This is a genomic window from Apibacter muscae, from assembly GCF_007845595.1.
In the GTDB taxonomy this organism is placed as follows: Bacteria; Bacteroidota; Bacteroidia; order Flavobacteriales; family Weeksellaceae; genus Apibacter; species Apibacter muscae.
Genome location: NZ_SELI01000021.1, coordinates 1 through 55,331, shown reverse-complemented (window position 1 = coordinate 55,331; position 55,331 = coordinate 1). Strand labels below are relative to the sequence as shown.

General features: G+C 29.1%; 72 protein-coding genes and 2 tRNA genes (1 of these 74 running past the window's edge). 20 read left to right on the top strand and 54 right to left on the bottom strand.

Translation table 11 applies throughout. The annotated features are described in order from the left end of the window. The 3 genes from ETU10_RS08675 to ETU10_RS08665 form a co-directional block, all read left to right on the top strand. Positions 1 to 956 carry the 3' portion of an LOG family protein gene (locus ETU10_RS08675; RefSeq protein ID WP_146311527.1) on the top strand. Its footprint begins 193 nt before the window's first position, so only the last 956 of its 1,149 coding nucleotides appear in the window; its start codon lies off the left edge, out of view; the stop codon is at positions 954 to 956. 49 nt (positions 957 to 1,005) lie between these two features. Then, positions 1,006 to 1,078: transfer RNA gene (locus tag ETU10_RS08670), tRNA-Met, on the top strand. 53 nt (positions 1,079 to 1,131) lie between these two features. Then, positions 1,132 to 2,379, top strand: a complete 1,248-nt coding sequence (locus ETU10_RS08665; RefSeq protein ID WP_146311525.1) for a tyrosine-type recombinase/integrase — start codon at positions 1,132 to 1,134, stop codon at positions 2,377 to 2,379. 8 nt (positions 2,380 to 2,387) lie between these two features. On the opposite strand, the gene ETU10_RS08660 is transcribed toward ETU10_RS08665, so the two are convergent. Further along, positions 2,388 to 2,594: a hypothetical protein gene (locus tag ETU10_RS08660; RefSeq protein ID WP_146311523.1), complete on the bottom strand. Its 207-nt coding sequence runs from the start codon at positions 2,592 to 2,594 to the stop codon at positions 2,388 to 2,390. A gap of 279 nt (positions 2,595 to 2,873) precedes the next feature. On the opposite strand from ETU10_RS08660, the gene ETU10_RS08655 reads away from it, so the two are divergent. Both ETU10_RS08655 and ETU10_RS08650 read left to right on the top strand, forming a co-directional pair. Beyond that, positions 2,874 to 3,326, top strand: coding sequence for a LexA family protein (locus ETU10_RS08655; RefSeq protein WP_146311522.1), 453 nt, complete (start codon positions 2,874 to 2,876; stop codon positions 3,324 to 3,326). Positions 3,327 to 3,330: 4 nt separating this feature from the next. After that, a complete protein-coding gene (locus ETU10_RS08650; RefSeq protein ID WP_146311520.1) occupies positions 3,331 to 4,602 on the top strand; it encodes a Y-family DNA polymerase in 1,272 nt (423 codons plus the stop codon). A gap of 34 nt (positions 4,603 to 4,636) precedes the next feature. Here ETU10_RS08650 and ETU10_RS08645 read toward each other — a convergent pair whose 3' ends face one another. The 17 genes from ETU10_RS08645 to ETU10_RS08565 all read right to left on the bottom strand — a co-directional run bounded on the left by ETU10_RS08645 (position 4,637) and on the right by ETU10_RS08565 (position 16,267). Then, positions 4,637 to 5,116, bottom strand: a complete 480-nt coding sequence (locus tag ETU10_RS08645; RefSeq protein ID WP_146311518.1) for a thermonuclease family protein — start codon at positions 5,114 to 5,116, stop codon at positions 4,637 to 4,639. Between the two features lie 76 nt (positions 5,117 to 5,192). After that, complete coding sequence (locus ETU10_RS08640; RefSeq protein WP_146311516.1) at positions 5,193 to 5,717, bottom strand: hypothetical protein; 525 nt, start codon at positions 5,715 to 5,717, stop codon at positions 5,193 to 5,195. Beyond that, a complete protein-coding gene (locus ETU10_RS08635) occupies positions 5,714 to 5,950 on the bottom strand; it encodes a hypothetical protein (protein ID WP_146311514.1) in 237 nt (78 codons plus the stop codon). Before ETU10_RS08635 ends, ETU10_RS08640 begins: the two co-directional genes overlap by 4 nt. Positions 5,951 to 5,956: 6 nt before the next feature. After that, positions 5,957 to 6,370 (bottom strand): M15 family metallopeptidase, encoded by a 414-nt coding sequence (locus ETU10_RS08630; protein ID WP_146311512.1) that lies wholly within the window; start codon positions 6,368 to 6,370, stop codon positions 5,957 to 5,959. Position 6,371: 1 nt separating this feature from the next. Beyond that, positions 6,372 to 6,854: a hypothetical protein gene (locus tag ETU10_RS08625; RefSeq protein WP_146311510.1), complete on the bottom strand. Its 483-nt coding sequence runs from the start codon at positions 6,852 to 6,854 to the stop codon at positions 6,372 to 6,374. Between the two features lie 4 nt (positions 6,855 to 6,858). Continuing rightward, positions 6,859 to 8,103 (bottom strand): hypothetical protein, encoded by a 1,245-nt coding sequence (locus ETU10_RS08620; RefSeq protein ID WP_146311508.1) that lies wholly within the window; start codon positions 8,101 to 8,103, stop codon positions 6,859 to 6,861. Beyond that, positions 8,097 to 8,669 carry a DUF6712 family protein gene (locus tag ETU10_RS08615; RefSeq protein ID WP_146311506.1) on the bottom strand — a complete coding sequence of 191 codons (573 nt, stop codon included), beginning with the start codon at positions 8,667 to 8,669 and terminating at the stop codon, positions 8,097 to 8,099. The genes ETU10_RS08620 and ETU10_RS08615 overlap by 7 nt, the downstream gene beginning before the upstream one ends. After that, positions 8,662 to 9,798, bottom strand: coding sequence for a hypothetical protein (locus ETU10_RS08610; RefSeq protein ID WP_146311504.1), 1,137 nt, complete (start codon positions 9,796 to 9,798; stop codon positions 8,662 to 8,664). Before ETU10_RS08610 ends, ETU10_RS08615 begins: the two co-directional genes overlap by 8 nt. A 3-nt stretch (positions 9,799 to 9,801) precedes the next feature. Next, positions 9,802 to 10,401, bottom strand: coding sequence for a hypothetical protein (locus ETU10_RS08605; protein ID WP_146311502.1), 600 nt, complete (start codon positions 10,399 to 10,401; stop codon positions 9,802 to 9,804). Beyond that, positions 10,401 to 10,985, bottom strand: coding sequence for a hypothetical protein (locus tag ETU10_RS08600; RefSeq protein WP_146311500.1), 585 nt, complete (start codon positions 10,983 to 10,985; stop codon positions 10,401 to 10,403). Before ETU10_RS08600 ends, ETU10_RS08605 begins: the two co-directional genes overlap by 1 nt. A 31-nt stretch (positions 10,986 to 11,016) precedes the next feature. Continuing rightward, complete coding sequence (locus ETU10_RS08595) at positions 11,017 to 12,111, bottom strand: hypothetical protein (protein WP_146311498.1); 1,095 nt, start codon at positions 12,109 to 12,111, stop codon at positions 11,017 to 11,019. A 6-nt stretch (positions 12,112 to 12,117) separates the two neighbouring features. Further along, a complete protein-coding gene (locus ETU10_RS08590) occupies positions 12,118 to 13,173 on the bottom strand; it encodes an ATP-dependent Clp protease proteolytic subunit (protein WP_146311496.1) in 1,056 nt (351 codons plus the stop codon). Between the two features lie 160 nt (positions 13,174 to 13,333). Beyond that, positions 13,334 to 13,759 carry a hypothetical protein gene (locus tag ETU10_RS08585; protein WP_146311494.1) on the bottom strand — a complete coding sequence of 142 codons (426 nt, stop codon included), beginning with the start codon at positions 13,757 to 13,759 and terminating at the stop codon, positions 13,334 to 13,336. Continuing rightward, positions 13,756 to 14,400, bottom strand: coding sequence for a hypothetical protein (locus tag ETU10_RS08580; RefSeq protein WP_146311492.1), 645 nt, complete (start codon positions 14,398 to 14,400; stop codon positions 13,756 to 13,758). The genes ETU10_RS08585 and ETU10_RS08580 overlap by 4 nt, the downstream gene beginning before the upstream one ends. A gap of 159 nt (positions 14,401 to 14,559) precedes the next feature. Continuing rightward, entirely contained in the window at positions 14,560 to 15,630 is a 1,071-nt protein-coding gene (locus tag ETU10_RS08575; protein ID WP_146293025.1) for a type I restriction endonuclease, read from the bottom strand. A gap of 60 nt (positions 15,631 to 15,690) precedes the next feature. Then, positions 15,691 to 15,981 (bottom strand): helix-turn-helix domain-containing protein, encoded by a 291-nt coding sequence (locus ETU10_RS08570; protein WP_146293023.1) that lies wholly within the window; start codon positions 15,979 to 15,981, stop codon positions 15,691 to 15,693. Positions 15,982 to 16,003: 22 nt separating this feature from the next. Then, entirely contained in the window at positions 16,004 to 16,267 is a 264-nt protein-coding gene (locus tag ETU10_RS08565; protein ID WP_146262427.1) for a hypothetical protein, read from the bottom strand. A gap of 106 nt (positions 16,268 to 16,373) precedes the next feature. Between ETU10_RS08565 and ETU10_RS08560 the strand changes: the two genes are divergently transcribed. From ETU10_RS08560 to ETU10_RS11325, 3 genes are read left to right on the top strand one after another with little or no spacing between them, the layout of a single operon-like run. Further along, on the top strand, positions 16,374 to 16,685 hold the full coding sequence (locus ETU10_RS08560; protein ID WP_146293021.1) for an SH3 beta-barrel fold-containing protein: 312 nt from the start codon (positions 16,374 to 16,376) through the stop codon (positions 16,683 to 16,685). Between the two features lie 18 nt (positions 16,686 to 16,703). Then, entirely contained in the window at positions 16,704 to 16,907 is a 204-nt protein-coding gene (locus ETU10_RS08555) for a hypothetical protein (RefSeq protein WP_146311490.1), read from the top strand. A 23-nt stretch (positions 16,908 to 16,930) separates the two neighbouring features. Continuing rightward, positions 16,931 to 17,698: an antA/AntB antirepressor family protein gene (locus ETU10_RS11325; RefSeq protein WP_246118454.1), complete on the top strand. Its 768-nt coding sequence runs from the start codon at positions 16,931 to 16,933 to the stop codon at positions 17,696 to 17,698. A gap of 339 nt (positions 17,699 to 18,037) precedes the next feature. Here the strand turns inward: ETU10_RS11325 and ETU10_RS08545 are convergent, their stop codons facing one another. The 15 genes from ETU10_RS08545 to ETU10_RS08475 all read right to left on the bottom strand — a co-directional run bounded on the left by ETU10_RS08545 (position 18,038) and on the right by ETU10_RS08475 (position 32,282). Continuing rightward, the gene (locus ETU10_RS08545) at positions 18,038 to 18,643 is read right to left on the bottom strand and encodes a hypothetical protein (RefSeq protein ID WP_146311488.1); all 606 of its coding nucleotides are present in this window, start codon (positions 18,641 to 18,643) and stop codon (positions 18,038 to 18,040) included. Positions 18,644 to 18,673: 30 nt separating this feature from the next. Then, positions 18,674 to 19,759: a hypothetical protein gene (locus ETU10_RS08540; RefSeq protein WP_146311486.1), complete on the bottom strand. Its 1,086-nt coding sequence runs from the start codon at positions 19,757 to 19,759 to the stop codon at positions 18,674 to 18,676. 12 nt (positions 19,760 to 19,771) lie between these two features. Beyond that, positions 19,772 to 20,020 carry a hypothetical protein gene (locus tag ETU10_RS08535; protein ID WP_146293013.1) on the bottom strand — a complete coding sequence of 83 codons (249 nt, stop codon included), beginning with the start codon at positions 20,018 to 20,020 and terminating at the stop codon, positions 19,772 to 19,774. Between the two features lie 126 nt (positions 20,021 to 20,146). Then, a complete protein-coding gene (locus tag ETU10_RS08530) occupies positions 20,147 to 20,371 on the bottom strand; it encodes a hypothetical protein (protein ID WP_146311484.1) in 225 nt (74 codons plus the stop codon). Continuing rightward, positions 20,359 to 20,658, bottom strand: a complete 300-nt coding sequence (locus tag ETU10_RS08525; protein ID WP_146311482.1) for a hypothetical protein — start codon at positions 20,656 to 20,658, stop codon at positions 20,359 to 20,361. Before ETU10_RS08525 ends, ETU10_RS08530 begins: the two co-directional genes overlap by 13 nt. Then, complete coding sequence (locus ETU10_RS08520; RefSeq protein WP_146311480.1) at positions 20,642 to 24,529, bottom strand: phage tail tape measure protein; 3,888 nt, start codon at positions 24,527 to 24,529, stop codon at positions 20,642 to 20,644. The genes ETU10_RS08525 and ETU10_RS08520 overlap by 17 nt, the downstream gene beginning before the upstream one ends. Before the next feature lie 14 nt (positions 24,530 to 24,543). After that, on the bottom strand, positions 24,544 to 27,375 hold the full coding sequence (locus tag ETU10_RS08515) for a hypothetical protein (protein WP_146311478.1): 2,832 nt from the start codon (positions 27,373 to 27,375) through the stop codon (positions 24,544 to 24,546). A gap of 1 nt (position 27,376) precedes the next feature. Then, the gene (locus ETU10_RS08510) at positions 27,377 to 28,315 is read right to left on the bottom strand and encodes a hypothetical protein (RefSeq protein ID WP_146311476.1); all 939 of its coding nucleotides are present in this window, start codon (positions 28,313 to 28,315) and stop codon (positions 27,377 to 27,379) included. Then, positions 28,305 to 28,760 (bottom strand): hypothetical protein, encoded by a 456-nt coding sequence (locus tag ETU10_RS08505; protein ID WP_146311474.1) that lies wholly within the window; start codon positions 28,758 to 28,760, stop codon positions 28,305 to 28,307. The genes ETU10_RS08510 and ETU10_RS08505 overlap by 11 nt, the downstream gene beginning before the upstream one ends. Continuing rightward, positions 28,753 to 29,259 carry a hypothetical protein gene (locus ETU10_RS08500; RefSeq protein ID WP_146311472.1) on the bottom strand — a complete coding sequence of 169 codons (507 nt, stop codon included), beginning with the start codon at positions 29,257 to 29,259 and terminating at the stop codon, positions 28,753 to 28,755. Before ETU10_RS08500 ends, ETU10_RS08505 begins: the two co-directional genes overlap by 8 nt. Continuing rightward, a complete protein-coding gene (locus ETU10_RS08495) occupies positions 29,256 to 29,828 on the bottom strand; it encodes a hypothetical protein (RefSeq protein ID WP_146311470.1) in 573 nt (190 codons plus the stop codon). Before ETU10_RS08495 ends, ETU10_RS08500 begins: the two co-directional genes overlap by 4 nt. Then, positions 29,825 to 31,276 carry a phage terminase large subunit gene (locus ETU10_RS08490; RefSeq protein WP_146311468.1) on the bottom strand — a complete coding sequence of 484 codons (1,452 nt, stop codon included), beginning with the start codon at positions 31,274 to 31,276 and terminating at the stop codon, positions 29,825 to 29,827. Before ETU10_RS08490 ends, ETU10_RS08495 begins: the two co-directional genes overlap by 4 nt. Further along, positions 31,260 to 31,823 carry a terminase small subunit gene (locus tag ETU10_RS08485; protein WP_146311466.1) on the bottom strand — a complete coding sequence of 188 codons (564 nt, stop codon included), beginning with the start codon at positions 31,821 to 31,823 and terminating at the stop codon, positions 31,260 to 31,262. Before ETU10_RS08485 ends, ETU10_RS08490 begins: the two co-directional genes overlap by 17 nt. Before the next feature lie 8 nt (positions 31,824 to 31,831). Then, positions 31,832 to 32,083 carry a hypothetical protein gene (locus ETU10_RS08480; protein WP_146311464.1) on the bottom strand — a complete coding sequence of 84 codons (252 nt, stop codon included), beginning with the start codon at positions 32,081 to 32,083 and terminating at the stop codon, positions 31,832 to 31,834. Between the two features lies 1 nt (position 32,084). Beyond that, positions 32,085 to 32,282 (bottom strand): hypothetical protein, encoded by a 198-nt coding sequence (locus ETU10_RS08475; RefSeq protein WP_146311462.1) that lies wholly within the window; start codon positions 32,280 to 32,282, stop codon positions 32,085 to 32,087. Positions 32,283 to 32,597: 315 nt separating this feature from the next. On the opposite strand from ETU10_RS08475, the gene ETU10_RS08470 reads away from it, so the two are divergent. After that, entirely contained in the window at positions 32,598 to 33,257 is a 660-nt protein-coding gene (locus tag ETU10_RS08470) for a hypothetical protein (protein ID WP_146311460.1), read from the top strand. A gap of 108 nt (positions 33,258 to 33,365) precedes the next feature. Here ETU10_RS08470 and ETU10_RS08465 read toward each other — a convergent pair whose 3' ends face one another. Genes ETU10_RS08465 through ETU10_RS08375 form a run of 20 tightly spaced genes read right to left on the bottom strand, consistent with a single transcriptional unit; the run spans position 33,366 to position 43,884 of the window. Further along, on the bottom strand, positions 33,366 to 33,731 hold the full coding sequence (locus tag ETU10_RS08465; protein WP_146311458.1) for a VRR-NUC domain-containing protein: 366 nt from the start codon (positions 33,729 to 33,731) through the stop codon (positions 33,366 to 33,368). An 11-nt stretch (positions 33,732 to 33,742) separates the two neighbouring features. Next, positions 33,743 to 34,159 (bottom strand): hypothetical protein, encoded by a 417-nt coding sequence (locus ETU10_RS08460; RefSeq protein ID WP_146311456.1) that lies wholly within the window; start codon positions 34,157 to 34,159, stop codon positions 33,743 to 33,745. 14 nt (positions 34,160 to 34,173) lie between these two features. After that, positions 34,174 to 34,659, bottom strand: a complete 486-nt coding sequence (locus ETU10_RS08455) for a hypothetical protein (protein ID WP_146311454.1) — start codon at positions 34,657 to 34,659, stop codon at positions 34,174 to 34,176. After that, complete coding sequence (locus ETU10_RS08450; protein WP_146311452.1) at positions 34,656 to 35,198, bottom strand: hypothetical protein; 543 nt, start codon at positions 35,196 to 35,198, stop codon at positions 34,656 to 34,658. Before ETU10_RS08450 ends, ETU10_RS08455 begins: the two co-directional genes overlap by 4 nt. After that, the gene (locus ETU10_RS08445; RefSeq protein WP_146311450.1) at positions 35,195 to 35,437 is read right to left on the bottom strand and encodes a hypothetical protein; all 243 of its coding nucleotides are present in this window, start codon (positions 35,435 to 35,437) and stop codon (positions 35,195 to 35,197) included. Before ETU10_RS08445 ends, ETU10_RS08450 begins: the two co-directional genes overlap by 4 nt. Position 35,438: 1 nt before the next feature. Continuing rightward, entirely contained in the window at positions 35,439 to 35,597 is a 159-nt protein-coding gene (locus ETU10_RS11180) for a hypothetical protein (protein WP_185145086.1), read from the bottom strand. After that, positions 35,548 to 36,549 carry a DNA (cytosine-5-)-methyltransferase gene (gene dcm / locus ETU10_RS11435; RefSeq protein WP_394344705.1) on the bottom strand — a complete coding sequence of 334 codons (1,002 nt, stop codon included), beginning with the start codon at positions 36,547 to 36,549 and terminating at the stop codon, positions 35,548 to 35,550. The genes ETU10_RS11180 and dcm overlap by 50 nt, the downstream gene beginning before the upstream one ends. Positions 36,550 to 36,602: 53 nt before the next feature. Next, complete coding sequence (locus ETU10_RS08435; RefSeq protein ID WP_146311445.1) at positions 36,603 to 36,785, bottom strand: hypothetical protein; 183 nt, start codon at positions 36,783 to 36,785, stop codon at positions 36,603 to 36,605. Between the two features lie 2 nt (positions 36,786 to 36,787). Further along, on the bottom strand, positions 36,788 to 38,179 hold the full coding sequence (locus tag ETU10_RS08430) for a replicative DNA helicase (protein ID WP_146311443.1): 1,392 nt from the start codon (positions 38,177 to 38,179) through the stop codon (positions 36,788 to 36,790). Further along, a complete protein-coding gene (locus ETU10_RS08425; RefSeq protein WP_146292514.1) occupies positions 38,148 to 38,897 on the bottom strand; it encodes a hypothetical protein in 750 nt (249 codons plus the stop codon). Before ETU10_RS08425 ends, ETU10_RS08430 begins: the two co-directional genes overlap by 32 nt. Continuing rightward, the gene (locus ETU10_RS08420) at positions 38,894 to 39,091 is read right to left on the bottom strand and encodes a hypothetical protein (protein WP_146311441.1); all 198 of its coding nucleotides are present in this window, start codon (positions 39,089 to 39,091) and stop codon (positions 38,894 to 38,896) included. Before ETU10_RS08420 ends, ETU10_RS08425 begins: the two co-directional genes overlap by 4 nt. 9 nt (positions 39,092 to 39,100) lie before the next feature. Further along, the gene (locus ETU10_RS08415; protein WP_146311439.1) at positions 39,101 to 39,457 is read right to left on the bottom strand and encodes a DUF3127 domain-containing protein; all 357 of its coding nucleotides are present in this window, start codon (positions 39,455 to 39,457) and stop codon (positions 39,101 to 39,103) included. A 7-nt stretch (positions 39,458 to 39,464) separates the two neighbouring features. Next, a complete protein-coding gene (locus ETU10_RS08410) occupies positions 39,465 to 39,902 on the bottom strand; it encodes a hypothetical protein (RefSeq protein ID WP_146292521.1) in 438 nt (145 codons plus the stop codon). Continuing rightward, positions 39,899 to 40,909 (bottom strand): PD-(D/E)XK nuclease-like domain-containing protein, encoded by a 1,011-nt coding sequence (locus ETU10_RS08405; protein WP_146311436.1) that lies wholly within the window; start codon positions 40,907 to 40,909, stop codon positions 39,899 to 39,901. The genes ETU10_RS08410 and ETU10_RS08405 overlap by 4 nt, the downstream gene beginning before the upstream one ends. A 2-nt stretch (positions 40,910 to 40,911) precedes the next feature. Further along, positions 40,912 to 41,505 carry an ERF family protein gene (locus ETU10_RS08400; protein ID WP_146311434.1) on the bottom strand — a complete coding sequence of 198 codons (594 nt, stop codon included), beginning with the start codon at positions 41,503 to 41,505 and terminating at the stop codon, positions 40,912 to 40,914. A 19-nt stretch (positions 41,506 to 41,524) separates the two neighbouring features. Then, positions 41,525 to 42,607: a hypothetical protein gene (locus ETU10_RS08395; protein ID WP_146311432.1), complete on the bottom strand. Its 1,083-nt coding sequence runs from the start codon at positions 42,605 to 42,607 to the stop codon at positions 41,525 to 41,527. 17 nt (positions 42,608 to 42,624) lie between these two features. After that, positions 42,625 to 43,023 carry a hypothetical protein gene (locus ETU10_RS08390; protein ID WP_146311430.1) on the bottom strand — a complete coding sequence of 133 codons (399 nt, stop codon included), beginning with the start codon at positions 43,021 to 43,023 and terminating at the stop codon, positions 42,625 to 42,627. A 9-nt stretch (positions 43,024 to 43,032) separates the two neighbouring features. Continuing rightward, entirely contained in the window at positions 43,033 to 43,389 is a 357-nt protein-coding gene (locus tag ETU10_RS08385; protein WP_146311428.1) for a hypothetical protein, read from the bottom strand. Positions 43,390 to 43,445: 56 nt separating this feature from the next. Further along, complete coding sequence (locus tag ETU10_RS08380) at positions 43,446 to 43,649, bottom strand: hypothetical protein (protein ID WP_146311425.1); 204 nt, start codon at positions 43,647 to 43,649, stop codon at positions 43,446 to 43,448. A gap of 10 nt (positions 43,650 to 43,659) precedes the next feature. Then, positions 43,660 to 43,884: a hypothetical protein gene (locus ETU10_RS08375; RefSeq protein WP_146261017.1), complete on the bottom strand. Its 225-nt coding sequence runs from the start codon at positions 43,882 to 43,884 to the stop codon at positions 43,660 to 43,662. A 111-nt stretch (positions 43,885 to 43,995) separates the two neighbouring features. Here ETU10_RS08375 and ETU10_RS08370 point away from each other — a divergent pair, with 111 nt between their 5' ends. The 10 genes from ETU10_RS08370 to ETU10_RS08325 all read left to right on the top strand — a co-directional run bounded on the left by ETU10_RS08370 (position 43,996) and on the right by ETU10_RS08325 (position 52,811). Continuing rightward, positions 43,996 to 44,691, top strand: coding sequence for a S24 family peptidase (locus ETU10_RS08370; protein WP_146311423.1), 696 nt, complete (start codon positions 43,996 to 43,998; stop codon positions 44,689 to 44,691). 10 nt (positions 44,692 to 44,701) lie between these two features. Next, positions 44,702 to 44,905: a hypothetical protein gene (locus tag ETU10_RS08365; RefSeq protein ID WP_146261019.1), complete on the top strand. Its 204-nt coding sequence runs from the start codon at positions 44,702 to 44,704 to the stop codon at positions 44,903 to 44,905. Beyond that, positions 44,902 to 45,171, top strand: a complete 270-nt coding sequence (locus ETU10_RS08360) for a hypothetical protein (RefSeq protein ID WP_146311421.1) — start codon at positions 44,902 to 44,904, stop codon at positions 45,169 to 45,171. The genes ETU10_RS08365 and ETU10_RS08360 overlap by 4 nt, the downstream gene beginning before the upstream one ends. Positions 45,172 to 45,175: 4 nt before the next feature. Then, complete coding sequence (locus ETU10_RS08355) at positions 45,176 to 45,457, top strand: hypothetical protein (protein ID WP_146311414.1); 282 nt, start codon at positions 45,176 to 45,178, stop codon at positions 45,455 to 45,457. Between the two features lie 63 nt (positions 45,458 to 45,520). Further along, positions 45,521 to 45,586: transfer RNA gene (locus tag ETU10_RS08350), tRNA-OTHER, on the top strand. Positions 45,587 to 45,757: 171 nt separating this feature from the next. Continuing rightward, complete coding sequence (locus ETU10_RS08345; protein ID WP_146311412.1) at positions 45,758 to 46,972, top strand: site-specific integrase; 1,215 nt, start codon at positions 45,758 to 45,760, stop codon at positions 46,970 to 46,972. A 48-nt stretch (positions 46,973 to 47,020) separates the two neighbouring features. Further along, positions 47,021 to 49,453: a DEAD/DEAH box helicase family protein gene (locus ETU10_RS08340; RefSeq protein ID WP_146311410.1), complete on the top strand. Its 2,433-nt coding sequence runs from the start codon at positions 47,021 to 47,023 to the stop codon at positions 49,451 to 49,453. Between the two features lie 541 nt (positions 49,454 to 49,994). Beyond that, the gene (locus tag ETU10_RS08335; protein ID WP_146311408.1) at positions 49,995 to 51,053 is read left to right on the top strand and encodes a LysM peptidoglycan-binding domain-containing protein; all 1,059 of its coding nucleotides are present in this window, start codon (positions 49,995 to 49,997) and stop codon (positions 51,051 to 51,053) included. Positions 51,054 to 51,064: 11 nt separating this feature from the next. Further along, entirely contained in the window at positions 51,065 to 51,502 is a 438-nt protein-coding gene (locus tag ETU10_RS08330) for a hypothetical protein (RefSeq protein WP_146311406.1), read from the top strand. 37 nt (positions 51,503 to 51,539) lie between these two features. Further along, positions 51,540 to 52,811: a PAAR-like protein gene (locus ETU10_RS08325; RefSeq protein ID WP_146311404.1), complete on the top strand. Its 1,272-nt coding sequence runs from the start codon at positions 51,540 to 51,542 to the stop codon at positions 52,809 to 52,811. 310 nt (positions 52,812 to 53,121) lie between these two features. Here ETU10_RS08325 and ETU10_RS08320 read toward each other — a convergent pair whose 3' ends face one another. Continuing rightward, positions 53,122 to 54,000, bottom strand: a complete 879-nt coding sequence (locus ETU10_RS08320) for a HaeIII family restriction endonuclease (protein WP_146311402.1) — start codon at positions 53,998 to 54,000, stop codon at positions 53,122 to 53,124. Positions 54,001 to 54,018: 18 nt separating this feature from the next. Between ETU10_RS08320 and ETU10_RS08315 the strand changes: the two genes are divergently transcribed. Further along, positions 54,019 to 55,011, top strand: coding sequence for a DNA cytosine methyltransferase (locus ETU10_RS08315; RefSeq protein ID WP_146311400.1), 993 nt, complete (start codon positions 54,019 to 54,021; stop codon positions 55,009 to 55,011). The last annotated feature ends 320 nt before the right edge of the window (positions 55,012 to 55,331 follow it).

Genomic DNA, 55,331 nt, shown 5'->3' with positions numbered 1-55,331 from the left:
ATCTTTTTCAACAAGGTGTTTTTGTATATCCCAAATTTAAAAAACTGCCTTACCAACCCATCCGAAAAGAATTGTACAACTGGCGAGAATTAATGGAAATTGAAAAAACCAAAGCGCCTAAAACCAAGGACGAAGTTATCTACCAACATTTTAACCAAACAAGGTTTAATCCACCTATGGATGAAGCTCTTACCCAAAGATTGCATGATTATAGTATAGATAGCTGTTTAAGGGAATTACTAAAATTTAATGATGAGGGAATGACAGAGAAGAAAGCCGTGGGCTTTATGGGAGGGCATAGTGCTTTACGTACTTCTGAATCGTATATAAAAACAGCTACAGCCGCTTATTTAATAGCCCAAGAAGGATATTATGTTGTTACAGGGGGAGGCCCTGGAATTATGGAAGCAGCCAATTTTGGGGCATATATGTCTACATACCCACAGGAAGATTTTATTAATGCATTGGCTTTTTTACAGGAGACAGGGACGAATCATAAACATCCGGAATATTTATTAGAAAATTACCTACAGCAGGCTCTTAAAGTACTTCAAAAATATCCCAACGGCAATGATAACTTAGCCATTCCCACTTGGTTTTACGGTCATGAGCCTAGTAATATTTTTGCCAGCCATATTGCCAAGTATTTTTCCAATAGTTTAAGAGAAGATATTTTACTATCTGTTTGTCTCTATGGAGTGGTCTATTCCCCAGGGAGTGCAGGAACCACTCAAGAAATTTTTCAAGAAGCGACACAAAACCACTATGGAACCTATGGGTATTATAGTCCCATGATTTTCTTTAGTAAAAAAAGATATGCAGAAGATACAGCCCTTTACTCTACCTTGCATCAGCTGGCTAAAGGTATGAGGTATAAAGACTTACTTTTTCTTACGGATGAACCGGAAGAGGTGGTACAATTAATAAAAAACCATCCACCCGTAAAAAAAATATAAATTTACTTGCAGGATGAAAAAATATATGTATATTTGCATCACTAAACAACGCGGGATGGAGCAGTAGGTAGCTCGTCGGGCTCATAACCCGAAGGTCACAGGTTCGAGTCCTGTTCCCGCTACTAAGACAAATAATTGAAAAAGTGAGACTTACAGTGTAAATCTCACTTTTTTTATGTCCTTAAAATTATTTAATTTTAAAAAAGTACCACTTACAGTACCACTTATGAAGCCTTATACAATAAAAATATATGATGCGAAAGGAGATGTATCAAAGGATTGGTATATTCGATGGTTTTTGCGTGATAAGGAGTCTGGAAAGCTTGTACGGCAGACTAATATAAAAGCAGGATGTAATAGGTTAAAAACAGCAAATGAAAGATATACTCATTTAAGAAAAATTATTATGCTTATGGAGTATAAGCTCAATAAGGTGTTAAATGAGAAAGAAGAAGTAAAAAAGATAGATGAATCTATTTTAGATGAATTGCATAAAACAAATTATTCTTTAGAAGAAGCTTTTAATTATTTTATATCTATAAAAACAAGTTCTTGGTCAAACGTTACTCTAAGAGACTACAAAAGCGTTTATAAAATTTTTTCAACTTTTTTAGAAAAAAACAAAGTAGATACTTCGAATGTAAATAATATAACAAGAAAGTATATTATTGTATTTTTAAATGAAAGGCATAAGGAAACATCTGCAAGAACCAGAAATAATAATCAAATTAATTTAAAAGCATTTTGGGAATTTTTAAAAAATGAAGAAATATGTAATAAAAATATTTTAGATGGTATTCCTAAAGTAAAAACGACAGCGCAAACACACAAAATATATACACCTGAACAATTTGATTCGATTATTTCCGAAATAGAAAAAATAGATAATCAATTAGCCTTATATATAAAATTTGTTGCTTATTTATTTGTAAGACCTGTTGAAAATTGCCGGATATTGATTGGGAATATAGATATGAAACATAGAACTATTGTCTATAAATCTAAGACAAAAGATCAAAAAGTAAAATATATTATAGATTTGATTTACAAAGATCTTGAGAAAATACATATTAATAAATATGATAAAGATTTTAATTTATTCACACCTGATGGAAAACCATCACTTTGGATAGGTAAAGAGGAGAGTAAACGACAATATTTTACTGAATTATATAAAGATATCATTAAGAGTAACCCAAAGTTAATATCATTAGGGCTAACAGATAATCATGATATGTATAGTTTTAGGCATACTGGAATAATGATATTATACAGAAGCTATAGAAAAACCCTTTCACCTTTTGAAACAAAGTCAAAGCTTATGCTAATTACAGGACATACAACCATGTCTGCTTTAGAAAAATATTTAAGAACAATAGACGCTGAATTACCAGAGGACTATTCCAAAAAATTTAATATTTAATTGTTTTATTATCTAAAAAAAAAGATACTTGAAATATCTTCTATCTTAAAAACAATATTTTCATTTTTATTACTTAAAATAATCTCCTCACTTCCTATATAAACAACTTCTCCCTCTATATTATTTATAGAAACTCTATCCCCCCAATTGAGAATGTTATTGATATTATTAGTAGTAACCCTTGTAATTATATCTAAAATTTTTCTGCTTTCCATTTTAGTTGATTTCAATTCTTGTTTCTCTATATAAGCTATACTTAAATTTATATAGGAATGATTAAGAATAAATACGGATTTCCTTATTTAATTGAACTATATTCAATAATGCATACATTAAATTATTAATATTATAATATAAATGTAAATTATTTATTTTTTATTCAATCATTAAATAGGGTTTATTTAGATAATAATCCAAATTTAAAATTCATTCTTATCATAAAGCAGAAAAATACCAACCTATTAGATAATCAAGCATTTAATTATCTTTGTTCTATGAAAGAAAAATCCTTAGAATTTTTCAAGATAAATACGATTAACACTGAAAGAAAAATTATCCCCTTTGTCGGTGGAATACAAGCAGGATTTCCCTCCGCTGCCGATGATTTCTATACAGAAAGAATAGATTTAAATAAAGAACTTATTAAAGACCCCGATACTACTTTCCTTGCCCGTGTGAGAGGAGATTCTATGAAAGATATGCGAATTTTTAACGGAGATTTAATCCTTGTAGACCGCTCTTTAGAACCCAAAGACGGTAATATTGCTGTATGTTATATAGATGGAGAATTTACACTCAAGAAACTAAAAATTATAAAACAAGAAGGCAAAGTAACTCAAATTCATTTACTACCTCAAAATCCAGCGTACGACCCAATTATAGTAACCCCAGAAAATGAATTTATCATCTGGGGCATTTTAACCTATAACATTACCAATTATTTATAATAATATGTATGCACTTATTGACTGTAATAATTTTTATGCTTCTTGTGAAAGGGTTTTTAATCCAGCTCTAAACCAAGTACCTATATGTGTTTTATCTAATAATGACGGATGTGTAATTGCACGTTCCAATGAGGCCAAAGCCTTAGGTATACCCATGGGAGCTCCAGCCTTTCAATACCAAAAACTATTTAACGAAAATAAGGTAGCCGTATTTTCTGCAAACTTCATCTTATATGGAGATCTAAGCAGTAGAGTTATGAGTATAGTAAAGCGTTATTGCAAAGATGTAGAAGTCTATTCTATAGATGAGGCTTTTATGGATTTTACAGGATATGAAAACTTAGATTTAAAAGAGCACAATGAAAAAATAAGAAACTTTATATACAAAGGGGTCGGTATTCCAACCTCTATAGGCATTGCGCCTACCAAAACACTCGCAAAAATAGCCAATAGAATAGCAAAAAAATATCCAGAAGAAACCCAACATGTATACCTCTTAGATAACCAAGAAAAAATACACAAAGCACTCAAGTGGTTAGATATAGGAGACATTTGGGGGATAGGAAGAAGACTTAAAAAAAGATTTGAAGAAAGAGGAATAAAAAAAGCCTTGGATTTTGTAAACTTGCCCACCACCTTTATACGACAAGAGATGGGAATCGTAGGCATACGTATGCAAAACGAATTAAAAGGCATTCCGCAACTCGCTTTAGATATACCTGAAAAAAAGAAAAGCATAGCGACTACCCGCACCTTTGATCAATCTACCAATGATCTTAAAGTATTAGAAGAAAGAGTATCTACCTTTGCTGTTAAATGTGCAGAAAAATTAAGAAAGCAAAAATCCTGTTGCAATTATTTAACCGTATTTTTAAAAACTAACTTTTTTAGACCAGATCAACAACAATATAGACCGGCTCTAACCATAACTCTACCTAATCCGGAAAACTCAGCAAACGAGCTAGCAAAGCAAGCCAAGATTGCTTTACAAAAAATTTATAAAAAAGAATTTCAATTTAAAAAAGCCGGGGTGTGGGTAAGTGGGATTATCCCCGAGGAAGAAAGACAGATCTCTTTATTTACAGAAGATACTTATTTTAAATACAAACCGTTAATGAAAGCCATGGATGCCATTAACGGAAAATACCACAAGGATCTTATAAAACTAGCTTCGCAAGATATCAGATATACTTGGAAGATGAAGCAAGAGCATCTATCCAAACGCTTTTCCACAGATATAAGAGATATTATTATTGTAAATGCTAAAGAAAATTAAATTATATCATAGACCCTGAAGATCAACAAGTTTTTTATCTTTTTTTTGGTTTTTTTCTATAATCCCAAGGAGCAATAGGGTTATTCATAATCCAGATATTGAGTTTATTTTTTTTTGCCTCTTGTTCTAAGTCTGAGTATTTCTGAGTTTTGTCGAAGTATTTATAATGCCAAGCTAGACCATTTTTTAGAAGTTCTTCGTTTAAATTCTTTTTTCCAATTAAAATAATACCTAAAACTCTGCCATATCTATCAATACCTTTTTGAGTTACTTTCACTATTTTACCGAAGCAAAAAGAACTTGTAAAAGCTGATGCTTTACTAGAATAATCCTGTCCTTTTTCAGGGCAATCAATTCCGTACAATCTAATTTTTATTTGTTCGTTTTCTTCTGTTAGAATGGTTACAGTATCTCCATCTGCTACTTTTATAACCTTTCCAATTAGGTTTTGAGATAACATGAAAGTAGAGATTAAAAAAGAGAGAAAGAAGAATAAGTGTTTTAGGTTTTTCATATCCAAATATAAAAAATGTAATTTTTAATTATGGCGAAATTGCCATAATTAAAAAAGTGGTCGAATTCGACCACTTTTAAAGTATTTTAAATGAAAGTTTATATTTAATCAAGTATTTTAAAATCAAAACAATATTTAATCCAATAGATAGATACCCTATCCATTTCCACCAATTAAAAGGAGTAATTTTTAACTTTTCATTTTCAATCCTAAGTTCATTTATTTCTGTGAGTTGTGATGAATTTCTTTCCCTGTATACTTTTTCATAGAGAGAACTAATACTATCCGTGTTTACCTGTATTTTTAAATTATCACCATCAGAATTAACCTTTACTTCTCCATAAGGGATTTTAATTGTCCTTTCAATTACCTTTAATTTGCCTGTAGAATCACAAGGTGAAGAAATTAGATCTTTATTTATAGAAGGAAGAAGAACTATCTTCTCCATTTCCACAATAATACTATCTCTTTTAATTAAAGTGTCATGAATAGTTTTGACACTTTCCTTAGCTACTGTCTTTTTTCTGGTATTACAAGAGAAGAAAAAGAAAAGCATTATAACTAAAAACAAGGAAAGAATAAATTTAATAGCTATTTTCATGTATCAAAATATTCTTTTTTTACAAATAGTTCAGCGTCAATAGCTCCACCCAGTCTATACTGCTCAAATACATCAGAAAAATCATCTATAGCATCATACCAATCATCAGAATACTCCTCAGTATTTTCAATTCTTTTCTTTAAAACCTCCCATTGATCTTTTAAAGAAATAGGAAATATATAATCATGACCTGATTCGTCAGATTCTATTAAAATTTGCATATACTCACTCATAACTCATTATTTTAATTCGAAGTGAGGATAATCCCTAAATTTCCAATGTCCACCCCATTCAATTCTTATACCCAAACTCTTAGCAGTATTTATAATGTGAGAAGCAATAGTACGCAATCTAATATCATCATTTACCTGAACAGAACCGTTATAATAAGGGTATAAATCAACAGCATATCCATATCCATCACTTTTAGGTTGATGATTAGATTTGTTTTTCACTCCATCTGAATTAGTTACTATTCTTCCTGGTTTAGATCTTCCTTGTGCATATAAAGCTTGTTGTTGGGCGGTAGTACGCACCCCGTCGGTAATGGTGAAATCAATAGGTGTATTCTTAATAGCTTCATTCATCACTTTGACTAAATTTGGATGAATGCCTTTTAAATTGTTTTTTGATCTTTTACTAAATATTGCCATTTTAATTATTATTAGATTTTAAAGGATTATTTTCATTTTTTTCCTCTCTTTTTTTGAGTAAAAAAGAAGAAAGCTCCGGGATTCTTTTTACAATTTGAAGTCCCAAAAATTCATAGAGAAATGAAAAAGTTTTATTGTTGGGAAATAGGATCGTTAAATTCCTTAGAGCATTACTACCATAAAAATAGGCACACACATATGTTAAGATTTTGATCATCTCCAAGAATTCTTCTACATCATCCATGAGTCTCCCAATAATAAAGAGACTAGCGATTATAAGAGTGTAAAGAGCGACAAATAACAGAGAAATAAGAAGTTTTTTAATCCGCATTCGGTCTTTATTCACTACCAAATCAACCAATATCCCCATAGACATATCCCAACAAAATAAGATAATCAAAACCAGAATTGAATTATTGATGGGTTCTAAATAGCCGATTATTGCACAGACAAAGGTGATAATTAATATTTTTAATGCATCCATGGTATTATCGTATAGTTATTGTATACCCTTTCTCTTTTAATTGTGCTTGCTGTTCTTTAGAAAAAACATTATCACAACTATCGAAATAAATAGCAATAGGAGATTGTTTAATTATATGATTATAAAGCGAATCAAGAAATTGTTCTGTTAATAAGCACTGTGTGAATTGAATAAAACTACCAATTATAGGTAGCGTGAGTTCCTTTAAGTTAATAGTATCTAGCCCATATATCTCAAGTTGATAAATCTTTTGATTGTTGAAATCTAAGATATTTACATCATGTTTTTTACTTGAACTCGCGCTTATAGATACTAAGTTAAGTTCTCCATTATTTCTTATAATGATATGATCGGCAGCACCTATATCAATGGATGTATTTATGTCCGGTGAAACATTATTTTCAACAAGAAGCTCTTCTAATATATGTGAGCGATTTTTATACGAAAAACTATTGATTGAACAATTCCTAACAATTAACTTCTTTAATTCCTCAGGAGGTGGATCAATGGTTAGCTGACCTATATTAAGCTCTTGAAATACAACTTGCCCCTCAGTTATTTTCATGTCGTTAGTAAATGATGGACTTATTTTAGTTTGATTATTTGCTTTAATAATTTCAGTTACGCCAATAAGATAAATAGGTTCAGGGTTAGATTTTTTAGAGGTTAAAGACGCGCTAATTGTTAAGTTATTTTCATCAATATTAAATTTTGAAATAGAATAATTATCATATCCTACGAAGTTTTGAAGCTTACCTATATCGTTATAATACATAAAGCTTTCATTGTTAAATGCTATTTCAAAATTTATTTTATGTCTAATAAAAAGCTTCCATGTATCCCCGTCAAATTGGTATACTTCTTCTATATTCCCATTATCATCAACAAAACTAAAATAATCGCCTACTTTGGGATTGTTAGGGAATGATGTACCTGTGGGTGCTTGGTTGCTTTGGATGTAGTTTGAATTTATTGATGGTTCTCCCTGACTAGTTGATCTATTAGACCCAAAAATAACTTTGGTAACTAGTTGCTGGGCTTCTTGTGCAGAAGAAGGTATTGTTCCATTAATAATCAAATCAGAATAATTAATAAAGTTTGTTAAATAATTGAATGAATCTAAATTTTTAATTATAATAGATTCTCCCGCCAAACTAACTTTATAATTTCGCGGTAAATACTGACTAATTCCGCCTTTTTCCAGTTCAAAATGAGAATTATTGTTCGGTATTGTGTTTATTTTTACCATAGTGGTGTTATTTTTTTTGTTATTACACTAGATTTTATTCCATAAGGAGTAACAGAAGATGAATTTTTTTCTGTCTTATTTATACATGGTCCACATTCTGAAGAATTATATTCCGGAAAGATATTTTTTGAATAACATAAATATGTATCAACATCTTTAAATAATGCGTGCGCTAAATTTCTATAATAATCATATTGCATTTTTATGCTTGATGAAGACTTAGAAGAATAAAAACTACTTTGAAAATCCATATTTCCAACAGGAGTATCATTATATTCATTGAGCATAATGTAACGAGCATAAGCATAATGAGCTAATACATTTTTTAAACCTTCGTGATATTTATATCCCCCTGATTGAACTTCATATTTACCACCAAATAAAAGGGTGTGAAATATTTCATTATCTTTATTTTCAAGTACGATATACCAAAAATCTTGAAGGAGTTTCTTCATATCATGATTCTGTGCTTGTGTAATTCCCAATATTATTTTGGATTTATCACAATGGATAGACAGTTGACCAATATTTCTTACCTCCTCTATGGTTATTAATAAATTACTCATCTATTAAAGGATTAATTTTTAATTTAAATCCAAGTATTTTAAAAGTTTTTTCTATTTCATCCCTATCCCAGAAAGTTTGTTGATTGTAAAATCTTTGCATTTCTCTGTAAGACTCTCCAGAGTTGCTAAATATTGCATCACTAGAGAAGGCTAGTCCTTCCGGCAAATTTTTAAATACTCCTAAAATATTTCTTATTATACGTTTATCTGTATTTTCGAACAATTTATCATCGTATTGTGCATCTAGTTGTATAAATTTTACAGCATCTTCCAAGTTTTGACCAGCTTCAACATCAAGCCTATATACGCCTCCAGAATTTTCAGAACCAAGAAATCTCGAAAAATCATTTTGTATTTTTTCTTTTTCCTCTTTTTCTAATCCGGCACACACCATAATTAATTTACCTAAAAACGCTAATCTGGATTGTGTGTTAGTATATATAGATATTCTATGCTCACTGTCTGCATCGTTATAAGCAGGATCAATAAAGCTTAGTGGATAAATATAATCAGAAGGATTAAAAAAATAGACCTGTCCTCTAAAATCAGAGATAGCTCTTTCAAGAGAAAAAGTGTCTTTTTTATTCCTCTTATTTAAACTAAAATCATTTAATAATTGAGCCTTTAAAACCTCCTGGTTATTATTGAAAGGATAATACCATTTTCTTTCTTGACTATAACCGGACAGATAACTCCATTTTTTTTCATAATTATCATAGTAAATTTTTCCTTTACTCTCTTTGTCGTCCTCTTTGGAAATTCTGCATTTTGTATAATCTAAAACATCTAAGCTTTTAATTACTATTTTTCCATTCTCCCAGCCATATCCAATATGAATAAAAGCTCCTCCTTGATAAGTATAGCTTTTTATTACTTTCTTTAAAATGGTAGACAAAGTGTAATTTTTCCTTTTGTTTATCAAAATATCTGCGCCTTTATCTATACCTTTTCCATAAATATAGGACATCATTACATTAACACATCTTTTAGCAGTAGGAGAGCTGTTAATAATCCTTTCTATCTCATTTGGGTATAGGTTATTTGCACCATTTATATAGATCTTTTCATCGTTATGTAATACTTTAACTACTCTGCTGAATAACTCAATAAAAGACGCTCTAACTCCCATACTTTATTTACTATCTTCTTCTGGTTTCTCTATTTCAACAAGATTTTTCATATTATTAGTTTCTTCTGTTTTCTTTTTAGAAACCTTCTCTTCTTTATTTTCAACCTCTTCCTTTGTCTTGTTTACAGAAATAGAATCTAAATTCAAGTCTTCTACTTTTTTATCTTCTACCTTTGTCTTATTAGATGAAATCTTCTTCTTTTTACTCTCTTCTTCTGGTTTCTCAATTTCAACAAGAGTTTCAAATTCTTTTTTTCTGGCTTCCAGTTCTTGTTCTGTGCCATACTTCAAATAATTCTCTGCAAATTCATCGGTCATTTGGTTTCCGTATAGCCGATAAGTTCTCCGATCTTTGATGTAGGTAAATATTTTTTGGCTTAAAAGACGGTTAATTTTATATTTATTATTTTTCATTTTTAAATTACTTGAGTTATTATTTTTAGTAGATTTTACAAACAAATCCCAATCAGAATTAAAAGAGCAACTCATACAATTAGGCTTAAAACCAAACTGCTTTTCGAATAGATCTATATAGGAAAGCAGTAGAGATTCATTTTTACGAACTTCCTGCTTCCCTATATGTATCAACTCCTCCCTTGTCATTAGGCTGCCTTATTTTCAAATAAAGAATCGAAATCAGCAGTTTCTCCTCCTGGGGTTTCTGATTCATAGATCAGAGGTAAGCTGTTCTCTTGTGCTGTTTCTAAAGACTGTAAGACAATGGCATTAACCCCATTATTTGCCTGTAAGTCATTAGTATAATCTGCGGAGGATAATCCGTAATCCATTCCATAAATTTCGATTCCTCCTGTTTTAAATTGCATTGCAACTACAAAACTTCCTCTATCCAATTCATGTTGTGCTAATTTTCCTTCTGCATCAGCTGTTTGTACAATCATATTTGTTTTATGAAGGTATTGAACCATACCTTGATCTGTGGTAGATTTATCAAAAGAGCCAGAGAATGAACTGCCTGATTCCATCGCTCTATATAGATACCCTTTCTTCCCTTCTTTTAAACTGAATTTTACATGATATTTTCCAGTTTTGGAATCTATGGTTATGTTGTAAGTAGCTATATCATTTTTATTTATAATAATTGCTTGTTGGTAATATCTTTTATCTAATGAGGTACAAGCTAAATCTTGTCCCCTTTGAATTTCTGCACATAAACTGGTTACTGCCATTGTTTATTTATTTTTTAGGTTAATTATTAATTTAGATTGCAATTGCATATTCATCGGTTACCAACTTGGCTTCCATGGTAGAGTTTGTTTTAACAATTAATTTGTCATTAACATTATCAAAAACTACTTTAAAATAGTTTAAATCATCTTTTTGAGATGTTCCTATCCTCAAATTTTCTCTAGATGTAAGCAAGGCAAAGTTTGGATTTTCTCTAGGATTATTTCCACCACCACCATTTAGTTCAGGAATTTGCTTAATCGCTGTATCAATTTCACGATGTACGATGATTTTAACCCCTCTAAAGGAAATGTTCTCCTTGTTCCACAAAGGCACGTGCTGAATCAATTTAGTATCATAAATTTTTTCACAATAACCCGCAGCTCTTTCTGTTTTTTCATTTAACCAATTAATAAAAGGTTTTGCCATATAATTTGACATTTTGATTAATTGATTAGAAGGGTCATACCAAGGTTCGTCAGAGACAGAATCAATAAGATTATTTAAAGTATCAAACACTTTTTCTCCTGTCATTAATTGATCTTTGTAAGATGTAGCTAAGTTTTCATTGATGTCAACTTTTAACCCACCACCAGCTTGTGCTTGAACTAAGTAACCATTTTGTTTATTTAAATAGGGTGCTTTTTTTGACTCATCTGCCAAATAAGCATTCCTCCATTGAGCAGCTAAAAGGTTTTCTTTAATTTTGTTTATTAAGAAAGCCATATAGATGATTCCTTTATCATTTTCCTGTGGATTGTAGATTTTAAAAGTTCCATAAAAAGCAGCGAACTCATCATCAAATTTTTTTGTACAAAATTCGTATTGACATCCAAATTGTTTTAACCTCCATTCTTTCGAACTATAATTTAAATCAAGGTTACAGCTATTATACTCACAATTGTTTTCATCCATATAGCTATTGCTTGTAAAATCAGCCTCAGAAGTAATAATTGGGATTTTTTCTCCAGTTTTAACTCCAGTTTGTATGTAATGAGAAGTTGTCAGATCAGAAACCCCATAGCTCTTGGTGAATATAGCCTTAGATATTGTTGAGCTGTTACCAGCTACTATACCTTGTATAGTTTCTGCGAATTCATTAAAATTGCTTTCAAAAGTTGTATTCATTGTTTTTTAGATGTTAAGATTTTTAAGTTTTTCTAAGTAGTTTATAGAACCACCTTCATATTTGTCTTTTTTGGCTTGTTCATCAGCCATGGATGATTCTAGTTCTGTGAACTTGTTAAGGATTTTCGAAGATCTTTCAGCTTCATTTTTGAATTTTTGAAGATCTTTTATCAATATTTCTTTTTCCTCTTTTTCCTTGTTTAATTGTTTTTCTAACTCTTGGATTTTAGTATCTTTTGGATCTGTTTCAATGGGAGGGTCTTTTGGCTCCGGTTCAGCGCTATTTTTTTTAATTTCTTTTAGCGCTCCGTTTTCAAAGACATAAATAGTCCCATCAGACATTGTAACTTCTCCTTTAGCTGGTTCTCCGTTATAAGAGGCAGTATCTCCTATTTTAACTTCTTCGCTTTCTTGTACTTCTGAAAAAAGTAGTTCATTGTTTGAGGCATCAAATTCAATTTTATTGTTAGCTTTAAAGGCTTTGGTGAAAGCATTAAAACGCTTTTTTAACCATGTTTCTTTGTTGTTTTTTTCTTCCATTTTACGCATTATTTTATTTAGAAATTCAGGTTTGTATACTTCATCTACCTCAGTCCCAAACTTCATATCTAAGGCTTGATCTAAAGGGATATAGGTTTCTTGCTGCATTAATTCTCTTGCTTGTTGTTCACTCATTAGGGTGTGTTCAGTGTAGAATTTTGCTAATGATTCATTTACAAATTCAGAGTCTTCACCCATAGGTGAATATGCTTCGTGTATAAATGGTAGTATATAGGGGTTGAGTATTCGTTTATCTCCTGCGAGAAATATAACTGTACCTATAGAGGCAACAAAGCCATCGGCCCGGGTGGTTATTTTAATGCTTTTTTCTTTGGCAAATCTTCTAAGTTCTCCATAGATAGCGAAGCCTTCGTTTACATAACCACCATCTGTCTTTATCCTTACCAAAACATCAGGCTCTCCATTGTATTCCTCAAGCCTTCTTTGCAAGTCTTTCAGTGTGAAAGTATTTTCAGATTGATAATCGGAGATACCGCCATATATTTTAATCTCAAAAGCCATAAAGAACGTTGTATTTTATTCAAAAATACAGACAATGGGAGATTAGTTGTTGGACAGACTTTTGTCCAATGGTGTTAAATAAAGGAGATAAAAAAAGCCCCGTGTGGGGCTGTGGAACTTAATATGCTATTTAAGTAAATGTTTTAGTTTAAATTGGAATTTAAAACATCCAATCTTTCTCCCAAATAAATGAATTTATAAATACCCATTTATCTGCATCTTTTTTATACCAAATGGTAAAGTTGGTGTCATTGTCTTTTTCCCAGGTAACTTCTTTAATCAATATTGGTTGATCTCTTTCCTTTTCATTAAAATAATTATATAACTCTATTCTAAATTCAGAGATAATAGCTTCATTTAATAAATATTCTTCTTCTATAATAGGTTTATATTTTTCTTTAATTTGTTCAAAAGACCAATTTTTTACTTTTTCAGGATCTATAAAAGCCATTGGTTGGGTATTTATTTTACTTTTTGTAGATATAATTTCAATAGGGGTACTAACGGCGGGGTGCGATAGCTGTTTATGTTCTTGACAACTTATTTGTAAAACTAGAATTAAAACAAAAAGATTAATTTTTTTCATACTATATAGAAAGTTGTATTTGCGAACATAGAGTTTAACTGGATTAAAACATAATCTAAATGACGATTTCTCAAATTATTTCCTATATTCATAATACTTAAATAATCTAATTTAAATCCCCCATTAAGTCTATAGCTGTCATGATATTCATCTGAATGGCTTATTCCTCTAATAGGAACATTCCCTATAGCATGACCGAATTCATGCGCTACAGGATATTGTTTGTATTTAGATCTACCTGCGTATCGAGTTACTATTTTTGTATCTTCTGTATCTAAACTTATAATTTTACTATTCCAATTTACGTAGCTTGTTTGAAACCCTCCTGGAGCAATCTTAGTTACATTTACTTTCCAATGAGGATTTATCAATGCCCATTTAATATCAAAATTAACCGTAAAAGTGGTATTCTTATGCTTTTCAGCAAAAGAAGAAGTTCCTTGAACTTTTAATTTAAAATGACCTCCCCAAATTTTCCATATTCTTTGGTCTGCCAATTCATGAAATTTTCTTCTTTCAGTAATTGTCCAAGGGGTAACCTTTGTAAGCCAGTTGTATTGCCATCTTTCCTGTATAAGAATGATATTTCTACCTTCTTCTATAAAAATATCCATTCTATCAGTTCTTTTGGTTGTAGACATATAATAATAAAAATTTATCTATCCCAAAGATAATTATTTATCTGAGTGAGATAAATTTTTATTTGTTTTTTTCTCTTATTTCTTCTAACATCCTCTCTATGTCTGATATGGAGTTGATTTTAAAAACCCTTAGAATTTCTAAGGGTTTTTGATTTGTTATTATTTTTCTACATCTAATCTATCTATAACCTCAAAAAGTTCATTAGAATAATTAAATATATCATCTAATGAAGATAGCTCAAATTTATTTTCCTTTTTATTTTCATCTAAAATTGCAAGATATTTTTTTGTTGTATTAAAGTACAGACGACAAATAGTTTTTCTGTTATTATCATCAAGTAATATAGCAAAATAAGACATTGCATCTCTGTGATGAACTCTGGAGCCTTCTATTTTTTGTCTTAAAATAGTTTTCACAATTAAAAAGCCTTCTATTTCTTCTTCTGTTGTTACTACTTGATTATTATCTTTTTCTACTTCTATTTCTGTGTCAGAATTCTTAGGAGTTTTATCTTGTTCTTTGTTGAGAGCTGTATTTAACCTTTCAGTAATTAAATCACTTATATATTGTTGTACAGATTTTTTTGTTAAATCTGTAAACATTTCTAATACTTTAGAAGTTATAACACTAGGATATACCTGTTTTGCAAAGTGTTTTACAAACTCGGGAGAAGGCTCGTTAAATTCTTGATTTAATATTTTCTTTATTTCATTTGTGTATTTTAATTCACTAGCTGTATTTGTGATATTATCTATATCAAAATATGATTTATGAAATTTCTTTAATTCTTCAATTTGGGCTGTTTTGATTTTAGTTATATCAAAAGAAAAGAATGGTTTGTCATCCATTTTATTTGGCTCAACAAGATCAGAAAAAAATTTGTATTCAATACCATTAGTTAATATTGAAAACTTAGCAGTAGTAGTATGGAAATATCTAAATAGTTGTGATTCATTATCAATAGATAAGGGTACACCATGCCATTTACACTCTATCAAGATTATAGGGTTACCATCTTTCATTAAGGCATAATCAATTTTTTCTCCCTTTTTTATCCCTACATCAGCAACAAATTCAGGAACCACCTCAAAAGGATTGAAAACATCATAACCTAATTCTTTTATAAAAGGCATGATAAAAGCGTTTTTTGTAGCTTCTTCTGTAAGAACTTGCTCCCTTAATTTTACAACTCTATCTCCAAGAACCTTAATTTGATCTTTGAAATCCATAATAATTTATTTTTCTCAAAGATAAATATTTATATTATATTAAAGTATTATAATAATTGTTTATTTTATTTCTTCCTGTTCTTTTTTAATAGTTTTAAAAACATTGTCTAAATCATTAAAAGAATTTATTTCATAAGTTCTGCCATTAGATTTAATAAACCCTATTACTCCGTCATTTATAAATAAATCAACTAAATGTACATTTAAAGTATTTGCTATCTTTTGTAAGGTATCTAAAGTAGGATTGCCATTTAAAGATTTAGAAAGTCCTACTTCTGTTATTCCTATTTTTTCTGCTAAATCTTTAAGCATTAATCCTTTATTTCTACAAATTTCCTTTATTCTATACATTTTAAATTTAAATTAGTGCAAATTATTTTTCACTTAATTTATAAAAAACTGATGTTTCTAATTTAAGATTCAACATATTTAAAAGAGAATTTAATTTACCTTCTCCAATGTCTGGAGCTTCTTTTCCTTTAGCTATATTCTTTAAATAAAAAAATTGCCTTCTACTTATAAAATGTTTGTCTGGGTCTATTCCGTCAGTAGTTAAGCCATTATCTTTTAAATACTTTTCAAATAACTCTACTATTCTTTTATATAGGTCTTGTTTGCTTTCAAAAATATCTTTCATAAGACAAAGATAAAAAATATTATAAAAAAAGTGCATAAAAATTTGCACAATACAAATAGTGCAATTATATTTGCACTATAAAATAACAACAGATAATACAAACAACATGAAAACGATATTAAAAAATATAATGATTGAAGCTTGGAAATTTTTTAGAACTACAGGTAAAGAATTTTCAGAATGTTTAAAACAAGCTTGGAGAAATTTTAAACTTGTTCAAGCTATGAAAAAAGGTATCGTAAAATTTTACTTCACAAAAGTAAATGGAGAAGTAAGAGAGGCTTGGGGTACTTTAAATGAAAAATTCCTGCCTGTAATTTCAGGTATTGACAAAAGAAAGAAAAATGAATTTGTACAAGTATATTTTGACACAGAAAAGCAAGAATACAGATGTTTTAAAAAACTAAACTTGATATAAACCTTAAAAAATAAAGCCATGAAAACAATAAGTATATCCTACGAACAAAGACTAAATATTAACGGGAAAATAGGATATGTAGATTTTATAGGGGAGGACGTAATAGTACTAATCAATGATAGTAGCACAACAGAAGTTATAAATATTAAAGACATAAAACAAATAGAAACATTAACAAACAATCCACAAGGATGGTCAACAAAAGACATTCATTACAATTAATAAAACTTTAAAACCCCAATACCATGCAAGAATTAGTAAAAATCACAGAACAAAACGGAAAACAAGCAGTAAGTGCAAGAGAGTTGCACACGTTTTTAGAAAGTAAGCAACAGTTTTCAAACTGGATAAGAAACAGGATTAAAAAATATGGTCTTATTGAGAATCAAGATTATATAGTTTTTAATAAATTTATTAAAAACCTAGAGGGAGGAAGACCTCTTGATGAATATGCCTTAACCCTAGATTGCGCAAAAGAATTAGCAATGGTAGAGGGAAATTTAAAATGCAAACAAGCCCGACAATATTTTATAGAATGCGAAAAGAAGTTAAGAGAAGTAACACAAAGACAAATAGGAGAGGTGAAAGACCTAAAAACCATTGAAGCTAAAATAATGGTTGCTAGATTTTATTTAGAAGTTTGCAGCCCAAATGAAAATTCTAAACTCATGCTTATGCACTCTATTGCCAACCCTGTGGGCTTAGACCTTCCAGACTACACGACCTCCAAAGATGTGTTGCGTTCAGCATCTGAGCTGCTTAAAATAAACAACATAGGTATGAACACAAGACAACTAAATCAATTATTATTACAAGAAGGAATTTTAACCGAAAATTCAAGACCTTCAAATAGCAAAGCAGCTAAAGATGGAAAGAGTTATTTCAAAACATTAACAGAAAAGGGATTAGAATACGGAGAAAACCAATCCTCAATTCATAACCCTAAAGAAACACAACCCTTATATTATGAAAATAAGTTCATGGATTTATTAAAGTTATTGAATTTATTGTGAGTTCCTTTCATTTTGTATCTTTACAGCTGTTGTTACAACTTACAACTGCAATTGATGGGTGCGCAGGCTGTTGTGAGTTCCTTTCATTTTTAAAATTACAGCAGTTGTTACAACACACCATTATCTTTCATTCTTTGTATTTTCGTTGTGAGTTCCTTTCATTATTAAAATTACAGCAGTTGTTACAACCCTTTAATCCTATAAATAGTTGATAGGTAAATATTTAGAAACTAAATTAGGATTAAAAAAAACTAAAAAACCGAATAAAAAATTATTTTTTATTCGGTTTTTTTATTTCTGATATTTAGTGTTCTTAAATGCTCTAATATTATACAAATTTTATTGAATTATTGTTGGAGTTAACTCTTCTTTAGCTCTATCAAATTCCTCTTGCGTAATAATACCCAAATCCAATAAGTCTTTTTTCTCTTTCAATAATTTGATAGCCTGTTCTTTAGTAATTTTTGCATTAGTTAGTAATATTTCTCCTGTGTTATAAGCTTGATCAAAATTTAATACAGTAATATATTTTGTTAATGGTATTTTTTGCCCTTGAACAGGTTGTGTTTGTAATTTAATTCCATAAGTACCCATGCTTCTGAAAATTTGGATTTCTTCTATTGTTATATAATTACCTGTTAAAGTTCCATTTACATAATCAATACCTCTTAATAATGTACCATTTAGAGTTCCAAATATTAAAAAACTAAAATCGCCTCCAGTACCTTGTTTATTTGAAGGAATACCGAGTTTTAGAGTATCTCCTTTTTTTATACTATTGCCATCTTCAGTTATATATGTTCCAACTATACAGTTGTTAGAATATTTATTTCTAAAATTACTATCAGAAAACTCATTATAATTAAAAGTTTCCACTTCCTTTAATTTTTGCCCAAATGAAAACACGCAAAGAGTTAATAAAAAGAATAAGCTTATTTTTTTCATAAGTAAAATTTTAGCCCAAAAGTAATGATTTTATCTCAGTTGGAAAATAAGATAGTGTAGTAAATTGTAGAAGTATAGAGATATAGTAGTAAATAATGAAAAACAAATAAATAATATGATGTAAGCAGTAATGTTATTTATTTTAGTATAATGTTTTTTATTATTTTTAGGATTTACAGATTCAACAAAATCTAATAAGATTCCCATTAAAAAGAACAAGGCTAATAGTGAACTTATTATACCAAATATTTTTTTGTACCATGATATATCATTTAAGTAAACCCAAGGAAAAATAATAAGAATAAATGATGATAGAAACAATATTATTGATATAAAATTAATTAGTTTTAAATAAATTTTGTTTCTGACAATAGATTTATGTTCTTCTTTATTAACTCCTAAATATTGAATATTTATATTTATTACTCTGTCAAAAGGAATTACAAAACAGTCCCCTGGGATATCTTTAAATTCTTCTTTTTCATCTTTCCTTTTTTTAGCATTAGTTAAATAAATAAATTTTAAATCATTAGTTTTCTTATCAGTAGTAAATTGAGATATAACCCCTGAATATAGTATGGTATCCTCACCGTTTAACCTAAATAAAATATCAGCAAAAGTTTGATTAATTTTTTTATTTATATGTTTAAAAGGTTTAGTTAATGAGATCTCTCCTTTAAAGTAATAGTGCCAATGATTAGAAAATCTAAATAAAGGAAATTTAACGTCTAATTTTAATATTCTTACAATTTTATGAGATGTAAATCCAATAAGTATAGCTAAAATAACAGATGTAAATAAATATTGAATCAATAGCATTATAACCTCTATGTCATAGGGAGGGATTTTATTTTTTGATAAATTTTCATAAATATTATTAATATGAGTTTGATCTGTAGTAAAAGTTGACGAAGAGGCTAAACTCGTTAATAACAAATTAAATATGACTACAACACTTCCTAAAAAAATAGTAGAGATGACGTTGTTGGCTGTTGAAGTATTATTGAATTGGTTTGAAAATTCACCTAAATAATAAAATCTTTTTAAAATGAGTCCAGGAATGATAATGGTTATTATTAGAAATATAATATTTAAAACTAGTAAACTAGCATCCATTATTAAAATTAATTAAGAAATTTTTAAAACTCTGCCATCCTTCATTTTGATTTCGATAGGTTCAATTTCCTTATTACCTGTTTCGTTTCTTTTATTCATAGCTTCATTCAATCTTTTAATATATTCAGGATTAGATAAAAGTTCTTTACCGTCTTTATCAATTAATTCCATATCAGAACCAAAGAAAATATCAAATACATTAGATACAGACTTTAAAGCTCCTATAAATGCTTCTTTAAGTATTAATGTAGTATTTTTCATGACTTTTAATATTAATAAGTTACATTACACCCCCTAAAAATGAGATGAAATTTCTAGTTAATAACTTAGAAAGCTTACGCAAATATATATAATTCAGCTTAAATATGTATTTATATTTACATATTTTTACCTTTCCATTTTTTTTATAGCTCGTATGATGGTTTTGATATCTACTCTAAACTCCTCAGCGGTTAATTGGTATTTTTCCATTTTACTTAGTGAATTATCTACTCCTTTATAGAACTTATACATTTCATAATGGTTTACTACAGAACAGCTAATTAAGCCCCCTCTTACCATCCTTTTAAATACACTCTTATTTTTATTTATTAATTCTCCTACACATTCCATTTTTCACACTTTTCAATGCTTTGTCTTAATTTATAAGGCAATTCACACCCACATTTCACACAATATTGCTCTGAAATCAAAGGGATTCGCTTGTCTTTTACCCTCAAAAAGCTAATAGGCTCCATCTTCATAAACTCACATCCTGCACATATTTCAGCCCTTTTTTTGGCTAATTCTTCTATTGTTTCAACAGGGGCATTAAAATTATTAATACCCTGCTGAACTGGATCTATTCCATTTTTAGAAATAGTTTTTATTTTTTTTAAAAAACTAGAAACCCGCTCCATCGCTTATTCTTTGGTTTTTACTTAACTGACTGATACCTTTTTGACTTCCTGCTTGGCTGCCTTGCAGGCTTCCTATTTGTGAGCCTATCTGACTTCCTATTTGTGAGCCTTGTTGACTACCTATTTTACTTCCATTTAAAGCCCCTTCATATACCCCTTGTTTTATAGAGGAGGAGAGGGATGATAAATCAAAATTATTTGAATTTTGACTGGAGGCTAAAATCATTTGAGTGTTAACTGGGAATCCCTGAAACATGTCAGAGGTTGGGCGTAGTAACTCTATATTCTGCCACCCTCCGTAAGCTTCTACATCTTTATGATTAAACACTACTTCTTTTCCATGCACAGCTCCTCTTTCTTCGTAAATGGAACTACCTCCAGTATATCCTCCTTTGAAGTAGCCTTGAGAGGGCTCGTTTTTTCTCAAAGGCGAAACTTGTATAGCTGTTACTACTCCTTTACCTACCTTCTGCAAGCCTTCTGTAGCATTTCCCATATCTACACCAGCTATTTTGGCTACCTGAGCAAATCCAAATACCCCGGTAGCAATTGCTTGAGCAATTGCGTACCCTGGAATAGGTAATCCCTTTTTGGTAAATGTTTCTAACGTGTTAACAATTGATGCATACGTGCTAATAGTAGTTGCTGCAATAGCAGCTGCTTTCCCCGCCATTGCTTGCTCTCCCATAACTTGAGCTACACCTTGAGCTATTTGTGCGTATGCTTCAAGCTCTGCTAGCTTAGCTTCTTGCTGTAGTTGAATAAGGGCATTTTTATATTCGTAATCCATATTATAAAGGGCAGAATTTAAATAAGCTTTTCTTTCTAAAGTTGCTTGGTCTATTTCGTAATTAATATCTGCCATTTTAAGGGCTTGTTCTTGCGTTTTTATTTCTACTAATTCATTTTCAAGTTTAATTCTTTCTTCATTTTGTTGGTATTCATTTTTTATTTGCTCAGATTTAATTAAATACTCGCTTGCTCCACTACTAATTAAAGCTTCTATTTTTTGCTTAAACTCTAAAGCTTTTGCTTGTTTCTGCTCTGCGAGTATTTGGGCGTTATATTTATCTTTATTTTCCTTAATTTTTTTGTCTGTTTCGCTTTCCAATTTAATTTTTTCATATCCAAGTTTGGTGGTAATTTCTAAGATTTTAGCGTTCTTTTCCTGTTCGTTTTTAATCGTTTGGCGGGCTTGTTCTATTTGATTTTTAGCTTCTTGGTCGAGGAAATCTTTTTGCTTGTTTTCGATTTCTTTTAAACGCTCCGCTTCTAGCTGTAAAAGCTTTTCATTAGTTCTTTTACTTTCATCTAATTTGCTTTCACTAGTTCTAATAAATTCGTCTAATTCGGCTTTCATGATAGCTAAGCTAGAGTTGGATATGGCTTGTAAAGCCTTTAACTGCTCCTGAGCTTGTTTTAAAGATTCATTGTCTTTTTTTGAAGACCCGGATTTTTTAGTGTTTTGCGAAGGTGGTTTAACAGCGGTTGGCTTCGTTGAATTAGCTTCACCTCCTTCATCCTTTAAAGCAGAGGAACTAAACTCAATTTTATTCAGTTTGCCGTTTACGGTTGTGTTTATAGCGCTTTCATAAGCATTTTTAATGTCTTTAGCTCCTGAGATAGCAATGTCTTTCATTCCTATAAATCCATCTTTTAAGGAATCTTTTATACCATCTAGATCTAAGGTTAAGAGAGATTTAATTAACCTCGCGCTACTTTTTAGATTATTCCATAGTAATTTGAGTGCAGACGTAGCAATTGACATTTGAACCTGAAATATAGTTCCAATACTACCAATGGCCCCTCTAAGAAGCATCGAACTATTGTACGTTTCAATAAATCCGTTAGCAAATTCAATTATACCATCAATCATTTTAATTAATGTACCATTCACCCAAGATTTTCCTTGTGCTTTCATCATTTCAAATGTACCCCCAGACGTATTGAATAACTGCGCCCATTTTTGATTTAAAGCCTCTGTTGATTTGATTTCAATCTGTCTAGCTTTTTCGATTTCCGTTAATTCTCGGTGGGTATTTTCAAGACCATTATTTAGGGCTTTAACGATATGCTCGTAACCTCCAGTATCTTCACCCATAGAACCCATTACATTAGCTACTACCGCCCCTGTATCTTTGAAAGATAAACCAAGTTCTTTACCTTTTTTTATTAGTTTGTCTAATACCTCACGACCTTGTACCTCTCCAGCTTTATATTGCTTAATTAAATTATCAATAAAAGCTTTGCCGAAAGTATTATCTAAACTTTCTTTTCCCGCTTTATTTAGATCATTGAAACGTATGGAAAATTCTTTGATAGTGTCAACAAGTTTATCTTTATATGTACCTGCTTTCGCTCCTTCTTCCATAATAGAGAAGAACTCATCAGCAGAATAACCCATATTTTTAAAGTGTGAGACATATTCAGAAGTATTATCAAAGAAATCTTCTGCACTCTCTCCAGAACGTATAAAACCATTCGTCACTTTATTAAAGGCATCTTCATAACTAATACCCATGCTATTTGCCACCGCATTAACAGCATTTAGGGTCTGTTTTTCGCTTTCTCCTGATTCTTTAGACAAAGTTCTAACCTTTACTGTTAAATCCGTTAGAGCATCCCCTGAAAGACTTGTAAATTGCTGAACCAAACGTGTGGATTTGCTCATTTCGACATTATAATCATACCACATTTTTGTGAGTTTTGCGACTCCTGCTAAAGCAATTAAAAATGCACCAATAGGGTTGGAGCCTAGAGCTAATGCTTGAGAGTATAGACCTTTAAATTCTCCTGTAAGAGCCTGAACAGGAGTAGCCCCCCCTTGTAAAGTTTCAAATAATCCCTCTAATTGCCCTCTATAATTTCCTACCTCTACTTGATTAACTCCTGTAGATTTTTGAAGCTCCTTATACTCTTTATCTTGAGCCTGGATAATATTTAATAATCTTCCTCCAACTTCAATATTGTTTCTCTGCCCTGTTGTTAAGTCTCTATATATTTTCCTATTATTAGCAAGAGCTTGACTAAGCTGGTTAATAGACCCGTCCGTTTTTATTATAACTTCATATTCATCCACCAAGGTTTTATTAAAAGCATCAACCTGTCTTTGAGAGTTTCTTAATTCTTGTTGTTCTTTTCTTAAAGCAGACGCATTTAATTCAAGTTCATTTCTTAGTCCTTTATTTTTGTCTTGCAGCTCTTTTATTAACCTTGCTCTTTCTTTATATTCATCACTATTCGACTTTCCTTGTCTTGCTAATGAACTTAATACTTCGCTGTCTCCTAAGATGGTTTTTTCGTTTTCTTTAATTGCATCAGTAAAAAATTTTACTTCTCCTTTTAATATTTCAACCTGTTTTCTAGCTTCTGCCGCCTTACTCAAAAAACTATCAACATTTAAGTCTACTGTAGTGACTTTTACATTTTGTGTCTTCTCCAGTTCTTTATTAACCTTTTGCAGTGATATAATAGTTGCTTGAGCATTTTTTTGAGATGCATCTGAATTTGCCTTTTCCTTTTGTTTTGTCATCTCCAGAATTTCATTAGCTCTGGTTCTTTCTTTGTTTAATTGGGCAACTTGGGCTTGTAAATTAGCAATAGTTTCTGCCTGAGCCCGCATCGAGGCTTTCAGCTCATCCATTTGCTTTTTGTTCTTTTCTAATTCCACATTCATGGATTTATCAGAAGTGGTAAAAAGATTTACAACCTTAGATAGTTTTTCGTATTCAGAAGTCATCGTATTTAATGATAAAATAACTCCATCCTGTTCTTTTTTTACAATTTGTAATTTTTGGGTATAATTTTGAATAGATTTTTCAAGTAAACTTGTATCCCAATCAAGTTCAGCAATAGATATTTTTTCTGCCATTTTTTTGTCTTTTATTAAGAATATGCTTTAAAGCCTGATGAAATTATAGGTTTATAATATATATCACCTTCAGTGGTGTTTAGTTTTACTTCAATATTTCCACTTATAAACCCTTCATAGGTAGTAGCAAAATCACTTTTTCCTATTTTTATTTCTAATGGGTTTGAAATATTTAATATCTCATTTTTGTTCAAAATTGAATAAGTTTTTTCTTGTATATCAGGTTCAAGAATAGTAGTGTTTTTTAAAATTTCTTTATTATCTAACACGCATATACTAACTATTGGATCTTTTTTATCTCCAAAGCCAACACCCACATATTGGTAATTTGAAACTATAAAGTCTAAAGTGTTTGTACTTGATATATATTCAAGAGGAATAGTTAGTTTTATTAGTATATGACCTTCATGATCAAACCATTCTAATGGTAAATAGATTTTTTTATCTATTCCAACGCTATTCTCACCAACACTATTATTTAAAGAAGTATTTGAACATCTCCCATTATCAAGCTGAAACCTGAAATCGTACAATCCATATGGTAATTTAATTGAAGTAAATACATTGTTACCATCCGTTTGAAAATTAACTTTAGCTTTTTCCCATTCTGTTTTTTTAATTGAGCGAAAGTAAATATGATTTATATAGCCATCTAAGTAAGGTAAAGAAATTTTAAAAATTTGATTTTTTTCTGAGGGATTATCAAAAGGCTCAATTGAGAAAGATGTAACAATTGGACAGGTGGTTAATACATCACTCTTTACTCTAATAAACTCTCCTTCAATTTTTGATTTTGATACATTTAATGAATTTGGAATATAATACATGCCTTCTTGCTTAAAATAATAAATACCTTTCAAGTCAAAGTGTTCTAAAGCTCCTTTTGATAGAGCTAAGTTTATTGTGTGTATCCTTAAATCATTTAAAATTTGCTCTGTTTTTTGCCAATAATTATTTATAATTTGTTGATATTTTAGACCTTCAAAAGTTGCAATAGGCGCATTTGACACATTATTTTTTGAAGTTTTAAGAATACCTGAAATAAGATTTACATTAACTAGGGTAGGGTGAAGTTGTCGCAAAATATAAAATCTTTTATCTAGTTCCTTATATTTAACTGTTATAGTTTCTTCTTTTTGATCAACCTGCTTGTCCCAAATTTTACACACCGGCACAACAATCTCACTAAATCCTGTATGAATAGTCTTGTCTAATTTTTCAGGAGAGTAAAATTTAGACTCAAAAATTGTTGTTTCATCTTCTAAATTAACATCATCTATTTTTATATAACCATCGTTGTAGTCTACATCACTATCATTGTATTTATATCGAAAATAATTTAATTGTGCATAATTATTTATTTGGTATTCCTCATTGGTTCTATTTGAGTAAAATTTGCTATAGTCATATATCTTTCCTTTATTAATACGCTCATCAATGGTTAAAAAAGTAGCGATTTTGTCATATTTGTCGATATATATTGATAATCCAAAATCTGTCACGAACTTTTTAAATAGATCTGTTATTTTAAAATCTTTTAAAGCCAATTGAAAATCTGCCTTACCGGCATCTAACGTATTTATAGATATTTCAATATTGTATAAATGTAACTCTCCGTATTGAAATACGTTTTTTTCCCACTGGTTAGGACCTAGATTATTTCCAATTCTATCTCCACCCATGGTGGGTTTTATTCTAAAATTTATAACATCATTTGGTTTTAGATTATAAATAGTCTTGTTAACAGGTTGTGTTAATTGGCTTATTGGAACTCCCGAAGGCGATTTAACCACAAAACTATTAACCTCAGCTTTTACAATTTCATTAACAAGAATTTCAAGAGTGAATGTGACATATTCGTGATAGGTTTTGACTTTAGCGTCATTTGGATTATAAGATGTTCCGAAAGGGTCATAATATTGCGACACTAAGTCAACATACCCGTTAAGTGCAATACTTAATTCAATAGTTTCAGGCTCATCTTGTGGTATTTTTAATCCCCAGTTATCAATAAGAGTATAACCTTTATTAAGAGCTTTATCAGATATTGAAATTTCATTCCATTTTTTATAGGAATTATCCTTTTGCATCTCCTCGCTTGTAGTGATTTTGACGAACCCTCCTTGAGAAGGTATAAAATTATTACCCCCTGTATATTTCTTAAGAAAGGGTCCATTTTTTCCCTCTAATATATTTTCAACGCTTTCTTCAACAGGAATTGTAGGTTTAGGATAAGTAATCCAACTATTAAGATAATCAGGAGAAGAAAATACAGAACCAATAAATGTCCATTGAAATCTTTTTGCAATTTCGTCGATTATATATTTTAATCGAATAGATGGTACTAAATAATCTATATTTATGGATTTGTCTAAATAGATGTTTCCGTTATAGTCAGCCAACAAATAACGATAGTATTCGTTAGAAAAAGAATTAATAACTGTATCTATGTTTTTTATATGGTTTGCTTTAGATATATCTAATTCTCCACCTCCTACATTTTTATTTTCAATGTCTTTATAAAGGTCAATTACACCTTCGTAAATATGAATATTAAATTCCTCGTCAGAATTTTCAATTACTGCCCAACCATTAGAAATTAGAGTCGCTCCATCAACTTGATACGTACAAGTGTTTTTTTTGTATGGTCTTCGAGAAATGTCACCAATTAAAGATAATCCATCGAAAATTTTTAAATTATTGGCTGTTTTAGGAACTGAAAAACTATCAGAATATGTACATTTATTTTCTTGAATTGCTCCAATATCAGAAACTTGATATTTAATTTTTATATCTGTGTCCTCATGAAGATCTACGAGTTGATTATTAATTCTTAATATTTTCATTCTAATTTCTTACTGTATATTGTTTATCAAAGCTTAGTTTCACTTGAACTTCTTTTGTTTTATATTGTGATGTAAAAGCAAAGTCTTGATCTTTAATGAAAACTCTTTCCCATTTATATTTAATTCCTTTTTCTACTTTTTGAACAAAGACATTTGGAGATTGGAATAGGGTAATAAATAAATCAAAATACTCTCCCTCTAGGGTAGTTGTAAGAGTTATATTCTTTTGCTGGTCCATACCTAGGGTAGATTGATTTGGATCTTCAAAATCTATAGTCTTATCAGAATCTGAACTAGTAAATAAATCTATTCTACCTATCTCGTCAACACTATAAGATTCTTCAAATGATCGAAAATACCAGAAATAATAATCTGTATTTAACCCATACCAAGTAAGATAATAACCAGAGCAGCTATGAGTGGGAATTTTTTTAATTTCAATGGTAGGATTATATAACTTTATAAGATCGATATTATCTGTTATAAATCTAGTTTTTAAGTCCTCCGATAACCAGGAATAAACAAAACCCATTCCATCCCAGTAAACTTTTTTTACCACATCGTCGATTATGAATTTATCCCACACTATATCATCTAAGAGAGATAAATTTATGGAGGTGTTTTCTATTGCGATATTGTTAAAATCTCTCGCTACAAAAGAAACCGTAGCTTCCGCAAAATGAACATTAGGGATAGATGTTAATTCTTTGGAAGTGTAATTGCTTAAATCAAAAACAAAAGGATAAAAAGCTAATTTTAACCATGCCTGTATTTCTGCATTATAATTTTTTTCAATTGGATAAATAATATTACTATACATTTGTCCATTTACAGAATAAGCGATTTGCATATTTTTCGTGTTATTATCAGTCGTAATGCTTAAAATTTTAGGTGAATTAACTTTTACTAATTCTTCGTTTTCAATTCCTTTAATGACCATTTTTTAAAAGTTTTTTTAGTATTTCAATTAATCTCTGTTGGTATTCGGGCAATAAAACTTTTCCTACCTGCAGGGCTATTTCTTGTTTATTTTTACTGTCTTCCAAAACCTTTAATAGGTTATTTTCTCCTTTTTGAAAGGTTCTTGTACCGTTTTTTGCAATGGTTTTTGCTACTGCATAAGGGTTAGCTTTTATTCCTTTTTGTTTTAACCAAAGGGCAATAGCAGCAATAGGGGGTAATTTCCCTGATGCTCGTCCATGAATCATATAATGAGTATAATTGGCTCCCAATATTTCTATTGTATTTCCTCTTGTTCTAACATCTAACATCCTCGACCATTGCCCGGACGCTCTTAATTTTAAGCGATCGTAGTTTGGAATAAGAATTTTTTCACATACATTTCGCCCTATAACTTCTAGACCTTTTTCTTTACTTTTATTCATATAGTCTGAAAATGAATTTAATTTTTAATCCGTTGTAAATATTGGACAGGTAGTTATAAACAATAGATATTTTTTTTCTATTAACCTGAACATCATAACCTAAGGCTCTACAAAAATCAAGGACATTCTCCCCTGAGAAACAATCTATTAAAGGTTTGTATATCTTATTCCAGTTGCTTTGTTCTATAGGATAACCCGTTATTTCATTATAGTTATTGGAAAGTAAGGCTCCTGTTTTTAATACATAAAGATCAAAAGAATAATCAATATACTTCTGAGAGGGATAACCTGTTTTTTTATCATAAGTAACTACGTCATCAATTTCTAATTCGGTTAAAAAAAGATGATTACAACATTTTGTTTCTTCTTTTAGTTGATGGATGGATGCTTGAGATTCAACCAATGGAGCAGAAAAATCCCAACACTCTCCACATTTTTTTTGATCATTCCAAATTGTCGTTTGTTTTTCCCAAAATTCAATGATATCGAAGTGCTTCATCTTTTTATTTTATTTTTTCTCATTAAAACTTTAGAGTACGCTTGTTGAAAGTTATTAGTGACTTGATTTTTATATAGTTTATTTAATACATCGAAATAGGATAACTTTACTATCTTCTCCCATTTAAGAATATCTCCACCTGCTAAAGCATCAATGGTATTAATGACACCAAATTGATTGAAGTTATTTATTCCAGCTTCAAGTTCTTCGGAAGTAGGGGGGGTATTAAATAATTCTTTTTCTACTTGGTTGATTGCTTCTAATTCATCCATAATCCAAAAAAGAAAGGATAATAAATCAGAGTTTGAAATCTTTTTTATTTCATCTAACTCTGTATGGTTATCGTTTTCTTTCAGAATTAGTTGAATAACTTGTAAATATTTAGCATCTTTTATATAGTTAACTAAATTTATTTTTACACATTCAAATGAAGTAAATTTTAAAGGTTTACAATTAGTATTTAGTAATTCATTTTTTCTTTTAATGGCTTGCTTTATCAACATAAAGTCCTCTTGATCTATTGAGTTTAAATCATGAATCAGTTTTAAGTTTATATTTTCATTTGTCATATTATTCGGCTTGAAAGTATGGTTACAGTTTTTTTTGGTTGTAGATCGAAGAACATTCTCATAAGTATCATATCCCTATAGTCAGGAGATCTTCCTATATCTTCTTTTATTCTTGCCTTTTTTACAATGGATAATTTTTTGGTAACTGCTGGATCTATTTCAATTGTCCCAAGCTCTTGGATAATTCTTTCTTTTTCGGACGGAGATACATCTGCGTTGATATAAATCCCAGCTGTGTTTATTCTATCAGCTAACTTAAATAAACATTGAGATTGCAAGTTTTCATATTCCGGTACTTCTGTTTTTCCATTAGTAATTTTTTCTTCTAAAGGCCTTGCATTATTCTTAAAACCTACAATACCGCAATTGTCTACTACACCGCCTCCAACACCATCTTCATCTGCAATGCATTTATTTTTAGGTATGTTATATTTTACTCTTAGAGCTTCAATTACAGATTGTATTTCAGTTGTTTTACTAATATCAAAGCTTATTATTTCTTCCAATATCCACCCATCCCAAACCCCTATTTTAGCTTCGTCAGAACCAAACCTTGCAATATCTGCTGTTAGATAATAGTTATTTGTTTTTTGAATGTGATCATTTTCAAAAACGCCAATTAAGTCATCATAACTACATAAAGCATATGGATTGTCGTCATATTCCCAATTTCCATTTAATAATCTTTCTCTTTTTGCTTTGTCTTTGGTTCTTTTTAATCTTTCTATGTAGCCATTTTCAATAAATGGATTATCTTGAACAAAGGCAAGGAGCATTTTTTTATGAGCTTCTAAATTATTTTCTTTAAAAGGTTTATAAAAATCTGTGTACAACCAATTTTTCTTTGGATTACATGTTATAAAAACTTTAGCAGTAATTTTATATAAGTCGTTATAGTGCCTTCCTATTCGGGTTTTTAACACATCATAAGCCCCGAAATTTATTTCACCTGCTTCTTCAATCCACCCTCCTGTATATTCAGTGGACCCAAAACGTTCATAAAGAGGATCTCTAGGTAGATATTTAAGTTCTAATAAATCAATTCTACTACCATTTTCAAATTGAATGAAGTTTTTTTGACCGTTGTATTTAAATGATCCTGCTTCATAGGTTTTAGCAACTTTAAAAAAAGTTATTAGAGTAGATTCTGTTATCCTTTTTAGTTCTTCTCTACCAATAAACCATTTAGATCCAGGATACGCAAGAGAATTAAATAACAACCAAGAACACCCTGTCCAACTTTTTGCACCCCCTGCAGCTCCTCCATAAGAAAATTCTTCCGTCTCTTTATCTGTTAAAATTTTTAATGCTTGTTGTTGTTTTAAATGTCTCTTTCCCTCAATGTTAATAATAAAATCAAAAATACCTCTTTTGAAGGCTTCAATTTTAACATCTAATGGAGTGATTCCTTTAATTAGTTCGCTAATATGATTAGTTGATATTTGCATTTAACAATTCTTTAATTGTTTCATTTGAAAGGCTTGAAAAGTTAATGTTACTTTTCTTTTGTTCGTTGTTTTTTTCATACCCTCCTAAATGTTTCAATAGCTTGTCGATAGCCCCCTCTTTACTTACAAGTTTTATTTTCTTTATTAATCCTGTAAATTTCATACTTCCCGGAGCCCCGTCATTAATTCCTATTGATGTTGATTCCTCTATTTCTAAACTAGCAATGGCGTTTCTTGTGCCTTTTGGTATTTGATTAATTGGCTTTATTGTTCCATCATCATTTAGTATATCTACAGGGTCAAACCTAGCAATATCAGCAAGGATTTTAACCAGCTCGTCAATGGTTATTTTATTTCGCTCTTTTACTTCAGTTCTTAGATTGGTCAGGTAATTTTGAATTTCAGGTTTTTTCAAGTTTTCTTGACCTATGGCATAGGCTGTTTTTTTTGAATATCCAGCCCTTATTGCTGCCTGAGTCGCGTTAAGATCCAGAACATATTCTTCGCAAAATTGTTTTTGTTTTAGAGTTAATTTTTTTTCAGTCATCTTGCGTTTTAAAAATGAGTGATTTCCACCTTTTTGTCTTCACACCCTTCTTTACTTTTCTTCTTTGTTTTCTTATTGGAAAAGAATATAGCGGGTAAGAATATTATAAATGAAATTATGGATGCGCTAAAAAGAATAATAGTAGGAGATAGTACCCACCACCAAGACCACAGTACTATCTTTAAGATCTTAAGTGCTATAAATAGCGCTTGAGCTATTATAAATATATAAGCACAAATATTGATTTCTTTACTTTTCATTTTATAGATGATTTATTTTTTTGAAGTAATTACTTATCTCTTTTCCTCTTTTTTCAATGGATTGGAAAAGTTTTTTTCTTTGGTTAGAGGAAAGGGATTTATTGTTAGTGAAGTAGTCTAATTGAATTTGAACTTCTTTTCTTTGTTCTTCAACTTTGAGGTTAAAGTCTTCTATATTTTTAATAAAAATAATTTTCATAAAGAGCATTTAAAAAAAAAGAGAGCCTAACATAGCTCTCTTAAAATTCTAATAAATTATTTTAAATCAACAAGGGATAATTAAATAAAGAGCGCTTACATTCCCTACACAAATATAGGGTTTTTATTCATAATAACAAATTATATTATAGTTATTTAATTACTTTTATTTAAAGTAAAGATTTAAGTATAAAGCTGAGTAAATTTGTTCATTCTTAAAATTAAAATTAAGGTTTATTAATTTTTTTAAAATTTTATTATTTGTAACGTAATCAGGATAAATAATATATATATATTAGTAAAAAAATATAAAAATATGAAAAAATTAAATCATTTGTTTTCTCTTTTGTTTGCTTTGTCTCTTTTGTTTATTTCCTGTCAAAGTGATTCATTTAGTGATATATCTGAAACACCTGATCTAAAGGTGATGAATTTTACTTATAATGGTAAACAATACTCCAGCACTTATACCATAAAAAATGATTCTACATATGTAATAAATGATAATGAAGTTCAATCATTGTATAATGAGATCATAAACAATCCAACACTTTCTATATTAGTTAATGAAGATGGTAGTATAGAGTATTATGAAAATTATGAAAAAATTAAAGAGAAAGCTTCATTAAAACCGTTTAGTAATTTTAATGTAGTTAAGAGTGGTTATGTTATAATGTATGAGCACGATAATTATTTTGGCAGAAGTATAGGTTATAATATTCCAGTTATAGCTAAAGGTGTCCCGCGTGAACTGAATGATAAAATTACATCTATATACGCACAAGGAACTTACAACTTTTCAGTTACTATATTTGAACACGGTGGTTTAGGAGGAAGAAGTTTGACTCTTAAACCTGTAAGAGTAAATAATCAATATATATTAGAAGTGTTTAATTTAAAAAGCTATAAATATGGGGGAGGTTTTTTTAATCTAAGAAAATGGAATGACAGACTTTCGTCTTTTAGAGTTGATTAATAGTAATTTAAGAAATTTATATAAGCTACTTTTAAGTAGCTTTTTTTGTTGACCAAATAAGAAATATCTGAATATAAGATTCTTTTTTTTGAAGGTTTCATTTAATATCTAATTTAAATAGTTATTAACTTCCTTAGCAAAGTCATCAAAAGAGTAACAAATGGCAGTTTTATAGCCTTTACTTTTAGCTATAGTTAGAAACTCTTTTTGATATTCTGATAATTTTCCTTTACCTATTTTCATCTCAATAAAAAAACCAGAGTAATTTTTTGATGGCTTCATTATAAAAAGATCAGACACTCCAGCTAGTACTCCTTCTCCCTTCATTATTTTAGCTTCTAAAGCATTTCTTTTACCTCCATTTGGAATAGCAAAAATAGTTTCCTTTGGGTATTGGATCTTAAACCAACGAACGCACGCTTGTTGAAGTTTGCTTTCTAAATGCCGGGGTTTGGTATTAACATATTTTACCATTATTGTAAAGTCTAGTTTTGCTTATTTAAAATTTTTATTTTTTCTAAAATACATCCCTCCAAATCTATATTATAATGTTGACAAAATTTTTCTATAAAAGCCAACGAATTAGAAATAGATAAACGAATAGATTTGTTCGATGAAAATTCCTCAATTATTGAATAAATATTAGATATTCGGCTATAAAAATGAAGATTATCTTCAAAATTTTCTACAACACTTTCAACTGCATCTAATTTTACGTCGAATTTATTAGCCAATCCTATAAGTAAAAAATAAGCATCTACTAAATTATCTGCATTATTATCTTTAGCAAATTCGGATAATTTAATAACTACCATCATTGAATAATGCCCAAAATTTTCGTAAGTTTTTTCAAAAATTTCTTTATTAATTTCGCATATCTCTCTTTTATATTTTTCTTTCATATTGTTTATTTTAATTATAAATATATTGCACTTGTCCAATGGATTATTTTCCCATTAAAATCTTCTTTAAAATATTTAAAGAACTCTTCTACGCTGTCAAAGCCATCATTAGATGCCAGCCTTTGTAATTCATAAAAACTTTGCTCTTGACCATCAATTTTAACCATAGGAATATGTTTATGTATTATTTCAATCTTTTGTATTCTTACACACTGAATAACAGGTGCAAATTCAAACTGGTTAGCGGTCCTATTATTTATTACAAAGTGTATTTTATCACCTTCTTTCCATCGGTTGGATTTATCCTGTCTTATAGTATGTATTTTAGGTAATAAACCTATTTTACTCCCCCAACTTTCTCCAAATATTTCCGCATACTTATTATTGTATATGCTATACATGTAAATAGGAGATTTTCTAGAATTTAGAAGACCTCGCCAAATTTTTTCTATAAAATAATTTGGTTTTCCCTCTATTTGTGTTGAAAATGGTAATGTCATGGTTTTAGTTCTTTTTGTATTTTTTTTAATAATTCTGACAAGAAAATATAGCCATCTGAATAATCTTCCTGTATAAAATGTTGAGGCTCTTCTTGCAAATAATCAATAACATTTTTTTTAAATTTTTCTGCTTTTTTATAATCTGGCATTAAATATTTTATCCTATCCCATATATTTAGCATGTGTTCAACAAATTCTAGTGAATAACGACAATACTCGTTAATTTTATCTAAATAGGTATTTAGTATTCCCATTTCCTCGTCAAATTCACCTTCTATCAATCTAATATCATTTTTTATATAATCTTTAATTACCTCAATTGTTTTTTCGCTGGAAAAAGAAAGTATATTTTTAGATAATTTTCTAGCAAAATAATCAGCATTTATATTTAATAAAAATTCTTTTATGTTAGAACCCATACAAAGCCATTCATAATCGAAACACCCATGGTCATTGCTTGATATAATTATTTTACCACCTCCTTTTTTGTAATCTAATAAGACTATATCTGTTGTGCCTATTTTAAAGTTAGTTGTCATGGTTGGTTGTTTTTAGATTTTAATCCTACCTTTTTAATTAATTCTAAATGAGATAATGCTACTACACCACTAACATTTTCAATAAAACAACAGGGCACACCACTTATTAAATATATTTCTCCATCTACTATAATACTTTCTTTAGGTTCTGAATGTTCTCCCGTTTCAAGGTCATAGTAAGAATAATAGTAAACTCTACGCCCCTTTTTACATTGTTCTTTTATTATTCCTATTTTCATTTTATTTTAATTTTAAAGTTTTGTTATCTATTCTTCTATATTTTTTACCTTTCAATATTTGTGTTTTCTCAAGCTCTTTGCCTTTTTCAAGAGCTTTAATTGCCTTAGCTCTATCGAGTTGACGTTGTTTTTCGCTGGTTATTTGTTCTGTTAGTTTCATATTTTTCTATGGCTTTAAATATTTGTAGGATTAAAGGAGGTACTACTGCATTTCCTCCTGCTTGGATTATTTCTTTTCTAGTTCTACTAATCGTTTCTGAAATAATTTTGTTTTCTTCTTTTTCGCTAAGTATTCCATAAGTACTATTTCTAATAATGGTTCGCAATGATTCGGCGGAAAACCCATCATTTCCATTGCAAATAGGGGATTGAGTTGGGAAGTCTTGCCAGTTAGAGCAAAAAAATCGGGTAGAGAATTCTTTTTTGAACGATCTACTTTTTTTAGAGTTTCTGTGGATCTTCCTCCCTTGAAGTCTCTCGTTGCAGGAGTTGGAAGTAATCCTGAATAAGCTAGATCTTGTAGTTTTGCTGTATACACCTGTCCGGAAGTCCTTTTTTTTCTCTTTCCATTCACTTTTTGTGGTCCTCCTACCGCCTCTGATACTGTCGGGGTTGGAAGTAAACCTAGATCCAAAAATTCTGTTTTCCCTTCTTTGTTGCACACTTTCAATCCTTGCGTCTGCACAGTAGGCAATAAAGAAAATTCTATCTCTCCTGTGCGGGGCATTGACACCGCAAGCTGGAAGTAAAAATGGTGTGACTTGGTAGCCTTCAGCTTCCAGCTCAATAAGCACTTGTTCGAATACCATCCCTTCATCCCAACTAAGTAATCCGCGAACGTTTTCACCCACAATCCAGCGTGGTTGAATTTCCCGAATAGCTCTAAGCATCTCCGGCCAGAGATGTCGATCATCTTCTGTACCTTTTCGTTGTCCAGCAAAGGAGAATGGTTGGCAAGGAAATCCCCCTGTAAGGACGTTGATTTTTCCTCGCCATAGAGTGAAATCTGTCTTTTTAATGTCTTCATAACTTATTGCTTTTGGGTATTTTATTTGAAGAAATTGACGCAGGATTGGGTTTATTTCGCAGTGTAGTACATTTTCCCATCCCATCCATTCGGCGGCCAATTCAAAACCACCTATACCGCTAAATAAACTACCATGTGTCATTCCAATTCTTTTATTTTTTGTTTTTTCTTTATTATTTCTAAAAGATTTAATATTTCTTTATTCCTAGATAAATTCTTATCGTTTTTGATCTGCTTTTCTATTTCTAGTAGATAGCTTATTCCCTTTTCTTTACACCTGTAATTCAATAGCGCTTTAAGTTGTTTGATAGATTCTTTCATAATTAAAATGCTTCATCAGGGGTAGCGGTAATAGATACACTTTCATTAGGAATGTCATAGAATCTTGAAGTAGGTAGGTCTACCATACATCTGTCTGCTAAAAGCCCTCCATGTCTATTTTTGGCAATGATAATTTCTGCTTGGTTGGTAGCCTTTTCGTTATTATAATCCTCTAACCAGGTATCTATTTTATAATATTCAGGACGATAAAGGAAAAGCACTTCGTCGGCATCCTGTTCGATGGCTCCAGATTCTCTCAAATCAGACAGTAAAGGTCTTTTACTGCCACCTCTGCTCTCAACAGAACGCGATAGCTGAGACAAGGCAATCACCGGTATATCTAATTCCTTAGCAATTGCTTTTAATCCCCTAGAAATAGCAGATATTTCTTGCTCTCTATTTCCTTTGTTACCTTTTTCCCCTGAAATAAGTTGTAAATAATCCACAAAAAGAATATCAATATTTTTCTGTATTTTCATTGTTTTTGCTCTTATTCTTAAATCAGTAATTGATAGAGATGCAGTATCATCCATTTCAATTTTTAGGTTTTCTAAATGGTTTTGATATTGATTAAATACTTTTTCTTCCCCGGGTGTAAATCCTAATCTTATAAATGAATAATTTGGAATTTTAGTAATATTGGTTGAAATTCTTGTTGTTAATTGTTCTGATGACATTTCCAAAGAAAAAACACCTACTGACATTTCTGCTTTTAAGGCATCAATGATGCATTGTATCATAAAGGCTGTTTTTCCCATTCCTGGTCTTGCAGCAACAATAGAAAGATCAGTTTTTTGCCATCCACCGATAGCTTTTTGAATTACAGATAAAGAAGAGTATACCCCTTGCATAGGGTTGTCTTTAATTGATATAGCTTTAGTTTTAACTATATTTATGAGATCTTTAAAAGTTTTTCTATTGCTGAATTTAGATGTAAATTGATCAATTAAAATTTTTTCAAAAAACTTAAACCCACGATCTCTAAGCTCAAAAACATCAGTTGAATCATCGTTTGCCAGATTTGCTAATTCATTAAATCCTTTAACGCACTGATCCTTTGTCGCTAATTCAACTAAAAGAAATACATTTCGTTCTAAATTTGCCGTCGTCGTTGAATAATTTGTAACGTTTATAAGAAATACTTCGTCGACAGCCCCAAGTAGCTTTCTTTTCCTAAGCTCGGTTGAAATGTTAATAAGGTCAATTCTAACACTTCTTTGAAATAGATCTTGAATTATTTCAAACAAAACAACAAACTCATATTTAGAAAATAAATATTTTTCTAATTTATCAGCAACGACACTGAATGAATTGTGGTAAGAAACCAAAGTTGATATGATATCAAGCTCTATTTTTTCACGCTCAGAGAGTAATTTTAGGTCTAGATGGTTCATTGAAGGTATTGGTATTTAGTTGATTAGTTTGATTTTGTTGAATAGCTTGAGATGAATGAGGTATTTTATTGATCCAATTTTCAAAATGCACAATTATTTCATTTTTATTCCATCTTTTCTCTATCACTTCCTGCTGTGAAATGAAGTCATCAACATACAACAGCATTTCATTTCGAGTACATTTCTTTTTCATACACCACCTCTCAAAACCTTTTTGGCTGGATAATAGTTTTTCCTTTTGCAATTGGTAATAATTTTCATCAAGAGGAATTGCTGGAGTAGGTGGATTTTCTTTCTCTAATTCTTTATTATTTAGTTTAGTTTTATTTAGTTTATTTATTGTATCAGGAACGCTATCAACATCGCATATAGGAACGGGGGCAGGAACGCTATCAACATCGCATATAGGAACGCTGTCAAATTCTGATAGTGTTAGTATGGTGTAAGTGGTAGAACCGTTTAAACCTCTAGAAGTTTTTTCAGGAGTTTTGAAGTCAATTAAACCTAATTGTTTAAGTTTATTTTTAGCAGTTTTAACGGTGTTAACTGATATACCTAATTGAATAGCTATATATCTGTCGGAATGCTTAAAGTTTCGCTTCCAGCCTAATGAATTGCAGGTTTTCAATAAATAGAAATACACCGCAGTTGCATTACAACCGATAGGAAGTTCATTATTGCATTGCCAAAACTGATTAATCAACTCTATATAGTTCATTCTTTACTTTCTTGTACTTTAATACTTGCTTTATTACCTTGATAATAACCTATTTCATAACCTTGGATAGACCACCCTTTAAAACCATCCTTTCTTAATTTTTTTAATAATTCATAGTAATCTTTAATAGTCATTTTCTTTTTCATTACTACTTCAATTACTTCTTCTTGATTTAAAAGGGAGGGCTTTCTCATAAGGTTATTTTAAAAAGGTAAATCATCATCATCAATTGACAGCATTGGTGATGTAGGAGTAGGGGGAATGGCTAGCTCTGGTTTATTAACTTGATTTAATTTTTCTATTTTCCAACCGGTAATGCTATTAAAATACTTAGTTTCTCCTTGTGGGTTTACCCATTCTCTCCCTCTTAGGTTTATACCTATTTTTACTTGATCTCCTATTTTAAAACTGTTGGTTATTTCTGTTCTATCTCCTAATAATTCTATTAATATATGTTGGGGATATTGTTCTTCTGTGGTTATAACCACTTCTCTTTTTTTGAAACCACTATCAAAAGTTTGAACTTCTGATATTAATTTAATTTTGCCTTCAATTTCCATTTGTTTATTATTTAAATTTTAAGGTTAACTCTTCATTTGGTAATGGGATTTCAACGTTGAAATAGTTAAATGCTAATCTTCTGCATTTTTCATGATAATCTTCTTGAGTAATCGTTGAGTTATCTGAAGTACTTCTTACGGACCTAATAATTTCTCCAGTATTTTCATTCACTATTTCCTTATAATTACAATTATACTTAAGCATTTCATGGACTTGTTCTTTGCTCATATATTCTCCCCATTCATTAAATATTCCTTCTTGAATTAGGGGGACAATTACTCCCCAGTAATAAGCATTTTGAGGATTGCTCCTTTTTTTTCCTTCACTCTCAAAGGTTAATTTTAAGTTTTTACCTTCGTAGGCTTGAAAGATCTTAGTAACTAAATGTCTATTTCTTTTAATCCTTCCATTCACTACAGAGGTAATTATGGTTGTTTTTTTCATACATTAAAAATTTCGTTGTCAAAACCTTTAATCCATGCAGGTTTGTAAAATTTTGTTTTGGATTGGAAGAAATTATAAGATTTAGAAAATGCATTTTCATCAATCATCTTGTCTAAGCAATTCACTAAAAACTCTACCTTTCTTCTGGCATAGTCTAAATAACCTTCATCTACTTCAATAATTGAATAGTTGAATTTTTCATCATAAACAATAAATTTGAATTTAGGTACCATTGTTTTTCCTAGGATCATTAAGCCTAATGAGTAAAGCCCAAATTGTATATCATACCCGAACTTTCTCATGTCATACTCAAACTTGTCAGGGCTACAATCAGAAGCAAATTTCAAGTCATGAAATATTTTCGGGCTGTAAGTATCTAGTATTCCTTTAAAATTCCAGCCTTTAAATTCAAATTCAATTTTTTTTTGGACCTCTTCAACTATTTCCAATTCAGCTAAAACATCTTCTTGGTTTTTTAAATTATTGGAAATAGCTTCACAAATGTTAAATAGGTCTTTACTTATGATGTCTTTACCATTTTTTAAAGCAATTATGTAAGCATTTAAATGTTTTAGAGGTTCAGGATTTCCTTTTTTATAAAAGTTAAAATACAAGGAATCAAAAGCCACTTCTAATTCATCTTTACTCTCAGCTACTGCTTTGCAGAAATTAACCTGCAGCTCTGTGGTAGGGGTATTTTCTACAATGGAGTAAGTTTTATCAAATAGTTCTGGGGTAAGTACTAAACAGTCAATAACACTTCCTTTTTTTTGAGATTCTGTTTGTGGTTTTTTGGGTTCTAAATAATAGTTAAGGAAATTTACCGGACTACTTAAGTGTTTTATAGATGAATAACTTAATACTTTTTCTCTGCTTTTTAATTGATCTATTAATATTTCTCTTTCTGTTTTTTTAGGTTCCTGATTTATAATTGCATCTAAATCTTCTGGATTTTCAGCATAATATTGTTCAGAAATATCGGTCGCTATAACGGAAGAAACACTCATGATTATTTGGTTTTAGATTGTCCTCTTAATTCTTTGATTCTATTTTTTAATGCAATACTTTGATCGGGTGTCATGGATTTAGGCTCTGTAGTCCATTCTTTCCCAAAGGAGATTAATAATCCTATGTCTTTCGATTTTAAAATTTCATTTAGATCCTCTTCTCTTAATAAAGAGTCTAAATCATCTTCATCTGTAGATATATGAAAGTATTTTAGTAGAAAATACCTCTCTGCATAAGTTAGTGCAGAACCCACGCCCTTATCCCAACCATTCATACCATTGGCAAAAAATACATTTTCATCTTTTTCTCCAGTTACAACATCTATCCATGTAAATTTTAATTTAAGTTTGGATAGAATTTCAGATTTAATTACTTCTTTATTTTGGTTGTAATCAATTCTTATGTTTTCAAGATCTAATACTTCTTGTTTTAGTAATAGACCGTATTTATTCATAATAGGTTTTATATTATTTAAAACTTTAGAACCTGACACATATTGATAGTTATATCCTTTAGTGTTTTTACCTAAGCCTCTTATTTCTTCTTGTATTTTGAGTAATTTTTGATATATGTTTGTTTTGTTTTCTGTATTCATTTTTTTTATTTCTTAGGGGTTATTTGAAGTCTTGTATTTCAATTATTTTGTTGTCTATAACTTTATTTATTTCGATGGTTATAGAACTTAAATGCTTTAGAATGTCCGGGTCTTTAAGATTTGGCAGCTCAACTATTTTAATTGAAGCGAGAAAATCAACAATTTTTTCTTTATCAGGTTTTAATTCTTCTAGTCTTTTTGCTTTTTTTTCTTCTTCAATTCTTTCTCTTTCCTCTTTTTCTTTTTTCTCTTTTTCTTCTAGCTGTTTTCTTTTTTCAGCTTCAATTGCTTTTTTCTCTGCTTCTATTTTTCTTTTTTCCTCTGCTAACCTTTGAGCTTCCTGCTTTTGTTCCTTTTGTATTTGCTCGTTTTTAATCCTTTCTTGCTCTTCTATTTTTTTTCTTTCAATTTCTTGAGCTTCTTTTTCTTCTTGTAGTTTTCTTCTTTCTTCTTTCAATCTTTGATTTTCTTGCTCTTGCTCTTTCCTTATTCTTTCATTTTCTAATCTTTGATTTTCTTTATCTTTTAACTCTTGTATTTTTGAATTAAGGAGCGTTTTAACTTCTTCAACTTTATCTAAAAAATCAATTTCAAATTCTTCAAATTTTGATTTATCTGTATTTTCTATTTCTGAATTAAAAAAGTCTTTATAACTGTCTATTTTATTAAATACTAAAACATTTATTTCAGATTTCCATTTATTGACTATTTGAGATATGCTCTGTTTTATATTTTCTTTTCTTTCTTCTTCAATTCTTGCTTTTTCAAGCTTTTCTTGTTCTTTTATTTCTTCCCATCTTTTTACTTCTTCTTGTTGTAAATCTTCTGCTGGTTTGGTTATGGAAATGAGATTTGTTTTTGTATCTGAAATTCCTTTTCTGAAATTATTTAGAATGGATGCTATTCCTTTATCTACTTTTTCAATTTCAGTTCTTGCAGACACAAGGTTTGTTCTAGCTTTTTTAGCTTCTTCATAGGTTTTATTATCGGTTATCTCTATGAAAGGATTTTGTTCAAGAACTTTAAGTTGTTTTTCTCTATATCCTTCTAATTTATTTACAGAGCTATTAATTTCTTGTGTGGTTATTATAGTTGTTTCCATTTTTTAGTCTTTTAGGTTTATGATTTTATTTCGTATAGGTTATATCTATACTCTACACATATTTCATTTATTTCTTTTGGTGTAGGCTCCAATCTTTTTGAGTCTTTTTCTAATATTTCTATGATGAAATTATCTTTTGGAGTACGAATAAACCTCATAGGTCTTTCTTTCCTGAAATACCAACCAATTACATCCCCGGCAGGTAAGCAATAGGTTTTATTGGTTTTAATGTTTTTGAGGACTATTCCGAAATAATCAAAGCATAAAAAATCTAAATTTTTAATATTATCAAGAAGCGCCTTATCTTTTATCCTAGTGATTAAATTTTTGGCATGAAAAGCCATTTTAGTGTTGTTATTATTTAAAGCTTCATCATGAATATTAATTAAGCCTTGTAGTTGTATTTGTGCGTTCATGGTATAGTTTTAATATTTTTGGTTTAAATCGAAGATGAATAATTCTGTGGCACCAAAAATGGATTCCAACTTTTCTTCTAAATCTTCATTTTCGTCTAATTCAATAGTAAGGCGCTCATACACTTTGTATTTATGTGTTGCTTCTTGTCTTTTAACCCAGTAGTAGTACTCCTCTATTTCATCTTCTATTTCAAGGCTGAAATCAACTTCTATTATATCATTTGATATTTCAATAATTTCATATTGATATTTGTCTTCTTCGTGATAATCTTTACAGAATTTATCTATTCCTTTCTGTATGGCAGAATTAATCTTTTCTTTGGTCAATTCTTCTTTTTGTAGTACTTTTGCTCCAATCATTGTCATAAGTCTATTTATTTAGATTTTGTGATTTTTAAGCTCTGTTTGCCGACAGGGCTTTTTTATTTTATTTTATTTAAGAAGCTATCTACCTTTCTATTTAAGGGAGAGTTTAAAGCTTCTCTCAATTCCTCCTCTTTACTTTTTCTTCCTATTTTTCTTTTTGGCTCTTCAATAACTTTTTTAAAACCATTCATCTTTAAGAAAACTTCTTGCTCTCTCTTTGGAAGAATGTTAAATAAATCGGTTACTGTTTGTGCTGTCATTACTAATGAACTATCTATTTTTTAACTTCTCCTTTTCGAATATTTCAGACTCCTTAAGTCCAGTGTGTTTCTCAATTATTCTAATAGATGATTTAACAATTAAAGGAAGAGTATCACTAACTCTATATGCCATATTGTATATCCCTCTCTCTGACCTACCTACCTTTTCTGATATAGCATATCTTAAAGATATATCAGTTCTAATTTTTTCTATTACCTCATTTGTAAGTTTCATTTTATTACTATATTTGATTTCTCATTTTGATATAGCAAATATAGAGCAAAGTTCCGAATAAAACAAAATAATTCGGTGCTTTTTTACGAACTTCTTTAAATTATTATTTATATGTCTGATAATGACGGTGTTAAAAATAGAATAAAACAATATATAGAATACTTAAATATCCCTATTAGTGCATTTGAGAAGAATTGTGGGTTGAGTAATGGTTATGTTAGCTCTATAAGAAAAGGAATAGGGCATAAAGCATTAGAACAAATTTCGGAGAAATATTCCGAAATTAATAAATCATGGCTTCTTACAGGAGAAGGAGAAATGCTCAAAAATGTTCAATTTAAAGATACAGAAGCAAAAAAGGTATTTATGAATATAATTCAAATACCTGTTGTTTCTCAATATGCTTATGCTGGTTATTTAGGGGGTTTTGATGATCCTGGATATATGGAAAGTTTACCAACACATCCTATCCCTATGGATAGAGAGTTGAAAGGAAAATATCTTTTTTTTGAAATTAAAGGTGATAGTATGGAGGATGGCTCTATGGAAAGTTATAGAGAGGGTGATTTGGCTTTAGCCAGAGAGGTGTACCAAGAATATTGGAAATATAAACTTCATATAAAAAGATGGGATTTTGTGATTGTTCACAAGACGGAAGGTATAATTATAAAAAGAATAATTAATCACGATATTGAAAATGGTACAATAACAGTTCACTCTCTAAACTCTTTTTATGAAGATAGGATATTAAAGCTAAGTGATGTTGCGCAACTATTTAATGTTGTTCAAATAGTAAGAAAATTTTAAAAATATAGATATGCAAGAAATTATTTCCTTTATAGGTTTAGTTGCTCTAATTATGTTTGCTTTTATTGTTTGTATATGTATAACTAGATGGGTTTTTGGAATTAGTAGTATTATAAAACAATCAGAAAACCAAACTAAATTGCTAGAAAAAATTGCTGAAAAACAAGGTGTTACAAAAGAAGAAATTAACGAAATAATTGGTTGTAAGAAATGAAAAAACTTTTATTCTTATTTGGATTATTATTCATCATCACTTGTTCAAGTGATGATAATAATGATGGTTGTAAGGAAACATGGAATATTACAAGATATTATGAATTTCCTCCTGATTGTAATAATGAAGCACCTATTCCAAGTACATATGATAAGGAATTTGATTGTAGTAATGTAAAAGATGTGAAAGAGGGAGATGTAAGGTTAGATACAAAACTATCTTCTTGTGGTGCTGTATATATAAGATTTAACAAAAAAGTAAACTAGTGTGTTGACTTCTGATAAAAAAATACTAGAGTTAATAGAAGTGCTTAAAGAGAGTGGTAAGATTCGTTTTAAAAAAGAATTTTATGACGCAATAGGCTTACAAAAGCAAAATGTTTTTTGGATAAAAAATCAGAATAAACAGGAAAAACAGAGTTATCATTTTACAGCCGAACATATAGAAAAAATATGTAAGACCTATTCTATAAATGCAAATTGGATTTTTGGAATGGAAAAAAATACATTTTTAATCTCTAAAACTCATATGAATAAAGAAAAAATTAATTAAAAACAATACCACTAAAAGTACCACTTTTTCAATTGTTTCAAACTTTGAACCCCTTATAAATAGGGTGGGATAAGGGAGCAAATCGAACTCATAACCCGAAGGTCACAGGTTCGAGTCCTGTTCCCGCTACTAAGTAAGAGGATCAAGAAATTGGTTCTCTTTTTTTGTTTATTATCAGTGAGTTACATGATTTTACTTCTTTATATAGCTTCTATTTTTTTACTACTTCATACTAAAAAGGTATCCTATTGGGTATCCCAAAATTTATAATTGGTATCCCACTTTTAAAATCTTAATACAATGAAAATTAATAAATTATCTATATTGTTTTTGTTGGAAAGATCAAAAATAAATAAACAAGGAAAATGTCCTATCAAATGTAGGATAACATATAATAACAATAGAAAACCATTTTCTACAGGATTATTTATTTATCCAGATAACTGGAATAATAAGCATCAGAAAACAGAACCTCCAAATGAAGAAAATACTTTTATCAATACACAGCTAAGCCTGATTAAACAACAAATTAATCAGGCTTTTTTGTTTTTACAGGTGCAAGAAATTGTTTTTGATGTAGAAGATATTTACTTAAAATATAAAGGAAAGGATAGTAAAGTTTCTAAAACTCTTCTAGAAGTATTTGATTTGCATAATGAGAGAATGGAGAAGTTAATAGGAAAGGAGTACACTCAATCTACCTATAACAAGTTTAAGGAAGCTAAAAACCATGTAAAAAACTTTATAAAATATGAGTACAACAAAAATAATTTTCTTTTAGAAGATATAAATCTAAAATTCTTACAGGATTTTGATTACTACTTAAAAATTAATAAAAATCAAAAACAGATTACTATTAATAAATCTATTCAGAGAGTTAAGAAGATAATAAAATTAGCTATAGCAGAAGGATTTATTACCACTGATCCATTTCTACTATACAAACCTAAAAGAGTTGAAAATAGAGTAGTTTACCTGACCCAAGAAGAGTTATCTAAGTTAGAAAATTATACCTTTTCACAAACCAGATTACAACAAGTAGCAGATATGTTTATATTCTGTTGTTATACAGGATTAGCCTATCAAGAAATGAGTACTTTAGAATCTAAACATATAATAAAAGGCTTTAATGGAAATAAATGGATTAAAATGTATAGACAGAAAACACAAAAAGAAATATCTATACCTCTTTTACCCAAAAGTACTAACATAATAGAGAAATATAGCTCACAAGTAAGCACTTATCTATTACCCAGTATATCTAATCAGAAGTTTAATTCCTATCTAAAAGAAATATCAGATATAGTAGGTATTAATAAAAATCTTACCCATCATATAGCAAGAAAAACATTTGCTACTACAGTCTTACTCTATAATGATGTTCCTATGGAAATTGTGAGTGAACTATTAGGACATTCAAAAATTACCATTACTCAGGAATATTATGCAAAAGTAGTCCAAAAGAAAGTTAGTGAGCATATAGAGCAATTAATTAGAAAATTAGATAAAAAATAATTTAAAATTATCATTATGTTATTTAATTTTATGGCATAAATAATTATAATGGAATTACCTAACACATCTTTTCAAAATTTCCCTATTGAATTTAAAGAACTTAATCCTGAATATTTCTCTGAATTTAATGATGTTAATGAAATAATAAAAATTGATATTTCTGCTGATGAACAGGGATATATAAATCAATCTATACAGGATAATATTAATTTAGGGGAGAAAAATACTATAGTTATTAATTCCGCAGTAGGTCAAGGTAAAACTTATTCAATTATTGAAATAGTAAAAAAATATTATGATTCTGATGAAAATTACCTGATTTTTATTGCTTCACCTTTTATTAGTTTAGTAGAACAGTATTATAATGCAGTTATTGCTAAAGGAATACCACAGGAACAGATTTACAAATATGAATGGATAGGAAAAGATAGGGAAATTGATGCTTGGAACTGTAAGATTCAAATTGTCACAGCCAATTGTCTTCTAGGTAATCCAGGAGATAATAGTTTGATTAATAGTAAAGAAAAGAGGAATTATATTAATTATTTAGTAGAAAAGTGTGAAAGTAATAATAAAAAAGTAGTCTTTATCTATGATGAAATACATGATACTATTCATAATTTTAAAGAAAAATTTATCTTTAATCTTTGGAAATGGAAAAATGTAATTCATAAAAATTTTATTATCAGTGCTACTTTTAATGAAGCCTCTAAAATAGTGATAGGTTATTTAGCTGAATTAACAGAGAATAAGTTAAAAATTTTAGAATCAAAAAGAGTTGTATTTCCAGAAAAGCAAAGTGAACTATATTTACATTTTAATCCAGCTAGTCATTACACCTATACCAATGATGATATTGTAGAACTAGTTAGAGAACTTATAGATAAAGAGAAAAAAATAGATATTTTATCATATTCTAAAAAATTAGCAGATGATATATGTAAAAATACTACAAAGGGAATAGGTAAGCCATTATTTGAAACTTTTGGAAGACTTCAAAACTGTACTGTAAATAATTCAGAAAATGATAGTATGTTGGGTAATATATCCTCAAATAGATACAATCCAGAAAAGTGTAATGTAGGTACCAATTTTAAGACAGGAATTAATATAGAAAAAGAAAACCATGCTTTAATTATTATTATGCCACCTTCAAGATCCAGATCTTCTTTATCCAATAAATATGGGATATTTTCAGATGGGGCAAATTCAATAATACAAGCTATTGCTAGACAAAGAAAAAAAGGACAAATACATATTATACTCCCTCCTCCAAATAAATTTGATTTTAACTCATTACCAAATAATTTTACAGAAGATCAGAAAAAAAAATTCACTGAATTCTATGGTTCCATAGAGGATAAAAATAGTAATACAGTAAGTTATTCTGAATTAAAATATCAAGCTAGACTTACTTGGGATTTTTATTTTAATGAATTAAAAGAAAATGTGATAAAAGAAATAAGTTATGTTGAAGAAAGTCAAAGAAAAGGACATACTAGGTTGGAATTTCCAGATTATCATTTATTTAGACTTGATGATGGAGAAAAATATATAGCTAAAAATTTTTTTGGAGGGGATTTGTCTTCTTATGTTACTTATTGTGCTATAACGAATCAATTTATTAATTGCAGATTAGCTTCTGTAACAGTTAAACCTACTCTATTTTTTATAAAAGGGAAAATACAAAAGAAATTAAAAGAATTTATAGATAGTTATCTTGATACTAATAAGTATATTTTTAGTAATTCATCCTCTCATTTATTACATTTTCAGGAATTGAGAAGAATTATATTTAATGATTATAGAAGCTTATATAAAACAGATATACAAGATCAGTATATTCAAATTAGACCTTTTAGTAATAAAGAATTTGAACAACAACTCTTATCATATTATCAAAGAGGAATGCCTGAAAATAGAAATGAGTTATATAAATTAGACTTTGATAATAATGGAGATCCCATTGATGATGAAAAATATACTAGAGGAGATTATTTTAGAGCCTGTATATCCCATTCCTTAAGAATACAAAATAGTAATTCTCAGAGAGAATTTTCTCCATTAATTAATGCCTATTTAAATATGGATTATTTTAGAAAAAAGCTTATTGATGACTATATCAAGTATATGACTATTTCAGGAGCAGATATACAATATTTATTAAATACTCCTAATCTAGAATTTATTTCTTCTACAGAGGATATAAATAAATTTGATGAAATGATTAATTCCCTTATTAATTATGATTTTATAATTCAAAATCAGATATTTGACTTTAAAAATATTTTTATAAGAACTGACTATAGTGAATTAGATAAAAAAAAAGCCTTTTATAAGTATTTAAAACAGGATTTTTTTGAAATAAGAGAAAGAAGAGTTAATAATTCACATATGAATCAAAACATTTCAGAAATAATACAAATTCTAGATATTCCAGATGCAAATATGGTTATAGATTTTGTTAGTCCTATTCAATAAATATAGATGGAATCCTTCCAGTCTTGTTAATATTCTATATAAAAATGCAAACAAAACTGGAATTTTATATTAAAAATCCCCAAAATCCCCTTAAATATCCCATTAACTAAATACCCCTTGAATATTTTTTTATTCAGAGGGTATTCTATACAATTCATTTATATCTTAACCATTTTTCATTTTAAAATTAACCATTAAATATTTTAAGACTATACAATTAAAACCAAGTCAAAGAAAACAAGTAAAACTCCGATTAGGATTATCAGGAGCTTCTAGATTTATAAAAATCAAATCAGCCCTGCTATTAGCCTATGAAATGACCAATAATTGGAGTAAAATAATAACTAACACATTTCAGAAATGCGTTGTATTTTACTGAAAGCATTAAAAAGACCATGATAGATAAGTCTTACCATAGAAACCACATATAAGAAATAAAATCACAACCAATCCACCCATTAATACTAAAATAAAAATAAAGTTTATCCAAAAAAGAACAAAAATACCTACATTTGAAGAGTTATTTGTTAAACTTATTATTATGGAATATAAAATATATACAGTATATGAAGAGGAGAAATTATCATCTATAGCAGAAAAATTTAATATATCCCCGGAGGATATTAAATCCTTAAATCCAAATGTTAGATTTTTCAAAGTTCCTTTTGGAAGTACTTATGTAGGATATGGACAACAAATTAAGGTACCTATTCCTAAAAAAATAAAAACTGAGCAAGAAAATAATAACTTATTAGAAAACTTTACTCAAAAAGCCCGTTATAGATGCAATCAAAATAATCTAGTTACCGTTGATGGTAAACCTCATTTTTCTTGTGAAATAAAAACACAATATTTACTTTCTTCTTTAGAAAAAGATTCTAAAAAGTATTTTAAAATAAATTTAGAAGATTATATAACTTCTATTGAACCAGATGGAATAGGTGAAGCATTCGAGTTAATTAAACAAGTAGAATTTTTACGAAAGAAAATAATCTTTACTCAAAATAATTTAGGTAAAATATCACAAATATATAACTTGAAAGAATTAAAAAAAAATTGGGATTTTTTTTCTAACAATGAAGTTAAAAATATTCCCTTTTTTCAAGAACTAGAAAAAAGAAGTCCTGATACTATTAAGAATTTTATTAAAAATGGAAATAAAGAATTTTCAAATAATGAAGAAATTTCCAATATACTTGATAAAAATTTATTTTACCATATTCTATTAAAGGCTAATTTAGAAGATGAACTAAATGATTATATAATAGAACAACAATCTCAAATTTATCCTACTGTAAAATTAAAAATTAAAGTTATAAATACTAAAGTATCAGAAGATGATTTATCAACTACTTATAGATTAGTTGGTACTTTGGTTAAAGAAAATTTGGATGAAGCTATATTAATTAAATACTATAATGAGATGTATAAACCATTAATTAAATATTCTTTTACTGAGTTTGATTATATCTACAGGATAACCTATGTTATAGAGAATAAAACAGGATTAATGATTCATGCAACTGCTTCTATAAGTGAACAAATAAAAAATAATTATGCTACTGTTACTAAGTATGACTTAAAAAAGGTTGAACTTTAAAGATATAATTTATGAATAAACAAAAAAATATCCTAATTATTATTGTTATTCTGGTAGGATTAGTAGGTATATTTTGTTACTATTTTAATAAAGAAGAAAAAAGTCATGAAACTCCTAATTTTAAATTTGCTGAATTAGGTATTTGTGAAGTTGAGGTTAAAAAAAATGCGGGAGAGCCTATTTATGAAATTACCAATAAAGAAGAAATAGTAAAAGAACTTTTTGAATATAAGTATAAATTTGAAGAATTCATCAAAACTTATAAAAAAAGTAGTGATGGAGAAATTGAAAAAAAATTAGATGTCTTAAATAACGTTTTACGAAATAATCCTCAAGATAAAAATTTAAAAAAAGTAGTGTATAAAATCATACAAACAGATGATGAGGGATATACTTCTGATTATCAAAAAAGTATTTATTATTTAGATAAAAAACTTATTTATTTTTAAATATATAGCCCAATAAAAATTATATCTGTTAGTAAAAATGAGTAAATCATATATACCTAAAGACACTTATGTAGTTTGTACCTATCAGGAAAATACAGACCCTAAAAAATTAATTCCTACTCGAAATAAAGTTTCTGTTTTTTACAAAAAAGATAAAGCACTCTTAACTGTAGAGGATAAAAATACAAATGAAAAATTTATCTGTAAAAAGCCAATGAATTTATGGATGGCAATAGCAGGGTTAGCTGTAGGGCTAATTTTAGCTTCTAATCCTATTGGATGGGCTGTAGCTGGTATATGTGCAGTAGTTTTAATTGCTGGAGCTACTATAGCTATAGTAACTCATGATTGCTCTTCTCCTTTGAAAGAAGGGAAATGGATAAACTATAAAACAACAGTATATTTTAATGGTTATGAAGCTATTACCCAAGAATCCATGCTTACTTGTAAAAGTGGCGGTGTACTACAACCTATGATTAGTTATGATGTAGCAAGTCAGGCTGCAAAATCTATTGCATATGAAAATATAAAAGAAACAGCAATTATTACTGCTGGAGCTATTGCATCAGGATATTTATTAGGAAAACCAATAGCTTCCACTTCTGGCTCTGGGTTACAATTTTTTACTAATAGTATGAGAAAAATTTTTGGTGCTTTTGGCTCTCCATATACTTATGCAGGAATTGCTACAACTTACGCTATGTCATCTGTACAAAGTAGCATAATGAGAGGAAATGATAATTATGCAAATAATGAAATTTATCAGAGAATGAATGAAGCAGAAAAGAAAGATTATAGTGATGTGAATACTATAGGTGGGGAAACCTATGATACTTTAAAGGATAATGCATTAACATTAGCTCCTCCAACCTTAGAAGATGCTGTTGAATTATATAAAACAGGGCAATTAGTTATTCAAGATGAAGCATTATTAGCTAAATTTAGAGAACTAGTTTCTATGAGTAGGCAACAATTGAATTCAGAAACAGCTAGAAATTTATGGTCAGAAATAAAAACTAATCCAAATTATCAGGATGTGTATGATTCCATGCGTAGAAATAGCATTTATAATCAAAATAGGATTACTCCTACCATGAGGTATAATGGTATATCTCACATAGATGATAAGCTATATAATAATAAATGGTCTTTAAAAAATGAAAATTCATTGGCTCAAAAAAGTTCAGCTATTGCTCTATTTTTTGTTCCTTTAGCTAGTGGTTATTTTTCTGAAAATGCAAGAAGAAAATTAGCAGAAACAGCTATCCAAGATGCTACTAATAGTATAAGCGTTATTACTAAAGATTAATATTATTTGTAATATCCCTTAACTAAATCATATTTAAAATACAATAAAGAAATTAACATTAATCTTATTTGCTGAACTTTTATACCAACAAAGTGAAGAAAAGAATTTATTTAACAAATTTTTAAACACAACTGCTTAATAATAAATACTTTATAAATATGGAATTTTAATAGAAATTTATAAGCAAAAACTTCTTCTCCTGTCTTTTTTTAATATTAATACATTATAATTAATAAGAATGCATTTGTAAATTTTTATATTGTTGGTTTTTGAGAAAGTTTTTTTACCCTGCATCTTTTTGGAGTAGGGTTTAAATCTCAACAAATTCCGTTTCTAAATTTGAGCTTATTATCCGAGAATCAAATTTCAAACTAACACCTTGAATTTTACTACTAGCTGTATGTAATCTCATTGAAATTTTATAATTATTATCAAAAGTTAAATAAACGTAACTATTAGAATGCAATTCTGCCTCAACTGAAGAAGGCTTTTTGATTTGATAAAAATTTGTAATTTCAAGTTTATCTTTTAAAATAATTTTGATAAAATCTTTTGAACCAATTAAAAATGAAAATAAATAATTTGTATTATTTTCGTTATTCTTAACATGTGTATTTATAAATTCTACTGTATTTTGACAAATAGGAAAATATAAATGATGATTTATAAAATCTGATGATTCAGATTTTATATCTTTAAATAGTTTAATATCATTGAAATTTTCATTTATTTTTTTAATAAATAAATCAATATTAAATTTATAACATTCTCTATATTCAATATCTACATATGATTTTCGTTGAAAACCACATTGTTGGGCTAATGATCCTGGTCTATTATGTTTTATAGCATTATGATTGTTTTTTAAAGAAATATTTATAACTTCTTCATTATTTTTCATTATGCAAATATCTGTAACATCAGAATTATGGGATTTAGCGTTATAATCAGTTAATCTAATTATCATACTATTATGAATTTTATAAATTCTCTCTAAATAATCTCCAACGGTAATAGATGCTTTTATATATTTTAACTGTTGTTCATAAGATATTTTATTAAAATATTCTTCATCTTTAAATTGCATATATTTGCATTTATCATCTAAGATACATTCGTATTTATCAATTAGAGTTTTAGTAACAATGTATTCTAAAGCTCTTCCATTTAAATTAGGTATATAACTCATAAAAAATAAAACAAATTTATGAAAATTATCTCATTATTTTCAGGTGCCGGAGGATTAGATTTAGGGTTCTCAAAAGCAGGGTTTAATATTGCTTGGGCAAATGAATTTGATAAAGAAATATGGGATACATATATAAAAAATCACCCTAACACTTTATTAGATAAAAGAAACATTACGGAAATAATATCTCAAGACATCCCAGAATGCGAAGGGATTATAGGAGGACCTCCTTGTCAAAGTTGGAGTGAAGCAGGTACATTAAAAGGTATTAAAGATAAAAGAGGGCAGCTATTTTTTGAATTTATAAGAATACTCAAAGATAAGCAGCCTACATTTTTCCTTGCTGAAAATGTTTCTGGGATGTTAGCCAGTAGACATTCAGAAGCTATTGAAAAAATAATTAATCTTTTTAAAGAAGCTGGTTATAATCTCTCATTTAAACTTTTAAATGCAAAAGATTATAATGTCCCACAAGATAGAAAGAGACTTATTTTTGTGGGATTTCATAAAAAAAAAACAAATAACAAAACTTTTGTTTTCAATCATCCTCAAAATTTAAAACTGACTTTAAAAGATGCCATATATGATTTAAAAGGTAATGCTATCCCTGCTAAAGAAAAAAATTATTCAAATTTATCCAAATGTTTATTTATGAATCATGAATACATGACAGGCTCTTTCTCTACTATTTTTATGTCAAGAAATAGGGTGAGAAGTTGGGATGAACAATCTTATACAATACAAGCAGGAGGAAGACACGCACCCTTACATCCAGATGCTCCTAAAATGTTAGATGCTGGAAAGGATAAAAAAATATTTGTTCCAGGACTAGAACATAAATATAGGAGACTTTCTGTTAGAGAGTGCGCTAGAATACAAACTTTTCCAGATACATTTGAATTTGTATATGATAAAATATCAACTGGTTATAAAATGATAGGTAATGCAGTTCCAGTAAATTTCGCATACGAATTAGCCAAAGAGATAAAATCTCAAATTGATAACTTTTAATAATGTAAAATATTATTTTATCTTATATAATAAATTTTTATTTTAAAAATTTTACACACACATGACCTAACCTAATTAAATATCCCTGCCACTTATATAGGAAACAAAAACATTCCAAGAAAGTATAAAAATTCAAGAGAATATCTGAATCTTTTTGCTCTGGATTTTTGTTTCCTAGTGGTCTTACTAACTCAAAAATTAAAACAATAGTAGAAATCCGTATAAAACACTAAAAAAATTTCTAAAAATTTTAGTTATCTTCAAAACAGAGAGAGTAAGTGTCCCTATAAAAAACACCCCCACTTATTTTAGAAAACAAA

Coding starts and splice junctions, on each gene's coding strand:
- ETU10_RS08630 (WP_146311512.1), bottom strand. CDS start 6,370: ATGGCAATATTTAGTAAAAGATCAAAAAACAATTTAAAAGGCATTCAT.
- ETU10_RS08455 (WP_146311454.1), bottom strand. CDS start 34,659: ATGACATTACCATTTTCAACACAAATAGAGGGAAAACCAAATTATTTT.
- ETU10_RS08400 (WP_146311434.1), bottom strand. CDS start 41,505: ATGAATACAGAAAACAAAACAAACATATATCAAAAATTACTCAAAATA.
- ETU10_RS08555 (WP_146311490.1), top strand. CDS start 16,704: ATGAAAACAATAAGTATATCCTACGAACAAAGACTAAATATTAACGGG.
- ETU10_RS08600 (WP_146311500.1), bottom strand. CDS start 10,985: ATGGCAGTAACCAGTTTATGTGCAGAAATTCAAAGGGGACAAGATTTA.
- ETU10_RS08565 (WP_146262427.1), bottom strand. CDS start 16,267: ATGAAAGATATTTTTGAAAGCAAACAAGACCTATATAAAAGAATAGTA.
- ETU10_RS08540 (WP_146311486.1), bottom strand. CDS start 19,759: ATGGATGCTAGTTTACTAGTTTTAAATATTATATTTCTAATAATAACC.
- ETU10_RS08525 (WP_146311482.1), bottom strand. CDS start 20,658: ATGGAGCGGGTTTCTAGTTTTTTAAAAAAAATAAAAACTATTTCTAAA.
- ETU10_RS08570 (WP_146293023.1), bottom strand. CDS start 15,981: ATGTATAGAATAAAGGAAATTTGTAGAAATAAAGGATTAATGCTTAAA.
- ETU10_RS08380 (WP_146311425.1), bottom strand. CDS start 43,649: ATGACAGCACAAACAGTAACCGATTTATTTAACATTCTTCCAAAGAGA.
- ETU10_RS08335 (WP_146311408.1), top strand. CDS start 49,995: ATGGAATATAAAATATATACAGTATATGAAGAGGAGAAATTATCATCT.
- ETU10_RS08625 (WP_146311510.1), bottom strand. CDS start 6,854: ATGGATGCATTAAAAATATTAATTATCACCTTTGTCTGTGCAATAATC.
- ETU10_RS08605 (WP_146311502.1), bottom strand. CDS start 10,401: ATGACAAGGGAGGAGTTGATACATATAGGGAAGCAGGAAGTTCGTAAA.
- ETU10_RS08420 (WP_146311441.1), bottom strand. CDS start 39,091: ATGAGAAAGCCCTCCCTTTTAAATCAAGAAGAAGTAATTGAAGTAGTA.
- ETU10_RS08500 (WP_146311472.1), bottom strand. CDS start 29,259: ATGAAGCACTTCGATATCATTGAATTTTGGGAAAAACAAACGACAATT.
- ETU10_RS08640 (WP_146311516.1), bottom strand. CDS start 5,717: ATGAAAATAGCTATTAAATTTATTCTTTCCTTGTTTTTAGTTATAATG.
- ETU10_RS08370 (WP_146311423.1), top strand. CDS start 43,996: ATGTCTGATAATGACGGTGTTAAAAATAGAATAAAACAATATATAGAA.
- ETU10_RS08375 (WP_146261017.1), bottom strand. CDS start 43,884: ATGAAACTTACAAATGAGGTAATAGAAAAAATTAGAACTGATATATCT.
- ETU10_RS08460 (WP_146311456.1), bottom strand. CDS start 34,159: ATGAAAGAAAAATATAAAAGAGAGATATGCGAAATTAATAAAGAAATT.
- ETU10_RS08450 (WP_146311452.1), bottom strand. CDS start 35,198: ATGACAACTAACTTTAAAATAGGCACAACAGATATAGTCTTATTAGAT.
- ETU10_RS11180 (WP_185145086.1), bottom strand. CDS start 35,597: ATGAAACTAACAGAACAAATAACCAGCGAAAAACAACGTCAACTCGAT.
- ETU10_RS08410 (WP_146292521.1), bottom strand. CDS start 39,902: ATGAAAAAAACAACCATAATTACCTCTGTAGTGAATGGAAGGATTAAA.
- ETU10_RS08490 (WP_146311468.1), bottom strand. CDS start 31,276: ATGCAAATATCAACTAATCATATTAGCGAACTAATTAAAGGAATCACT.
- ETU10_RS08475 (WP_146311462.1), bottom strand. CDS start 32,282: ATGAAAATTATTTTTATTAAAAATATAGAAGACTTTAACCTCAAAGTT.
- ETU10_RS08520 (WP_146311480.1), bottom strand. CDS start 24,529: ATGGCAGAAAAAATATCTATTGCTGAACTTGATTGGGATACAAGTTTA.
- ETU10_RS08435 (WP_146311445.1), bottom strand. CDS start 36,785: ATGAAAGAATCTATCAAACAACTTAAAGCGCTATTGAATTACAGGTGT.
- ETU10_RS08545 (WP_146311488.1), bottom strand. CDS start 18,643: ATGAAAAAAATAAGCTTATTCTTTTTATTAACTCTTTGCGTGTTTTCA.
- dcm (WP_394344705.1), bottom strand. CDS start 36,549: ATGGGATGGGAAAATGTACTACACTGCGAAATAAACCCAATCCTGCGT.
- ETU10_RS08405 (WP_146311436.1), bottom strand. CDS start 40,909: ATGAGTGTTTCTTCCGTTATAGCGACCGATATTTCTGAACAATATTAT.
- ETU10_RS08485 (WP_146311466.1), bottom strand. CDS start 31,823: ATGACTGAAAAAAAATTAACTCTAAAACAAAAACAATTTTGCGAAGAA.
- ETU10_RS08345 (WP_146311412.1), top strand. CDS start 45,758: ATGAAAATTAATAAATTATCTATATTGTTTTTGTTGGAAAGATCAAAA.
- ETU10_RS08445 (WP_146311450.1), bottom strand. CDS start 35,437: ATGAAAATAGGAATAATAAAAGAACAATGTAAAAAGGGGCGTAGAGTT.
- ETU10_RS08340 (WP_146311410.1), top strand. CDS start 47,021: ATGGAATTACCTAACACATCTTTTCAAAATTTCCCTATTGAATTTAAA.
- ETU10_RS08480 (WP_146311464.1), bottom strand. CDS start 32,083: ATGAAAAGTAAAGAAATCAATATTTGTGCTTATATATTTATAATAGCT.
- ETU10_RS08650 (WP_146311520.1), top strand. CDS start 3,331: ATGTATGCACTTATTGACTGTAATAATTTTTATGCTTCTTGTGAAAGG.
- ETU10_RS08510 (WP_146311476.1), bottom strand. CDS start 28,315: ATGGTCATTAAAGGAATTGAAAACGAAGAATTAGTAAAAGTTAATTCA.
- ETU10_RS08645 (WP_146311518.1), bottom strand. CDS start 5,116: ATGAAAAACCTAAAACACTTATTCTTCTTTCTCTCTTTTTTAATCTCT.
- ETU10_RS08620 (WP_146311508.1), bottom strand. CDS start 8,103: ATGGTAAAAATAAACACAATACCGAACAATAATTCTCATTTTGAACTG.
- ETU10_RS08665 (WP_146311525.1), top strand. CDS start 1,132: ATGTCCTTAAAATTATTTAATTTTAAAAAAGTACCACTTACAGTACCA.
- ETU10_RS08595 (WP_146311498.1), bottom strand. CDS start 12,111: ATGAATACAACTTTTGAAAGCAATTTTAATGAATTCGCAGAAACTATA.
- ETU10_RS08610 (WP_146311504.1), bottom strand. CDS start 9,798: ATGGGAGTTAGAGCGTCTTTTATTGAGTTATTCAGCAGAGTAGTTAAA.
- ETU10_RS08315 (WP_146311400.1), top strand. CDS start 54,019: ATGAAAATTATCTCATTATTTTCAGGTGCCGGAGGATTAGATTTAGGG.
- ETU10_RS08425 (WP_146292514.1), bottom strand. CDS start 38,897: ATGAACTATATAGAGTTGATTAATCAGTTTTGGCAATGCAATAATGAA.
- ETU10_RS08575 (WP_146293025.1), bottom strand. CDS start 15,630: ATGGATTTCAAAGATCAAATTAAGGTTCTTGGAGATAGAGTTGTAAAA.
- ETU10_RS08580 (WP_146311492.1), bottom strand. CDS start 14,400: ATGTCTACAACCAAAAGAACTGATAGAATGGATATTTTTATAGAAGAA.
- ETU10_RS08360 (WP_146311421.1), top strand. CDS start 44,902: ATGAAAAAACTTTTATTCTTATTTGGATTATTATTCATCATCACTTGT.
- ETU10_RS08585 (WP_146311494.1), bottom strand. CDS start 13,759: ATGAAAAAAATTAATCTTTTTGTTTTAATTCTAGTTTTACAAATAAGT.
- ETU10_RS08495 (WP_146311470.1), bottom strand. CDS start 29,828: ATGACAAATGAAAATATAAACTTAAAACTGATTCATGATTTAAACTCA.
- ETU10_RS08590 (WP_146311496.1), bottom strand. CDS start 13,173: ATGGCTTTTGAGATTAAAATATATGGCGGTATCTCCGATTATCAATCT.
- ETU10_RS08530 (WP_146311484.1), bottom strand. CDS start 20,371: ATGGAATGTGTAGGAGAATTAATAAATAAAAATAAGAGTGTATTTAAA.
- ETU10_RS08470 (WP_146311460.1), top strand. CDS start 32,598: ATGAAAAAATTAAATCATTTGTTTTCTCTTTTGTTTGCTTTGTCTCTT.
- ETU10_RS08430 (WP_146311443.1), bottom strand. CDS start 38,179: ATGAACCATCTAGACCTAAAATTACTCTCTGAGCGTGAAAAAATAGAG.
- ETU10_RS08515 (WP_146311478.1), bottom strand. CDS start 27,375: ATGAAAATATTAAGAATTAATAATCAACTCGTAGATCTTCATGAGGAC.
- ETU10_RS08395 (WP_146311432.1), bottom strand. CDS start 42,607: ATGGAAACAACTATAATAACCACACAAGAAATTAATAGCTCTGTAAAT.
- ETU10_RS08655 (WP_146311522.1), top strand. CDS start 2,874: ATGAAAGAAAAATCCTTAGAATTTTTCAAGATAAATACGATTAACACT.
- ETU10_RS11325 (WP_246118454.1), top strand. CDS start 16,931: ATGCAAGAATTAGTAAAAATCACAGAACAAAACGGAAAACAAGCAGTA.
- ETU10_RS08330 (WP_146311406.1), top strand. CDS start 51,065: ATGAATAAACAAAAAAATATCCTAATTATTATTGTTATTCTGGTAGGA.
- ETU10_RS08615 (WP_146311506.1), bottom strand. CDS start 8,669: ATGAGTAATTTATTAATAACCATAGAGGAGGTAAGAAATATTGGTCAA.
- ETU10_RS08385 (WP_146311428.1), bottom strand. CDS start 43,389: ATGACAATGATTGGAGCAAAAGTACTACAAAAAGAAGAATTGACCAAA.
- ETU10_RS08660 (WP_146311523.1), bottom strand. CDS start 2,594: ATGGAAAGCAGAAAAATTTTAGATATAATTACAAGGGTTACTACTAAT.
- ETU10_RS08560 (WP_146293021.1), top strand. CDS start 16,374: ATGAAAACGATATTAAAAAATATAATGATTGAAGCTTGGAAATTTTTT.
- ETU10_RS08535 (WP_146293013.1), bottom strand. CDS start 20,020: ATGAAAAATACTACATTAATACTTAAAGAAGCATTTATAGGAGCTTTA.
- ETU10_RS08320 (WP_146311402.1), bottom strand. CDS start 54,000: ATGAGTTATATACCTAATTTAAATGGAAGAGCTTTAGAATACATTGTT.
- ETU10_RS08635 (WP_146311514.1), bottom strand. CDS start 5,950: ATGAGTGAGTATATGCAAATTTTAATAGAATCTGACGAATCAGGTCAT.
- ETU10_RS08390 (WP_146311430.1), bottom strand. CDS start 43,023: ATGAACGCACAAATACAACTACAAGGCTTAATTAATATTCATGATGAA.
- ETU10_RS08365 (WP_146261019.1), top strand. CDS start 44,702: ATGCAAGAAATTATTTCCTTTATAGGTTTAGTTGCTCTAATTATGTTT.
- ETU10_RS08505 (WP_146311474.1), bottom strand. CDS start 28,760: ATGAATAAAAGTAAAGAAAAAGGTCTAGAAGTTATAGGGCGAAATGTA.
- ETU10_RS08415 (WP_146311439.1), bottom strand. CDS start 39,457: ATGGAAATTGAAGGCAAAATTAAATTAATATCAGAAGTTCAAACTTTT.
- ETU10_RS08325 (WP_146311404.1), top strand. CDS start 51,540: ATGAGTAAATCATATATACCTAAAGACACTTATGTAGTTTGTACCTAT.
- ETU10_RS08465 (WP_146311458.1), bottom strand. CDS start 33,731: ATGGTAAAATATGTTAATACCAAACCCCGGCATTTAGAAAGCAAACTT.